The sequence below is a fragment of the Hymenobacter crusticola genome (assembly GCF_002154225.1).
In the GTDB taxonomy this organism is placed as follows: Bacteria; Bacteroidota; Bacteroidia; order Cytophagales; family Hymenobacteraceae; genus Hymenobacter; species Hymenobacter crusticola.
Genome location: NZ_MTSE01000001.1, coordinates 749731 through 807401, shown reverse-complemented (window position 1 = coordinate 807401; position 57671 = coordinate 749731). Strand labels below are relative to the sequence as shown.

Below are 57671 nucleotides of genomic sequence, written 5' to 3'. Positions count from 1 at the left end.
CCATCTACGTCGGCGGCCACCACGCTCACGGGCGCGCTGCCCACGGGTACGTCCGGACCATTGCTGAAGCTACCCTGGCCGTTGTTGAGGCGTACACTGACCGTATTGCTGCTTTGGTTGGCCGTGAGCAGGTCTAGGTCGCCGTCTCCATCCACATCCGCTGGCGTCACGCTCACGGGGGTGCCAAGTACCGTCAAGTCAGTGCCTCCGCCAAACGTACCTGGCCCCACGCCAGCCTGGGTAGTAAACTGAAAGACGCGGGGTGTGGCAGCTGCGCCCGTGCTGCTGCGCACGGTGGTCGGGGCCGTCACGAACACGGTTTCCCCAGGCTTAAAGTCCACGTTGGGATTCACGGTAAGCGTGCTGCCGCTGGCCGAGTAGGCAGCGGCCTTGCGCCCACCCGCCTGCTGCGAGAACACGCGTACCTGGTTGGCGGTGGTAGCGTTCAGGGCCTGGTTATAAATTAGGTTCACGTTGGTAGACCTAGGGGCCTGATTGGCGTTGCGTACGGGGCTCGTGCTGGTTACGGTGAGCTGAGCCTGAGCACCTAGGCCCAGCGCCAGCAGCCCGGTCAGCAGCCCCAGGCGCCGGCTTAGGTGCGGGCGTCCGTCAGCGGTACTAGCGAGTAAATGTGTCGTCATGGTATGGGAGGCTAAAGGATAAAAAGAAGCAGACAAGACAGGCCAGGCCAGATTGGAAGCTCTTCCTTGTTGAAAGTCAGAGCATTGGGCAGCTAAATCATACACCATTGAGTAACCCGAAGGTATTTCGCCTTTTCTGCCTCCTCCAAACCCCACACTACCCCTAAACAGGGGGGGAGAAAAATGCGCATACCCCCTGTTTAGGGGTAGCGCTTGACTTGGACCCTGCTGCGTTGCACCCGACCTTTACCCCCACGCTCACGTACTCTCTTCCTGCTCCTTTCTGCCGATGATCCCGCTGCGCCTTGCCATTATTGAAGACGACCCCACCGTGCGCCAGCTGCTACAAGGCTATCTGTGCCGGCAACCCGAGTTCGACTGCGTGTTGGTGGCCGGCTCCGTCGAAGCATTTTTGGAGCAGCTACCCGACCTAGCTGCCAAGCCCCAGCTGGTGCTCCTCGACATTGGCCTGCCCGGCCTGAGCGGCATCGAAGCCCTACCCCTGCTGCGCCGCCAGCTACCCGATACCGACTTCGTGATGCAAACTGTGTTCGAGGACACCGACCGCATCTACCGCGCCCTGTGCGCTGGGGCCACCGGCTATCTGCTCAAAAGCACCCCGCCCGCCGAAATTAAAGCGGCCCTGCTCGACGTAGCGCACGGCGGCGCCCCCATGAGCCGAGCTGTGGCGCGCAAGGTGCTCGGCTACTTCAAACCGAGCCCTACCGCCCCCACCACCGACCTCACCCCGCGGGAGCGGCAAGTGCTGGAAGGCTTGGTCGATGGGCTCAGCGAAAAGCAGGTGGCGGCCCGCCTGGACTTAGCTCCTCAGACGGTGCACTCCTACATCAAGCAGCTCTACCGCAAGCTGCACGTGCGTAGCCGCGCCGAGCTCGTGCGCCATACGCTACGCGACGATCCACCCGCTTAGCTAGACAAGGCCGTGCGATGTAGATAAACCCTGTTTACAGCCAGCTAGTTATGCCGTATTCTTTGGCTCACTTCTGATACCTAGCTTAGCCACTTTCAAGTCAGGAGGCGATTAGCTCCGCTGGGGCAGCACATCGGTGGTTAAGGAGTCGGGCGAGCTATACGAACCTAGGCCCAGTGGGGCTAGGCACCGTCGCTGGCATCAGGCAAGCAAACTGTCGCGGTACGGCACGCGCAGACTCACCCGCCAGCCGCCTTCCGGCGCTGGGCCGGCCGTGAGCTGTCCGCCTAATAGCTCAGCCCGGCGCTGCATGTTGCGCAGGCCCATCCCCGACCCATGCGTGGCGGAGGGCGGCGCTACCTCGCCGTCGTTGTGGATCGTCAGGGTGAGGGTAGCGCCTTGGCGCTGGAGGATAAGCGTTAGGCAAGTAGCGGTGGGCGCGTGCCGCACGACGTTCGTAATCGCCTCTTTGGCAACCAGATACAGCTGCTGCCGCAAGGATGGGCTCAGGGGCAGGGCATCGGGCAGGTCGTGGATGGTGAGGGTGGCTTGCAAGTCCCGGGTTTTGGCGGTAGCGTCGAGGTGGTCGTGGAGCCGGTCGCGCAGGGCGCCGAGCGTATCGGCGCTGGCGTCGATGCTCCACACCACGTCGCGCATCATGGTCAGGGCGGCCCGGCTGTCGAGTAGCAAGTCGTAGGCATCGGCGCGCAGTTCGTCGGCTGAGCTAGGTTCTTGCAGCAGCTCAGCCCGCAAGTTCACCCGCGTGAGCAAAGCACCTACTTCGTCGTGCAAGTCGGCGGCAATGCGGGTGCGCAACCTAGCTTCGCGCAGCACCCGTCGGCCGTGCAACTTTTGCAGCCCCACGCCCACGCCTACCAGTAGGCCCGCCGCGCTGAGCAACGCCAGCGGGTGTTGCCACCACGGACGCGCTACCTCCACCCGTAGGCGGCGCTTAGCCGTGCGCCGGCCCGCCGGAGTTTGCCCCCACACAGCTAGCGTGTAGGAGCCCGGCGCCAGCCCGCGCAGGCGCAAGTGGTGACTAGTCTGCTGCATAACCGTGGTATCAACGCCATCGTCGGTGGGCAGCAGTTGGTAAAAAAAGCGGTTCAGGGCCGGCGCTCGAAAGTCGTCGAGGGCGAGGTTGTAGCCGGCTTCCGTCATGGTGTTGGTTAAGACCAACGGCCCCACGGGTGCATGGGCCAGCCGTGGCTGTGCCGGTTGTCCTCCCGCTGCCTGCGCCGTGAGCAGCAGTTGTGGCTCCTGCTCGACCCCGCCGGCTACTCCCGTAGCATCGACTCGAAACACGCCGCCCACGCCCCCAAAAAAGCAAGTGCCGTCGGCTGCCCGGTAGGCGGCTTGCTGGTTGAGCTCTGGGTTGGCGAGGCCGTCGGCGGAGCCATACACTTTCAATTGTCCGGTGCTAGGTCGGTAGTACACCAAGCCGGCGTAGGTACCCACCCACAGTGCGCCAGCCGCATCCGGCAACAGCGTAGCAATAGTGGCAGAAGGTAATCCTTGCTCCGGACCTAGGTTACTCAACAGGCCGCGAGTAGCCGACACGTGCAACAAACCGTGAGCACGCGTACCTAGCCACACGTGGCCTTGCGGAGCCGCAGACACGCACAGCACATCGTCGGTGGGCAAGCGGCGATTAGGAGTGGCTTCAGTGGTGCCGTAGTGCTGCAAGGTGCCGGTGGTTGGCGACAAGGCGAAGAGGCCGCCATTGGTGGCGAGCCACAGCGTACCCAGGGCATCTTCGCTGATGCGCCGAACTTCCAGGCCGTGCAGGGGCCAACGCCGCTCTTGGTTGCGGTAGCGTACCCAGGCGCGCTGCTTTTCCTCGAAAACATACAGCCCGCTAGTAGTTCCTCCCCAGATTGTGCCGGTGCGCGTCTGGCAGAGCGTGCGCCCTTGCAGCTTAATGGCGGAAGCATGATAAGTGAGGACGCCCGTATGGGTATCTAGCTCCCCAAACGTATCGCTCTCATCGGCGAAAAACAGTTGGCCTTTTTGGGTGACGAGCATGCTATACAGCAACGCCGGCCAAGGGCGGCCTTCGCGCGTGAGCGACATGGGGTGCAGCAGCCCCGCAGGTTGCCCGGCTGCCTGGGTGAAGACGCCACTGTAAGAACTAACGAGCAAGCGGCCGTCGGGCAGGCGGGTAATGCCGCGCACGCTCGGGGGCCGCACCTGCCGCACGATGGGCAAGGGCCGGATGGGCCCCGCATTACCACCTTTGTAACAGCCGCGTTCCTCGGGGCTGAAAGTCCAGTAGAGCTGGTGCGGGTCCCGAAACAGGGTGTAGCGCGTGCTCGGCTCGTTGGCGTAAAACGTGACGGGGCTGCGGGTTACTTTAGGCACTTGGCCAGCGGCGCCCCATTGCAAGGCTATCTGTTGCTGGGCTACCAGCCATTGCACAGGTCGCCCCTGCGTATCGAGCAAAGGCTTGAAGGATTGGGTCCCGCCTTCCGGCGCGGGTAGCCAGCGCTGCCGTTCGTGCAACTGCCCCGTGCGTGGGTCGGTTTCGTAACGGGCGTGGCTACTAACAAACTGCTGAGGCTGGGTACCCGGTATCGGTATCAAATACTCACTCGGAAGCTGCACCTGCCTTATAAGCTGGCCTTGTGCATCGAGCTGGTGCACTTGGCCATTGTAAGTGGTTAGCCATACCCCTAGGTTGGGGGCTGGGGCGAAACTAATGGGCTCTTCGCGTAGTGGCCGGGGTGCGCGCGCGGGCGCCACCGGATGCGTCAGATCGAGCGTCAGTACCAGGCCAGTGCCGTAGCCAACCCATAACCGACGAGTGCGCCGATCCAGCCACAGGGCTTGCACGCCAGGCGCCGGGTCTTCGGGCAGGTTGGGCAAGACGATGCGAGTGAGCTGGCCCGTGGTAGGCACCAAACGGTATAATCCCGTCTTACCGCCCAGCCAAAGGCGCCCGGCAGAATCGCACACCACGGCGTGCATGTAGCCCGCTGGGGCGGCCGCGCCAGGGGCCAGCAGTTTCGCCAGTGGCACGGTCTGGTAGCCGTCGTAGCGCTGAATGCCGTCGGTGGTGGCAATCCATAAGTAGCCCGAATGATCAGCAACCATGGCCCGCACCACTACGGCGCTCAGCACGGAGTCGGGGAGCCAAGGAATGGGGGGCGTCTGCGCCGTAGCAACGCCGGCTCGAAGCAGCAGCCAAAGCAACAATACGCTGCTGCACAACCCACTCAGACTTCCCCCCTTTGGGTATGCAGACGCACTCAACGGACGCGCCATTAGTAATTAGCCGTTATACTTCACCGGGGCGCAAGCTCGGCAATAACCCTTGATATTTACCTAGCTGCTAGCTTGTTATTTTTCCTATTATGTATTCTTAACAACTTGAAAGCTAGCCTTCTTCTCGATAACGCTACCATCATGCCGCGCCCAGCGAGGAATCTGGGTTAACTACCTAGGTTCAATACTCAAATTCCCCGTTAGGCGCGGCATGATAACGACTTCCTCTACCGCTTTACCTTATACAGTCGAGCGCCAAACAGGAAGATAACCAAGTAGCAAATGATAGGCAGGTAGTAAGCGGCGGCCACGTCGTGGTTGGCAACTTTGCCCATCAGGTAGGGGAAGATGGCCCCGCCCGCCACCGTCATCACCAGGAACGAGGAGCCCTGCTGGGTTTTGGCACCTAGGTCTTTAAGACCCAGCGAAAAGATAGTGGGGAACATGATGCTGAAGAAGAAATTCAGCCCGAGCAGCGCAATGAACGAGGGCCAGCCCCAGCTTTGGGCAATGATGACGCACAGCACGGCATTGGCTAAGGCAAACGTAGCCAGCAACTTATTCGGCGCAATAAAGCGCATTAGGTAGGTACCTACGAAGCGTCCCACCATCATCATCACCATGCTTAGGGCAAAGTAGCGTGACGCAACGGCATCGGCTAGCCCCATCTTCTCGGCTCCGTAGTTGATGAAGAAAGCCCAGGTCCCGCCCTGCGCCGCCACGTTGAAAAATTGCGCCACTACGGCCCACACAAAGTGCGGCCGCCCAAACAGGCCTTTGGCTTCTGGTAACTCCTCGGCGGTGCCGGAGTAGAAGCCGGCTTCCGGCTCAGCGTGCACCTCTGGGTGAGCATCTTGCAACGCCGGTACTTTCACGAAGGAAAAAGCTACCGCGATAGTCAGGATGACGCCGCCGATGATGAGGTACAGGGTCTTTACGGAAGTCAAGTCTCCGTTGGTGTGCACGCCGCTCAGAATGAAGTAACTACCTAGCAACGGCCCGATTACGGCTCCTAATCCATTGAACGACTGCGCGAAGTTGATGCGCTGGTCGCTGGTAGCGGGTTCGCCGAGCGCAGCCATAAAAGGGTGCGCCACCGCCTCCAAGGTAGCTAGCCCGCAAGCCAGCACAAACAAGGCGCCGCGGAAGAAGCCGAACGACTGGGCGTTAGCCGCCGGCACAAATAGAAAAGCGCCAAGCGCGTACAACCCTAGCCCGAGCAGCACCCCGTTTTTGTAGCCAAAGCGCTTCATGAACAGCCCCGCCGGAATACCCATGATGGCATAAGCGCCAAAGATGGAAAACTGCACCAGCCCCGAGTCGGCCTTGCTCACATTCAGCACGTTTTGAAAGTGCTTGTTGAGTACGTCGCCCATGGTAATGGCGATGCCCCAGAGCAGAAACAAGGAGGTGACAAAGACTAGGGTGGTGAGGTACCGCTTCTCCGTGAAGGGCGCCGATGGGGGTGTTTGGGTGGCAGTGGGCTGCATGAAAGAGCTTGACTAGGATAAAATTAGGATGGGCAAAGTAGCTGATATTGAGCAAAAAGTCTGATCTAGTTTTGGGCTTATTGCTGCGCTTGCTAGAAGTTCGCGCTTACGGGTTCACGCTTGCCTTGGGCTGGCTCTGCGGACTATTCCCCCATTGCTTGTTCGGCGTCGCTTGCAGGGTTAGTACTAGCTGTCCGCCTTGCAGCAGGTCGGCGTGGCGGAGGTAGTTCAGCGCATACGGCTTACCGTTCCAGGTGGCGCTACTGATGTAGACGGCATCGAGGCTAGCTTTTTGAGTGCTGATCTGCAAAGTTTTACCGCTGGGTAGCTGAATGGTCACCTTGTCGAACAAAGGCGCGCACAGCAGGTACTCGTTCGACACGGGGTTGAGCGGGTAGAAACCGAGGCTAGCAAACACGTACCACGCCGACATCTGGCCCGCGTCGTCGTTGCCGCTGAGGCCGCCGGGCCCGTCGCTGTACTCTTCGGCTAGGATGCGGCGCACTTGCTGCTGGGTTTTCCAGGGGGCGGTGGTGTAGTTGTACATAAACGGAATCTGATGGCCGGGCTCGTTGCCGTGCCAGTACTCATTTTTCGCAAACAGCTCATCCAGTGCAGCTTCCAGCTTATTGGGGCCGCCCATAAGCTGCGCCAAACCGGGCACATCGTGGGGCACGTAGAAGGTGTACTGTCGCGGCGTGCCCTCCGTGATGTACGACTCGCGCGTATCGGGGCGGAACGGCGTGGCCCAACGCCCGTCGGCGTGGCGGCCGCGCACCATCTTCGCGCTGGGATCGAAGACTTGCCGGTAGCCTAGGCTCCGTTTCGTTAGCGTCTCAAAGTCAGCCTGTTTACCTAGCCCTTTGGCTACTTGAGCCAAGGCGTAGTCATCGAAGCCGTACTCCAGCGTGCGGCTGACTTGCTCTTTTTTGTGGAAAGCTTCCTGCACGCTGTCCTCTAGGGGCACGAAGCCGTAGCGCACGTACGAAGGCAGCGCCCGCCGCCCTTTGCCATTCCGGTAGTCGGCGGGGCTAGGTTGGTCGAAGGCGTTCTGACGCATGAGGCGGTAAGCTTCAGCCACGTCGTAATTGCGGATGCCCTTGGTGTAGGCCGACGCCAGGAAAGCCGTGCTGTGGTCCCCGATCATGGCCGAGGTGTAGCTGTTCCAGCACGGAAAGATGGGCAGCCAGCCGCCCTGTTGCCCCTTCAGCACCAATGAGTTAGCCCAATCGCCCACTAGGCTAGGTTGCAGCAGCTCATACAGCGGCAGCTCGGCCCGGTAGATGTCCCACATCGAAAAGTCGTCGTAGTAGTTGCCCTTGGCGAGCTGCTGCAACGGCTTGCCCCCGGCGAAGGCTGGGTACGTACCATCCACGTCGTTGAAGAGGCGGGGCTGCTGCATGGTGTGGTAGAGGGCCGTGTAGAAGATGCGCTTATCCTGCTCCTTCTTGGTTTCTACCCGGATCTGACCCAGCGCCTTTTGCCAAGCAGCTAGGTTTTGCGCCCGGAGCGCCGCGAAATCCCACGTGGGCATTTCGACGGCTAGGTTTCGGCGGGCTCCTTCCAGGCTGCTAAAGGACGTGCCCACCCGCACCCGAATGGTTTCGCCCGCCTTCACCTTGAAGCCGAGGAAGGCACCTAGGTCCTTCTGATTCTGTAAGCTAACCGCGGCGGAATATTGGTTGCCGCGAAAGGTGCCGCCGCGGGCCTGGCCCCGCTCCACCTGCACCACAAAGTAGCCGCTGAACCCCGCCAGCTCACCCCAGCCCTGGTAGATGCGGTGCACGGGGTTGTAGCCCCACACCTCCCCGCGTTGGGCATCAACCTGCACGAAGCCTTGGCCCTGGTCGCTGTTAGGCACGACGAGCAGATAGAGGCTATCAGCCTTGCTAGCAGTAATTTGCAGCATGCCGCAGCGGGCCGTGGTGGTGAGCTCCGTAGTGAGTTGGTACCTAGGTAGCGTTACTTTATAATGCGCCGGCGAGGTCGTTTCGGCGCGGTGCGTGTAGGGGGCGGCGTAGCGCGTGGCGGTGGTAGCTAGCGTACCGGTGATGGGCATGAGCGTAACGCTGCCGTAGTCTTGCGTGCAAGAGCCACTCAGCCAATGCGTTGCCCGAAAGCCCGTGAGCAGCGAGTCGCGGTAGTAGTACGGCGCCTGGCACTTGGTTTCCGATTGGCGGGTTTGGGGCGTCCATTGGGTCATGCCGAAGGGCGTGCCCACGGCCGGGATGGTGTTGGCCAAATGCTCGGTGCCGCTGCCGTGCTTGAGGGCAGCGGCCGTAGTGCTGGCGGCCGTGCCCGCCAATGGCTGCACGTATTGCACCAGGTCTTGCCCCCGCGTCATGAGCGGCAACAGACTGAGCAGCAGACTGACGAACGAATACGTAGTGGTGTTCAGGTGGGATGGAATTAGAAGTGGAGAGTGCGCGCAGCTTGTAAAGTACTTCCGAAAAGGTGCTACCTAGGGTGGGTAAATAACAAGCAAAAAAGACCGTCATGCTGCGCTTGTCGAAGCATCGCTACCGCTTCGTTGCAGCTGCTCGACCCCTGTAGCGACGCAACACTTTGCGTCTCGTCGTTGAACGACTTGCCTAGAACGACCTAGGCAAACAACATCCGCAACGGCAAGACGCAAAGTATTGCGTCTCTACATCGGCCAACGATGCGATTCGACCAATTTCGCCTGACTTTATCTGATTGCTATTCATACATTCTACTTGATGTCCGTTGCCGTAGAAGCCCGCACGATCAAGGTGGAAGGCAACACCACGCTGTCAGTACCTAGGTTTTTATGTCTGTTTTTCAATGCTTTAAGCAGCAGCGTCGCAATGGCTTTGCCGGTTTCAAAGGCGGGCTGGCGAATGGTGGTGAGGGCCGGGTTGAGGATGGCGGCGGAGCGAGAGTTGGAAAAGCTAACCACTTTCACGTCGGCGGGGATGCGCCGACCTAGGTCGTGGCAGGCTTGGTAGGCACTCACCGTCAGCAGCTCGACCGTTACCAACAACCCATCGATTTCGGGGTGCGCCTCCAGCAGCTGTCGGATGGCTAGGTAGTTTTCCTCCGGGTCATGGGTGCACTCCACCACGTAGTCTTCCCGAAAAAGCTGGCCGCTTTCCGCTAAGGCATTTTGGTAGCCGCGAATGCGCTGCCGCTCAATAGAGAGCTGACGAGCAATGGACAGCAGCGCAATGTGGGAGCAGCCGCACTCCACTAGGTGCCGCGTAGCCAAGCAGCTACTTTCTAGGTCGTTCGTCGTGACGCGCGCCGTTTCGATACCATCGGCGGCACGGTCGAAAAAGGCAACGGGCACACCCTGGGCCTGCAATGCCGCAATGTGCTCAGTGGAAGTCGTTTCGGCCGATACCGACATGAGCACGCCATCGACGCGCCCGCCTTGGAAAGCGCGCAGAATGGCCCGCTCCTGCTGCTCACTTTCGTGCGTGAGGTAAATCAGGATGTGGTAGCCGTGGGCTTGGGCGACGGTTTCAATCCCGTTGACGGCCTGAGCAAAGTAGCTGTCGAACACCTCCGGAATAACCACGGCAATGGTGTTGCTCTTGCGGCTACCGAGGCTACTGGCGTGCGGGTTGGGCACGTAGTTGAGCTTTTGGGCTAGGGCTAGCACCCGCTGCTTGGTGTCGGCCCCGATCTGGTAGCTGTCTTGCAGCGCCCTAGAAACGGTGGACGTAGAGAGATGCAGCTCGTCGGCGAGCCGCTTGAGGTTGATCTTCTCCATACAGGATCAGCGGGCACGGGGTGGGGTCGGCAGGGCAGTTACGCAAGCGCTTGCGTAAAGAAAGTTACGCCTTTGGCCGTAAACGCCTCGAAGAAAGCGCATTTTTGGCAGGTAACGTCATTCATCGCTAACTCTTTGAGGCTCTATGAAAAACACCGCGAGTACCGCCGAAAAACACCCGCTCGAAAACATCGAACAGTGGGAGGAAAACCTGCTGGACCGTTACCCCGACCCCGAGAGCATTGCCCAGGGCCGCGACACCGAAGCCTACCGCAACTATGAGGCGCCCGCCCGCGACTCGGTGCGCGAGTTTTACCGCCTCAACCACCAGTACCAAACCTACGATTTTGTGCTCGGCAAAAAGCGGGAGTTTTTGGCCTTCAATAAGCGCGAAATGCCCGTCTGGGATGCTTTCGTGTTCCTGAACCAACTCGTGGACGACTCCGACCCCGACACGGACCTCGACCAGCTCCAACACCTGCTCCAAACCGCAGAGGCCATTCGGCAAGACGGCCACCCCGATTGGTTTGTGCTGGTGGGCCTGTTGCACGACATGGGTAAGGTACTGTGCTTGTTCGGCGAGGCGCAGTGGGCCGTGGTAGGCGACACATTCCCAGTGGGTTGCGCTTTCTCCGACAAAATCGTGTACCCGGAGTTTTTCGAGCACAACCCCGACACCTACGACCCGCGCTACAACACCAAATACGGCGTGTACGAGCCCAACTGTGGCCTGCGCAACGTGCACCTGTCGTGGGGCCACGACGAGTACGTGTACCACATGGTGAAGGACCACCTACCCGAGCCGGCCTTGTACATGCTGCGCTACCATTCCTTCTACCCCCAACACCGCGAAAACGCCTACGACCACCTCATGGATGCCCACGACCACGAGATGTTCAAGTGGGTGCAGCTCTTCAACCCCTACGACCTCTACTCCAAAGCCCCCACCCCTCCCGATTGGAACGAGTTGCGGCCGTACTATGAGAACTTAGTGGCCAAGTACTTACCGAAGACGCTGAAGTTTTAGGCGGCCCCCACAATGTAGAGACGCGACACTTCGCGTCTCCTCCTTGAACGATCATCCAGCATAACCTAGGTAAACAACATCCGCAACGACGAGACGCAAAGTGTTGCGTCTCTACGCCGTTCTGAAATTAACCTTTCCATTTTCTCAGCGGACACTTTCTGAAAAGCTAGGTACCAGCTACTACAAACCACAGCGGGCGCTCCGGGTAGTTTTCTGCTCAACTAGCTGGGGCTTCTGTTTTTGATCTAACGTATTGGTAGCTAGCTTTTCAGATTTCACCTGAATAAACAAAGCCTAGGCCCTGGTTTCATCCGCACGAACGCCGCGGAGAAAGCAGGACCTAGGCTTTTGCATCTAGGCAGACGCCTTTACTTGCTCGGGTTGGTCAGGCGGGCTAGCTCTTTCTTGGTGATGCGCAGCACCGTGCCGTGGCGGGTGCCTTTCGGGAATTGCACCTTGTCGGATACGTCGGTCCAATGCTCTAGATCGGTGGAGGCGACGGCGCCGTACTTGTGCTCGGTATACTTATCGAAGTACACAAGCCACTGGCTACCAAGGTTAATGGCCGTGGGACCTTCTGCCCAGTACTTGCCGGTGATGGGCTCGGAAGGCTTGCTGTACGGGCCAGTAGCTTGGTCGGCAAAGGCTACGCGCAGGTTCTTCTGCACCGGCTCGCGGGTTTCGTCTTTCAGAAACATCACGTAGCGCTTGCCGGCCGGCTGAATAGTGGCGTCAATCACATTAAAACCCTGGTCATACAGCACTTGCGCTGGCGAAAAGGTTTTGAAATCCTTCGTGGTGGTGTAGTAGATGCGGTGATTGTTGCCGCCTTCCACGGCGGTTTCACCCTGCGGAAAACGGCCGGGAATGGTGGTGGCCCAGTAGATCAGGTACTGATCTTTCTGCGCGTCGTAGGTTATTTCCGGGGCCCACACGTTCTTGGCGGTAGCCTCGTGCATCATCACGGGCACGTCTTGCTGCTCAGTCCAGTGCACGAGGTCGGTGGAGCTGGCGTGACCTAGGCCGCGGTCCTTCCAGCTCGTCGTCCAGACCATGTGGAAGCGCCCGTCCTTGCCCCGGATGATGCAGGGGTCGCGCATGAGCTTGTCCTTCGACACGGTAGGCGCGAGGTACGACTTGTCGTTGTTGAGCGACGTCCAGGTGTAGCCGTCGGCGCTGGAAGCTAGGTGCAGGCCGTCCTCGCCGTTGCCCTTGAAGTAAGCAAACAGCAGCACTTCGTTTTTCTTGAGCGGGGTTTGGGCGAAGCTAGGAAGCGCCGTGAGCAGAAAGAGCGCCGCGGCGCCGAGTTGTTTCGTAATGAACATAAGGGCGGTTGGAAAGAAGGCGCCTAGTTACAACGCGTGGTCGGTTTTTACGTCCTGCCCCGACCAGATCTTCTTGGCCGTCCAGTCCTGGGCTGGGCTGGCCCAAAAGGCATCAGAAGCGGGCAAACCGAGGGTCAGAAACGCCGATGTGCACAAGTACAAGCTGCCCGTGGAAATGTAGCTTTCGCCAATGCTAGGTTGGTGTCCGCACAAGCCGATTTGCAGCCACCCCTTCGCATCAAAGGTGCCCTTCGGCTCCATGGTGCGGCGAATGACGGCGGTGAGGGCGCTGCGTACTTGTCCAGCTGGCAGCTCGGGGGGAAGTTGCTGCTGCAAAGCCACTTGGGCTAGGTGCTGAAACGCTCCGCATCGGTACGCCAACGACCGACCAAACGCTGCAAACGAACCATCGGGCCCAACGAGACGCTCTTGCACCACGGCGTAGCGGCGGGCGCGGGCGCGCAGCCGTTCTAGCAATTCTTTGCTTTCCTTGCCCGCCGCCACCAGCGTCCCCACCACGTCGAGCAACATGGGCTGAATAACGTAGCTGTTGTAGTAGTCCCAGTGGAAGTCGGGGCCGTCGCCGTAGGTGCCGTCGCCCTTGTACCAGGTTAGGTGCTCCTTGATGGCATAATCCATGCGCATCAGGTCGCCACTGCCGGTGAACTTGAGCAGCGCCGCCTCAATGATACCACTGAACAACAGCCAGTTGCTGTACACGGGCTTAATCACGCGGCTGCTTTGCAGGGCCTGCACGAGCTGCTTCTGCGTGGCTTCCGGCAGCTTGGTCCAGAGCTGGGTGGGCGCCCGCAGCAGGGCATGCGCCAGAAAGGCGGCATCCACCACCGGCTGCCCGCCCTGGGTGAAGTTCATGAAATCCGGCGACTGTGGGTCGACGGCGTGGGCAATGGCTTGGCGGGCTAGCTCGGCGTAGCGCTGCTGGCGGGCGCGCTCGGGCTCGGGGGCCTCGGCCAGTTCCAGCCACGGCGCCAGCCCGGTGAGGGTGCGGCCCAGGGCTTCGAGGTAGGTCACGTTGCGGCGCCCCTGCTCCTGCCCCGCCGCGGCTTCCACGGGCATGGTAGCTTTCAGTTTGCCTTGGGCGGCAGCCGTCAATACTGGGTCCACCACTTTCAGCAGCGTCGTCAGCCAATAGTCGCGGTCAGTGGGTTTGGCGGCTAAAGCTAGGTTTTCCGTTGAACCTGCCAGCACCGCACTAGGCAGCGCCAGCGCCGACAAGCTAGCTCCTACTCCCGTAACAAAAGAACGTCGTTTCATGCGCACAGGCACCTAGGTTTGACTGGCGCTATTTGAGTTTGATAACTTCCGAACCCGCCAGCAGATAGGCGCCGGTGCCGTACACCTCCCAGCTGTCGGCCGAAAAGTCGCGGCGCGGATCGGCGCCAATGGGCTGCACCCACCCCACGCGGCCTTCCGCCGATACGCACTTGTTCAGGCTAATCCAAGCTTTTTGCACGGCCGGCAGGTAGGTGGCTTTATCCAAAACGCCGTTGTTGATGCCCCAGGCCATGGCGTAGCAGTCGAAGCCCGAACCCGACGCCTCCCCGCCGGGGTACGCCGCGGGGTCGAGCAAGCTGGAGCGCCACAGGCCATCGGGCTGCTGGAGCTGAATCAGGCGGGCGCTCATTTGCTTGAACAGCTCGACGTAGAAGCTGCGGGTCGGGTGGTCTTTGGGTAGCTCTTGCAGGATCTGCACCAGGCCCCCCATCACCCAGCCGTTGCCCCGGCTCCAGAATACTTGTTTGCCGTTGCTTTCCTTTCTGCCCTCGCCGGCCTCGTTCCAGAGGTAGCCCGCGTCGCGCGTAAACAGGTGTTCCTGTTGATTATAAAGTAGCTTGTAGGTTTGCTGGTACAGCGAGTCGTTGGTACTGAAGTACGCCGGCTGATTCTGAATAACCCCTAGCTTAACCAGAACGGGCGGCCCCATGAACAAGGCATCGCACCACCACCAGGCAATGTTGTGCTGCTGGGTTTCCGGGCCCGGCTCCCGCCGAAACTTGTTCACCACTGCAATGGTCGGCTCAATCATGCGCCGGTCCTTCTTGAGGCGGTACAAGTTCAAGTACGTCTGGCAGATAGCAATGTCGTCGGCGTGGTCGTAGCGGCGGTCAGGCATCCACTTAGTTCGCTCGCCCATGGCCATGAGCGAGTCCAGAATGAGCTTCGACTTCGTGGTTTGGTACGCCGCAAATACGCCCGAGTAGAAAGCGCCGTTGGTCCAGTCCGTTACCTTGTGCTTGGGGTGAGCGAGCTGCCACTGCGTCGTCTTCAGCATTTGCTGCTTGATGAACTTGGGCTTAAAAACCGCTTGGTCGGCTTTGGCGACAGATTGCGCCTGCCCCATAGGGCTAAGGCCTAACGTGAGCAATAAACCACAGGCAAACCGGCGGGTAAAGCGTAAGGGAGCGAGCATAGAAGCGGGCGGGAAGTGCAGCAGCAGCGTGCGGCGTGAATAGACCTAGGTTATGGGTGAGACAGACCTTCGAACGTGTAGCTGCAATACTAGCTACTACGCGAGGAAAACGTAGGGGCAATTTGGGAGAATACCGGGGAATTATTCGTCGAGGTCACTTCGTCGAGTAGTTGAGTGACTGAGTAATTGTTCTGGTACCTTGCCCGGCTATTCACTCCGCTACTCTAGCGTTACCCGCGCTTGGCGGTGTTGCTTGGCGTATTCCGAGGGCGACACGTTGAAGATCTTCTGGAAAGCCTTGCGGAAGTACTTCGCATCCTCAATGCCCACCTGAAAGGCTACTTCCGACACGCGCATCTGGGTGTGGGCCAGCAATTGCGCGGCCCGCTTCATGCGCACATCCCGAATGAACTCGACCACCGTCTGGCCGGTGATGCTCTTGATGCGGCGATAAAACACTGATTGGCTCATGCCTACTTCGCGCACCAGCACCTGCACGCTGAACTCCGAGTCGTCGAGGTGCTTTTCGACCACGGCCATGGCATTTTCCAGGAACTCGCGGTCGGCATCGGCTACCACAATTTCGGTGGGTTCCAGCAGGATATGACGTTGGTAGAACTCGTGCAGCTTTCGCCGATTGCGCAGCAGCGTGGCAGCTTTGGCTTGCAGCAGTGTCGGATTGAAGGGCTTGCTCATGTAGTCGTCGGCACCCATACCTAGGCCCTCCAACTCGTGGGTTTCGGCAGTGCGAGCCGTGAGCAGCACCACCGGTATATGGGCCGTTTTGGGGCAGCTCTTGAGGCGCTGGCACAATTCCAACCCGTCGCTGCGCGGCATCATCACGTCGCTGATAATCAAGTCGGGCAGCTGAGCTAGGGCTTTTTCCAGCCCCTCGATACCGTCAGCGGCCGTCGTCACGTCGTATTCGTGCTCGAAGAGGTGCTGCAGGTACTGGCGCACCTCGTCGTTGTCTTCCACCACCAGCAGGCGCGGTGGTCCGGTGGGCGCGGGGGGCTCGTCGGCTAGTGCCGCTTCGGCTTCGAGCAGCGGGGTGAGCAATTGCTCTTCGTCGGCTGGCGGCAGGGTGGCGCGCTCCTGCTGTATCTCATCGGGGCGCAGGTGCTGCTGACCAAAGGGCAGCCGCAGCTCGAAGGTGGTACCCATACCCACAGTGCTCGTCACCAGCAGCTGACCACCGTGGCGCTCGGCAAACTGCCGGGCCAGCGACAAGCCAATGCCCGTTCCCGTCATGCGTAGGTTGTTGGTGTGCGAGGCTTGGTAGTACGGGTCGAAGATGCGGTCTAGCTCGTACGCCTTAATGCCTACCCCTGTATCAATCACGCTTATTCTCAAGTAATTACCGAGAAGCTTACCATCGTTGTACACAGCCTCGCCTTCCGCAGTACCTACCACAGTAGCGGCTAGCTCCACCCGGCCTTGGTTGCGGGTGTATTTGAACGCGTTGGCGAGCAAGTTGGTCAAGATGATTTCTAGCTTGCTGCGGTCGAAGTAGAGTAGCACGGCCTCGGCGGGCACCTCAAGCCGATAATCAACCTCATGCTCCTGCGCCTTGAGCGTAAACACCGAGTACACGTCCCGCAAGAAGTCTACCGCATCGTTGCGGCTAGCGCGCAACGGCACGTTGCCGGTTTCCACCTTGCGGAAATCGAGCAGTTGGTTTACTAAGTCCAGCAGCTTCACGGCTTGCTTGTGCATGAGCTGCACCTTGCCGCGCAAGTCGACGACGGGGCCCGCATTGCGCATAATCTCCTCCATCGGCCCTAGGATCAAGGTCAGTGGGGTGCGTAGCTCGTGCGAGATGTTGGTGAAGAAACCTAGCTTTAAGTCGGTTAGCTCTTTCTCTTTCTCTATCTGGAACTGCTCTAGCACCAGGCGGTTTTTCAACGCCTGCTGCGCCATTTCGATGCGGCGATACACCAGCACGCCCCCTACCACAGCGGCAAAGTAAAGCACGTAGGCCCACCAGATTTTGTACCAGGGCGCCCGTACGTCGAACTGCATGGTGGCCACTTTCTTCGACCAGGCGCCTTCGCCATTGCTAGCTTTCACCTCGAAGGTGTAGCGCCCAGCGGGGAGGTTGGCGAAAGAAGCCGTGCGCTGGCCGGGCGCCGGGTACACCCAATCCTGGTTGTAGCCGACCAGCCGATACGCGTAGCGGTTCTTCTGCGGATTGGCGTAGTTCAGGCCCACAAACTCGACCGAAAAGTCGTTCTCCGACGCCTTAATGGTTACTTTTTGCGGCTGCGAAAGGGGCTGCGTCAGCACCACGCGGCCGTTTAGCTCCTTGCCCACAGCTACGGGTTGGTTGGCGATGCGCAAGCCCGTGATCTGCACCACGGGCGCATACGGATTGGGCTGAATACTGTGGGGCTGGAAGTAGCTGATACCATTGATGCCGCCGAAGTACAAGGTGCCATCCTGGGCACGCGTAGCCGAGCCGATTTTAAAGGAGTTGCTTTGCAAGCCGTCGGCTACGTCGTAGCGCAGGTACTGGCGGGTGGCCGGCGTGAAGCGGTACAAGCCCGTGCCGCCAATCCACAGGTGCCCTTCGTCGTCGGCTAGCAGGCTCTCTACATCACTCTCCGGCAACCACTTAGCATACCGCTTGATTACTTGGTGGCCCTTGGCGTCGGTGATGAGTTGGTGCAAGCCCCCCCCGATGGTGCCAATCCAAAGTACCCCTTGCTGATCGAGCAGCAGCGGCCACACATAGTTGACCGACAAGCCATTCTGGGAACCAGGCGTGTACTTGAACTGCTTCAGCAGCTTCACGGAGGTGGGCGTCACGCGCAGCTTCAACAGGCCTTCATCCACAGTACTGGCCCATAGCACATCCTGGCGCTTGTCGTAGAGCAGGTACGTGAAGCGGTCGGTGGGCAAGCTGCTGCTGCCGGCGCGGTACGAACCCAGGTAGTTGCCATCCTGACTTAAACGGACCAGGCCAGAGGAGAACGTAGCTACCCAAAGCGTACCGAAGCGGTCTTCGGCCATGCTCTCTACGTAGCTGCTGTTGAAATCAAGACCGTTTGGCAGTTGGTTGTAGGAGTTCAGCGTCTCCGTGTCGCCGTGGCGAACCAAGCCTTTCAGACCGTAGCCGCGGGTACCAAACCAGAGCGTGCCGTTGCTGGTCTGGAAGATGGTAGCCACGTCGATGCCCCGCGTATTACCCACCCACTGCTCGTTCAGATAGTTGCGGTAGGTCTTGTGCGTAAGGTCGTAGCCCGATACGCCGTTGCGCGTACCGAACCATAGAATATTGCGCCCCTCTTCCTTATATAAGGTGTTGACGTAGTTGTTCAGCAGCGTGGCTTGCCCACCAAGGGGCCGCCGAATGCGCCCGAAAGGCTTCTGGCGCAAATCCACTTTGTTCAGGCCGCCGGCCGACGCGCAGAGCCACATGATCTGATTGCGGTCCTCGAAGATCTGGTGCACCCGCTCCGAGTTGATGCTGAACGGCTCCCCGTCCTCGGGTAGTAGCAGCGTAGGCGTTTTCGGCAGCAAAGGAATGGTCTTGCCGGTTGCTACACCCGCCTCCCACACGTACAGTCCGTAGATAGTGCCCACCCACAGCCGCCCAAATGAATCGAGCATCAGTGACTGCAACTGAGGGTACACCTGGGGCTGCGGGTGCGCGGTAAGCTCGCGCACGGTGCGCCGATTATCGCTGCTCACCCACAGCACCTGCTGATCGGTGCCAATCCACAGGTCGCCGCGCCGGTCGCAGTGCAGCACCCGCACCGTTTCCTTCAGCGGCGTGGTTTCTACCGTTAGGGCCTGGCTGTCGGGTCGAACAAAGCACAAACCTAGGCCGTACGTCCCGAACCATATTTTACCTTCCGGGTCGCTGGTCAGGCAGCTCACACTCAACCTCTTGCCACGCACCAACAACTGTTGTAGGCTGGTCAGATGGTTTTGCTTATCAAAAGTCAGCACAAACATGCCTTCGTTCTGCGTGCCCACCCATAGTCGGCCACGTGGATCGGAAGCTAGGCCCACCACGCTAATCTGCGACAAGCGGCGCACCAACGCCTGGTAGCGGGCGGGCACCTGGCGTTCGTCGAAGTTGAGCAGCCGGTCGGCGGCGGCATCATACAGACCTAGGCCTGCCCGCTCGGTACCTACCCACAGCCGCCCGTCGGGAGCCACGTGCAGCACCTTGATGCGGTTGGCGGAAATACCACTGAGTGGGTTGATAGGCAGGGCGTACTGCTTCAGGCTGTAGCCGTCGTAGCGGTCGAGGCCACGATTGGTGCCCACCCAGATAAAGCCGGCCGAGTCTTGGGCCACGGCCATGGCGTCGCTGTGCGAGAGCCCCTGATCGACGGTGAGGTGCTCAAAGCGAAAGGCGCTTGGGTCGCTTTGCGCAAGTCCGACACGCCAGCTTAGCAGCAGCAAGCAGCAGATAAGACGAGTGAAGGTGCGATTCATAGCAGCGAAAGATTGACGGATTAGATTATCGATTGTTGCAAACGTTTGCGCTTGATCGATAAGCAAGAGGAGGTTGGTGCGAAAGGATAATCCAGAATATGAACTTTGTAATGTATTACTAAACAACCAAATAACGCTATCCTAGGCAAATTCTTAGCCGGCCGTTTTTCAGCTGTCGGGCTAATTTAACCCCTTTTTTCGGTTGAATTAGCCCCCTTTTCTCCCTTGGCGGAGCTCTACTTTTATCCTGATTCCGATAAGCTATTTACATGCTGAGGCGCAACAGTCAATAAATCATTCCTAAAGTCTAGCCCCTAGGCTGCTTTGCCTTCCTTTCACCAATCGTACATCCTCACCTTACAGAAGCGCTATCTATGGGAGAACCTTTACCAACGAAAACCAAGCTCCTTCTTCTGGCCCTAGGCCTTGCCAGCGCCTCGCCGGCTTTGGCGGGTCCGCTCGCCCCTAGGAGGCTGTGGCAATTACCAGACAGCACTCTCAAAAGCCAGGATAGTACCGCTACTAGGCTCCTCACTTCTTCGGTAATCGACGAGAATGGCGAGCCGCTGGTGGGTGTTGCTGTTACGAGCCGCAGGGGTACGCTCACGGCCGTATCCGACGCAATGGGCACGTTTAAGCTGCCCATCACGAAGGGCGACACAGTGGTGCTGCGCGCCTTCGGGTCGGTGGTGCGGCACTATATACTCCGCGACGACACCGCACCGCTGATTGTGCTGAACACCAAGAATGCGGCGGTGGCGCGCCTCAAACCGGTGCAGCAGCTCTACGCCACCACGGTCCGCCCCGACCTAACGGCTACTTCCACGCAGGCCGTGTACAACAATGAGCTCCAGAAGCTGCCGGTCACTTCCTTCGTGACGGCGCTGGCCGGGCGACTGGCGGGCTTGTACACAGTGCAAGGCTCCGGCCAACCCGGGGCCGATGCTGCTTCGCCTTCTTTGCTGGGGCAAGCGCCCTTGGTGGTTATCGACGGCATTCCGCGCCAGCTCACCCAGTTCGACCTTGAGGAAATTGAGTCGGTGACGGTGCTGAAAGATGCCCTGAGCACGGCTATGCTCGGGGTGCGCTCCTCCAATGGCGTGCTGCTCGTGACAACCCGCAAGGGTACGCCCGGTCAGCCTAGGGTCTCGTTCACCGTGCAATCGGCTTTGCAGCAACCCATTAAGATGCCGAAGGCGCTAAACGCCTACAACTACGCCCTGCTCAACAACGAAGCACGCCGGAACGACGGCCTAGCGCCGGTATATACCGATGCCGACCTGCAAGCCTACCAAAACGGCTCCGACCCCTACGGCCACCCCGACGTAGACTGGCGCAAGCAGACGCTGAAGTCGTCGTCGCGGCTAAACCGCTACACCTTTAGCGCCAGCGGCGGCAACAACTTCTCCAAGTACTTCGTGGCGCTGGAGCACCTGAGCCAGTCGGGGCTGCAGGCTACCACAACCAGCCGATTTTTAACCACCCTAGGTGAATCGCCATGACCATGCGAAAAGTATCCTTAACGCTGCTGGCGCTTAGCGCCCTAGCCCTTCAAAGCACTTCTTACGCCGGCGGCCCGGCCGAAAGCGCTCCGAAACCTCGTGCCCCCAAAGCCGAGAAAAACACCAACTTCCGCCCCGGCGAGTTGTGGTACGACACCGACGGCAACGTGATTAACGCCCACGGCGGCGGCATTTTGCTGGTGGGCAAAACCTACTATTGGTACGGCGAGAAACGCGCTCAGCACCAGGAAGAAGGCGTGAACGTGTATTCGTCGAAGGACCTTTATAACTGGAAGTACGAAGGCGTGGCTCTCACCCCAAGTTCTGATCCGGCGCACGAAATAGCCCTCGGTTGCCTCATGGAGCGGCCCAAGGTTATTTACAATAAGAAGACCGGCAAGTACGTGATGTGGTTTCACTTGGAGCTGAAAGACCAGGGCTACAAGGCCGCCCGCGCCGGTGTGGCCGTGGCCGACAAGCCCACGGGTCCATTCAAATACGTGAGCAGCTTCCGGCCCAACGGCAACATGTCGCGCGACATGGGCCTGTATGTGGACGACGATGGCACCGCCTACCACATCTACTCCTCCAAGGAAAACTACGACCTGCGCCTAGCCCGCCTCAACGACGACTACCTGACGCCGACCACCCAGGACAGCATGCTCTTCAGCAAGCACCGCGAGGCGCCGGCTCTGTTCAAGAAAGACGGCAAGTATTACCTCATTACGAGCGGCTGCACCGGCTGGGCGCCCAACCAGGCCTCAATGCACGTGGCTAGCTCGCCGTTTGGCCCTTGGCAACTAGTGGGTGACCCGATGACCGGCCCCAACGCCAAGCTCACCTTCGACGGGCAGTCGACCTACGTGCTGCCGGTGCCGGGCAAAAAAGACGCCTTTATCTTTATGGCCGACCGCTGGAACCCCAAGGACCTCAAAGACAGCCGCCACCTGTGGCTGCCGGTGCAGTTTAAGGAAGGACAGCCTACCATTGCTTGGCTGCCGGAATGGAACCTAGGTTTCTTTAACCAGCAGACCTCCAAGTAGCTAAATCGATTTTTCATACCAAGAACCCACCTAAGAAATTTTAGGCCGTGATGTACAGAAATTTAGTGGGGGCAGTGCTGCTGAGTGGCCTGAGCCTGACAACCCTCCCGACAACCGTCGCCCAAACCAAGGCACCCGCTGCCAAACACACGTTCACCCTCGGCGACGAAGCGTTTCTGCTTGACGGCAAGCCGTTTCAGATGATTTCGGGCGAGCTGCACTACCCGCGCATTCCGCGGGAGGCGTGGCGGGCGCGCATGAAGATGGCCAAAGCCATGGGCCTGAATACGATAGGCACTTACGTGTTCTGGAACGTGCACGAGCCCCAGCCCGGCCAGTACAGCTTCACGGGCAACAACGACATCACCGCTTTCGTGAAAATGGCCCAGGAAGAGGGCTTGTGGGTGATTGTCCGGCCTAGCCCCTACGTGTGCGCCGAGTGGGAATTTGGCGGCTACCCTTACTGGCTTCAGAAAGACAAAGACCTTAAGGTCAGGAGCATGGACCCCAAGTACCTAGCCGCCTACGGCCGGTACCTGAAGGAAGTAGCCAAGCAGCTAGCCCCCTTGCAAATCAACCACGGCGGCCCCGTGCTGATGGTGCAGGTGGAAAATGAGTACGGCTTCTACTCCGACGACAAGAACTACCTAGCCCTCAACCGCAAGATGTTCCAGGACGCCGGCTTCGACGGTCTGCTCTACACCTGCGACCCTGGCGAAAAAGTAAAAGAGGGCCACTTGGAAGGCCTGCTGCCCGCCGTGAACGGCTGGGACGACCCGCGCAAGGTGAAGCAGTTGGTGCGCACCTACCACGGCGGCAAAGGCCCCTTCTACATTGCCGAGTGGTACCCGGCCTGGTTTGACTGGTGGGGCACGCCGCACCACACCGTGCCCGCCGAGAAGTATACGCCCCGCCTCGATTCGGTGCTGGCGGCCGGTATTTCCATCAATATGTACATGTTCCACGGGGGCACCACCCGCGGCTTCATGAACGGGGCCAACTACAAGGGCGGCGACACCAAGTTTGAGCCCCAAATCAGTAGCTACGACTACGACGCGCCCCTCGACGAGGCCGGCAATGCCACGCCGAAGTTCATGGCCTTCCGCCAGGTAATCGAGAAGCACCTGCCCGCCGGCACCAAGCTGCCCGCCGTGCCCGCCGCCAAACCCTCCACGCGCATCCCCAGCATCACGCTGACGCAGACCACCAGCCTCGCTAGCATACTACCCAAGGCCGTGGTAAGCGCTAAGCCTCAGACATTTGAAGACCTGAACCAGGATTACGGCTTCGTGCTCTACCGCACCACCCTGGCCGGCGGCCGCAAAGGCGTGTTGCAGCTCAAGGACCTGCGCGACTACGCCGTGGTAATGGTGAACGGGCAACGCGTGGCCGTGCTCGACCGCCGCAAGGACGAAAGCCAAACCGAGCTGACTTTGCCCAAAGGCACTGTGACTCTGGATATTCTGGTGGAAAACCTAGGTCGCCTGAACTTCGGCCCCTACCTAACCCAGAACCGCAAGGGCATCACCGAGCAGGTGACGTTTGCCGGTACGGAGGTCACCAACTGGCAGCACTTCCGCCTGCCTTTCGATGACATTTCCAAAATCAAAGCCTCCACGGCGAAGGTTGCCGCCGGCAGCAACGCCCCGGTCGTGCGCCGCGGCTCCTTCACCCTCGACAAGCCCGCCGATACGTACTTTGACATGAGCACTTGGGGCAAGGGCGTGGTGTGGATCAACGGCCACAACCTAGGTCGGTACTGGGAGGTGGGCCCCCAACAAACGCTTTACGTGCCTGCCGAGTGGTTGAAAAAAGGCCAGAACGAAGTAGCGGTGCTTGAGCTTTTGAAGCCCGAGCAAGACAAGCTAGCCGGCCTCGAAAAGCCGATTCTGAGCGTGGTGAAAGCCGACGGCGAAGCCCGCCGCACGAACTAAAAGCTGCTCGTGCAAGCGGGGCACCTCACCCCGCTAGAACATTCCTTTCTGATCGAATATTTCCCGTGCCAATTCCCACCCTTCTCCGCGCTGTTATGAGCAACCCCGCCCACCGTGGTGCCCAACATGGGCGCCGCGGCGTGCGCGGGGTTGCGAGCAGTGCCTTGCTAAGTACCTTGCTGTTAAGCCCTAGCCTAGGATACAGCCAAACGCCGGCCCTTACCTTCAACACCAACGTGGCGCGGCCAGCCACGCAGCTGCCCCCATTCAAGCTAGAGCAGCCTGACAAGCAGCTCAGCCCCTTTACGGGCATGACGCGCAAGCACTGGCAAGATGCGGCCCAGTACCTGCTCAGTGGAGCGTTCAGCTACATTCATAAGCTAGATGACCCCATGCAGTTTCCGAAGCAGCCGGGCAAGAGCTATCCGCGCAACGAAGGGCAGGTGCCGACCGAAAAGCTGGAAGGTCTGTGCCGGACGCTGTTCATGGCCGCGCCCCTGCTGAAGGAAAATCCAGGCCTCACGCTCAACGGCATCAAAGTAGCCGACTACTACCGCCACCAGCTCGGTCGGCTAGTCGACCCCAGCAGCGACACCTACATCAAGCCCCGCGCGGCCAACGGCGGACCTAGCCAAAATCTGGTAGAGTTCGGGGGCTTGTCGGTGGCGCTGTTTGCGGCGCCCGAAATCTTGTGGGACCCGCTGCCTGAGGCCACCAAGAAAACCCTGGCGGCCACCATGCTCAGCTACGGCGACGGCCCCACGGTGCCCCAAAACTGGCGCTATTTCAACATCTTCATTCTAAGCTTCTTCAAGAGTCGGGGCTACCAGGTAAACGAGAAGCTGATGGAGGAATACTTGCAAAAGCAGCTCACCCACTACCGCGGCGAAGGCTGGTACCACGACGGCCCCGCTTACGACTACTACAGCATGTGGGCCTTCGAAATGTACGGCCGCCTCTGGACGGAGTACTACGGCCGCGAGCATTACCCGCAAGTGGCCCAACAGCTTACCACCAACTTCGCCCCGCTCAAGGACAACTACCCTTATATGTTTGGGCGCGACGGCAGCATGATCATGTGGGGGCGCAGCATTGCGTACCGGTTTGCGGCCGTGGTGCCGTTTCCGCTCATGGGCTTTCAGCCGGAGCCGGGCACCAACTTCGGCTGGATGCGGCGCATTGCCTCGGGCGCCATGCTCCAATTTTTGCAGAGCCCTGATTTCTTGCAGGATAACATCCCAACCCTAGGTTTCTACGGTCCCTTCGACCCGGCGGTGCAGTCGTACAGCTGCCGGGGCAGCGTGTTCTGGCTGGCCAAGGCCTTCCTAGGGTTGTTGGTGCCGGCTAACAGCCCCTTCTGGACGGCCACCGAAAACGAAGGTGCTTGGGCCACCAAAGAGCTAGCCCCGGGCACGGTGTTCAACAAGTACGAGCCCGGCTCTAATATCCTCATCACCGACTACCCCAATAGCGGCGCGGCCGAAATTCGGGCGTGGTGCCACGTGCCCATCATCGGGGCGGGCGAGCCATTCCGCGGCAGCGAAAACTACAACCGCCTGAGCTACAACAGCGCCTTTCCGTGGCAAGCCGACGGCCCCAACGGCGAGGTAGCCATGAACTACGTGTTCAAAAACGTGAAAAGCGAGTGGGAAGCCCTGCGCCTTTTCACCTTCAAGCGTTTCGAGGACGGTGTGTATTACCGCGACGCGCAGCTGGAAACCGACAAAAACATCCGCCTGAGCCTAGCCGACGTGCCGCTGCCCAATGGCATCCTGCGCGTGGATAAGTACACGGGTACTGTGGGTACCTTCGTGCGCCTAGGTCATTATGCCCTGCCGCAGCTTGGCAATCAGCCTATTAAACACGAAACGCGCAAAGTGCGCGGCCGCCAAGTGCACCTTATCAGCAACGGTGCTTACCAGCTAGCCTTGGTGCCGCTTAGCGGCTGGGAAAAGGTGGAAACCGTAGCGGCGCAGGGCTTGCACCCCGTCAGCAACAACAGCACCGTGCTCGACGCTACGGCCATCGTGGCCGACGGCAAGCCACCTATTTATGCCACGCTCATGCTCTGGAAAAAAGCCGGCGAAAAGTGGACCGACAACGAGCTAGTGCTCGTGAAGAAGCTAGCTTATTCCGCCCAGAACAACAACGTGCAGGTCGACTTCGCCGATGGCGGCAAGAAAACCGTGCAATTCAATTAAAACTACGTTTGCCTTGACAAACCGCGAAAATCGCGGCACCGACAGCAGCCTTTACGCGTGGATCGAAACTTTAGGGGAGTGCGGCCCGCGCGTGCTGAAAAACAAAGGTTGCTGAACGGCTAGCTCACCGGGAGTGGGAACCTAACGAGCTAGCCTCGGTGCCGCGTACGCGGTGTACATTGCAGACTTACACAACGATATGCGTCCATTTGTTTTTGCTGTGCTGCTGAGCAGCGCCTGGCCCGCGGCCTGCCTCGCCCAAACCGCCACCATCGATACGACCAAAGCGCCGGCTACTGTGTTGCCGGGCGTGTATGCCGACCCCCACATCGCGGCCTTCGGCAAGAACTTCTACCTCTACCCCACCACCGACGGCATTGAGGGCTGGGGGGCCACGTCGTTCACGGCCTGGTCGTCGCCCGATCTGGTGCACTGGAAAAATGAAGGCGTCATCTTGGACCTGCCCCGCGACCTAGCTTGGGCCAAAGCCCGCGCCTGGGCTCCGGCTATGGCTACCAAAAACGGCAAGTACTACTATTACTACTCGGCTGACACCAACATCGGGGTAGCCGTGGCCGACAAACCCACCGGGCCGTTCAAAGACCCGCTAGGTAAGCCCCTGGTGCCCAAAGGCCAGTTCAAGGGCCAAGCCATTGACCCCATGACGTTTGTCGACGACGATGGCACGGCTTACCTCTACTGGGGGCAGGGCCAGTGCCACGTGGTCAAGCTCAACCCCGACATGGTCTCGTATGACGTGGCCGCGGTTATCGAGTTCAAGCCGCCGGGTTACAACGAAGGCTCGTTCGTGTTTAAGCGCCAGGGCAAGTACTACCTGATGTGGAGCGAATACGACACCCGCGACCCACGCTACTCCGTAGCCTACGCCACGGCCAGCTCCCCCCTAGGTCCGTTCACGAAGGCTTCTGCCAATCCCGTGCTGCACGGCCAGGGCGTGGTGAAGGGTGCCGGCCACCACTCGGTGGTGCAAGTGCCCGGCACCGACGAATGGTTTATTGCTTACCACCGCTTCAAGATTCCGGGCGGCAACGGCTACAACCGCGAAACGTGTATCTCGCCCATGCGCTTCGACGCGCAAGGCAACATCTTGCCAGTCAACGTTTTTGAGCCGGTGAAGCCTACTAAGATCAAAAAAGCAGCTCCCGCTCGTCCATAATTCGTCGACCCACCTTGCTGGCTTGCCACTGGCAGCCGCAACCTAGGTCTAGTAACCCAAGACGCGTGCGGAGATGATAGCGGCAAAACAATGACCCGATAAGATGATAAACAGGAAAGCTAATTGGTTGGTAATAGGCAGCTTTCTGCTGCTGTCCGTTGCTGTACAGGCGCAGGAAGCTAGGTTACCGGTCATTCGCCGGAATGTGCCGCTGGACTCCATTCAGCTGAGCGACCCATTTATTCTGGCCGATCAGAAAACCCACCAGTATTATATGACCGGCACGGGTGGTCTGCTCTGGAAAAGCCCGGACATGAAGCGCTGGGAAGGCCCTTATTCGGTAGCACAGCCCGACCCAAACTCCTGGATGGGCCCCAAGCCGATGATCTGGGCCGCTGAGATTCACCCGTACCGCGGCAAATACTACTATTTCGGTACGTTCACCAACCGGGCCGTCAAGATTGATACCGTGCAGGGCAACGCCATCGAGCGCCGGGCCTGCCACGTGCTGGTCAGTGACCAACCGACGGGCCCCTACGTGCCCATGCAAGATGCTACTTACCTGCCCGCCAATAAACCCACCCTCGACGCCACGCTGTGGGTGGATAAGGACGGCAAACCTTACCTCGTGTATTGCTACGAGTGGCTACAAAACCTGAACGGCACCATCGAGAAGATTGCGCTGAAGCCCGACCTGAGCGGCACGGTGGGCGAAGGCAAGCTACTGTTCCGCGCCAGCGACTCGCCCTGGAGCCGTGAGAAGGACAAAAACGGTCAAGACCGCCCCAATAAAGTCACCGACGGCCCCTACCTGTTCCGCACCAAAACGGGCCGCCTCGGCATGATCTGGACTAGCTGGATCTACGACGTGTACACGCAAGGCGTAGCCTACTCCACCAGCGGCACCCTCGATGGCCCCTGGGTGCAGGAAAAAGACCCCATCACCCCGCCCAACTACGGCCACGGCATGCTGTTCCGAGACCTAAACGGCAAGCTGCTCATGGCCGCGCACAGCCACCAAGATATACAGGGCCGCTACCACCGCGTGCCCCACCTGTTCGAGGTTGACGTAACGGGCAATAAGCTGGTGCTAGGCAAGCCCTACCGGCCCTAGCTTTTAGCGGCGGATCATGGCAACGCCTTCTTGAACAAGTAGAGACGCGACACTTCGCGTCTCAGCGTTGAACGATTCAACCTAGAATGACCTAGGTAAACAACATCCGCAACGAGGAGACGCGAAGTGTCGCGTCTCTACATTGTGCCAGCGTCTGCAACGAAGCGAGCATGACAGACGATACTCTTAGCTCATTTCATGAAAAGCATCCGATACCTCCTACACGCCGCCCTAGCTTTCGCCTTATTGAGTGCGGGTTGCACCACTTCAAAAACCAACCTAGGTAAAAACAACCTACCCAAGCCGCAGGAGGTGCTGGCTATTATTACCAAGGTAAATGACCACTGGCAAGCCACTAACGCGCCCCAGCAGCGGGCGTTTTGGGATGTGGCCGCTTACCACACCGGCAACATGGCGGCGTATGCCGTCACCAAAAACGAGAAGTACCGCCAGTACTCCGAAACCTGGGCGGAGCACAACCAGTGGAAAGGCGCCAAATCAGACGACAAGGCCGAGTGGAAGTACAAGTACGGGGAGAAGGACGACTATGTGCTGTTCGGCGACTGGCAGATCTGCTTCCAAACCTACGTCGACCTCTACAACCTGAAGCCAGAGCCTCAGCGTATTGCGCGGGCCAAAGAGGTGATGGAGTACGAAATGAGCACCAATCAAAACGACTACTGGTGGTGGGCCGATGGCCTCTACATGGTGATGCCGGTGATGACCAAGCTGCACAAAGTAACCGGCAACCCGCTGTACCTCACGAAGCTGTACGAATACTTCAGCTACGCCAACAGCATCATGTACGACCCCGAAACCGGTCTTTACTACCGCGACGCCAAGTACGTGTACCCGCAGCACAAGTCGACGAACGGCCAGAAGGACTTTTGGGCGCGCGGCGACGGGTGGGTGTTTGCCGGCCTGGCCAAAGTGCTCCAAGACCTTCCCCCGAACGATGCCCACCGCGCCGAGTACCTAGCCAAGTACCGCGGCCTAGCCGCCGCCCTTCAAAAAGCCCAGCAAGCCGACGGGTACTGGACGCGCAGCTTGCTGGACCCGCAGCACGCTCCCGGCCCCGAAACCAGCGGCACCGCCTTCAACACCTTCGCCTACCTGTGGGGCATCAACAGCGGCGTGCTGGACGCAAAAGAGTACCTGCCCACAGCCCTGAAAGGCTGGCAGTACCTCACCACCACTGCCCTCCAGCCCGACGGCGCCGTCGGCTACGTGCAGCCCATCGGCGAGAAAGCCATTCCCGGCCAGGTAGTCGATAAAAACTCTACCTCGAACTTCGGCGTGGGCGCTTTCCTGCTGGCATCCAGCGAGATGTACCGCTACACCAGCAAACGCTAGCAACGGCTTGCCAGTAAAAATTTCAGGCTAGCCTATGGAAAACGAGAAAGCTAGGCATCTACTGCAATAGCGGTAGGTGCCTAGCTTTTGTCATTTCCTCTGAACTCAAGGCTAGCTTATATCGGAGCCTGTGAACAGTTATCTAAATACGACGCTTGGAGCCTTAAAATGAGGGTCATGCTGAGCTTGCCGAAGCATCTCTCCCGCTCCGTTGCAAGGCTACAGTGCGAGTGTGAGTCCGCTCCGTAGCCCAGGGTTTAAACCCTGGGCTATTGAACGATCATCCCAAAATGAGCAACGAAGCGAGAGAGATGCTTCGGCAAGCTCAGCATAACGTTTCTTTAGATTTTTGTTCACGCATCCTAGATACCGCATTGATTTTCACCTATTAACAGGAGTGTTTTATGCGCGTTATCTACAAGATCCTCTTAGCTGTACTTGTGTTGGCGGCCACCGCAGTTAGCAGCTATGCCCAGCGCCGACAGGCCTTTGTTATCAACCAAAGCGCCTCTACAGAAAAGCCGATCCTATTTTACTACACGGATATTCTGGCTCACCACAAGGAGAAGTACGTGAGGCCCGGCGACACGCTCCGCATTGTTTTTGACGAACACTCCTTCGATCAGATCCGCCTCCGGATTGCGCACCGCAGCGACCGGATTACAGAGCCGAAACCGGCACTGCTGCTCTGGCCCGGCGACGTAGTATCTGTCCGGCAGGAGGAAGCCACGAACACGTACAGCTTTTCGGGTAAGTATGCGGCCGAGTTGAAGTTCTACGAACGCCTTTGGCACAATGCCATCAGCCTAGAGCCCTGGAATTTTGTGCACCTAGGTTTCGCGCAGGATATGCCGCGGACTTTTGCCGAATTTATGTGCCTGTGGCAGGATGAGCGGCAACGCACCGATGGACTGCTGGCCGAGCTGCGCACCACACCCGACGTGCGGCCAATGGTCGTGCAGGCGATTACCCGCGAGCTGCGCCTCCAAACGTTGCTTTTCTTGCTGCGGGGCAATAGCTACCAGGAGCTGTATTATGCCACAACGGCCGGCATACCTAACTCACTGCGGCAGTACAAAGCACCGGGCGCCGTCAAGACCTTCCCAGTCGCGTACCAGGATTCGGTGCTGGCGCAGTTCCGGCGGCTGCGCTACGTACAGTCGTTGCCGTTGACCGTTTCAGAGAATAGGGTTTACGCAGCCCTCGGTTTCACGGTGTACCTAGCTCTGGCTCAGGGCAAACCGGCCACCTTTGGCGCGCAGTACGCCTTGATCAAGCGCCAGTACATAGGCAACCAAAAAGAATGGGCCGCTTTCTGGCTCTTAGACGATGCCAAAGCCATACGCCGGCCCCAGCCCCACTTGCTCAAAGATTACCGCACCTGGATGATGCCGGAGAGCCGCTTCGTGCGCCGCCTCACCAACCAGGACAAGCAGACCCTGATCATGCCCGACCAGCAGTTTGCCCGCACCGACACGCTCATCAGCACCACCGGGCAGAAGATTACCCTCGCCCAACTGTTGGCCGAGCACCGTGGCAAGGTCATCTACCTCGATTTTTGGGCGAGCTGGTGCGCGCCTTGCATCATGGAAATGCCTGCTTCGGCGGCGCTCCGGCAGTACTACCACGGCAAGGAAGTGGTCTTCCTCTACCTTTCCATCGACGACGACCACCAGGACTGGCAGCGCACCACGGCGCAGTACCTGCCCAAAACGGCGCCGCACTACCGCTTCACCAGCCACAAAACCGCGCAGTTCCTGAAGCGCTTTGCCGTGACGAGTATTCCGCGCTACATCCTGCTGGATAAGTATGGCATCATGCGCTACGCCGAAGCCCCCCGCCCCGACGACCCCGACCTCAAAACGTACGTGACAACCTACCTAGGTCGGTAGCAAAGCATAAGAGAATAGCTGTTCCCTAGCTCGGCACCCAAGCACAAATGCATTTTCCGCTTATAGCACAGTAGCCAAGCATCCATCTCGTTAGGCAGTCATTTCGACCAGCGGGAGAAATCTCGCAGGCAGCACTAACTTCTAATCACCAAATTCACAGCCTAACGACAGCATGCGAGATTTCTCCCGCTGGTCGAAATGACGTGCTTTTTGTGGAGCGTCCGGTTATTCAAGTTCGTTACGTCGGCCTCCTTTCGTGCTAGTCGCGTGCGTTTTATCTTTTCCTTGGGGCAGCAACCTTGGTTCAAGACCTAGGTCCTTAGCCGACGAATACGCACCTGCCATTCTCTGAAAATGTCCCCCATGCGGGCACACAGGGTTAAGTAGTATTGCATACTACAAGGTGGTGCCATTTTGCCCGCCTGCTTCTGCCGTTATCTTATCCACCCCATGGCACATTCCCGTTTTCTGGCCGCGGCCTTGCTCCTCGTCGGCAACCTAGCCAGCGCCCAAACCACCCCAAACGAGTGGGAGAACCCGCGCGTTGTTGACGAGCACAAGGAAAAGCCGCGCGCGAGCTTTATGGTGTATGAGCAAGCGGCGCAGGCCAAAGCCAACGACTACGCCCGCTCGCCCTATTACCAGTCGCTGAACGGCACCTGGAAGTTCCACTACGTAGACCGCCCCGCCGACCGGCCCACCGATTTCTTCCAACCTAGCTTCGACGATAAATCGTGGAAGTCGCTGCCGGTGCCTTCCAACTGGGAGTTGCAGGGGTTCGGCATTCCGATTTACACCAACATTGCCTACCCATTTCCCAAGAATGCCCCCTTCATTGATGGGCGCTACAACCCAGTGGGCAGCTACCGCCGCTCGTTTACGGTGCCCGCGGGCTGGAACGGCCGCGAGGTGCTGCTGCACTTCGGCTCGATTTCGGGCTACGCGGTGGTGTATGTGAATGGGCAGCGCGTGGGCATGAGCAAGGCGGCTAAGTCGCCGGCCGAGTTCGACATCACGCAGTACCTGAAAGCCGGCGACAACCAGCTGGCCGTGCAGATATTCCGCTGGCACGACGGCAGTTACCTCGAAGACCAGGACTTCTGGCGCCTCTCCGGCATTGAGCGCAACGTGTACCTGACCAGCTTGCCCAAGCAAACCTTCTGGGACTTCTTCCTTAAAGGCGACCTAGACCCGAGCTACAAAAACGGCGTTTTCAGCGCCGACGTAACCCTGCGCAACTTTGCCACGGCACCCGCCGCCGCAACCAGCGTAACGGTAGAAGTGCAGGACGCCAGCGGCAAAACGGTACTGCGCCAGCAGCGGCCGGTAGCCAACCTAGGTGCCGCCACCACCCAAATCCTGACGCTGAACGGCACCATCAAGAACGTGCGGCGGTGGAGCGCCGAGCAACCCAACCTCTACCAGTGCTTGCTCACCCTGACCGACGCGCAGGGCAAACCGCTGGCCGTGACGAGCTCCAAGATTGGCTTCCGCAAAGTGGAAATCAAGAAGGCCCAGCTTTTGGTGAACGGCGTGGCGGTGGAAGTGCACGGCACGAACCGGCACGAGCACGACGACGTGCTGGGCCACGTGCCGAGCGAGGCCACCATGCGCAAGGATATTGAGCTTATGAAGCAGTTCAATATCAATGCCGTACGCACGAGCCACTACCCCAACGACGAGCGTTGGTACGAGCTCTGCGACGAGTATGGGCTGTACTTGGTGGATGAAGCCAACATCGAAACGCACGGCATGGGCGCCAGTTTGCAGGGTTGGTTCGACCAGAGCAAGCACCCGGCGTACTTGCCCGAGTGGGCGCCCGCCCACCTCGACCGCATCGAACGCCTCCTGGAGCGCGACAAAAACCACCCGTCTGTCATCATCTGGAGCATGGGCAACGAGTGCGGCAACGGCCCCGTGTTTCACGACGCCTACAAGTGGCTGAAGCAGCGCGACCCCAGCCGGCCGGTGCAGTTTGAGCAAGCCGGCGAAGACGTGGACACCGACATTGTGTGCCCCATGTACCCGCGTATGGGCTCGATGAAGCGCTACGCGGAAGCCACCGACAAAACCCGCCCCTACATCATGTGCGAGTACTCGCACGCCATGGGCAACAGCAACGGCAACTTCAAGGAATACTGGGACTTAATCCGCAGCAAGCCCCACATGCAGGGCGGCTTTATTTGGGATTGGCTGGATCAGGGCCTGAAAACCAAGGACGACAACGGCCGCACCTTCTGGGCCTACGGCGGCGACCTAGGTGGCTTCTACCTGCAAAACGACGAGAACGGCAGCGCCGACGGCCTAGTGTCCTCCGACCACACCCCCGACCCCGGCCTGTACGAAGTCAAAAAAGGCTACCAGGATATTCGCTTCAGCGCTGCCCAACCCGGCACCGGCCGCCTAACCGTGCTAAACGGCTTTGCCTTCAACACGCTGGATAACTACACGTTCCGGTGGCAATTGCTGAAAAACGGCACCGTGGTAAAGGAAGCGCCGTTCACCGTGAAGCTAGGGCCGCAGCAGCAGAAGGAAGTGAAGCTGCCCCTGCCCACCCTAGCCGCAGCGCCCGGCACCGAATACGTACTGAACGTGTTTGCTCAAACCAAAACCGCGGCGCCCATGGTGCCCGCCGGCCACGAAGTAGCGCGAGAGCAATTCCTGCTTAGCCAGGGCAACGGCTATTTCACGCCACCAACGGCCACTGCTAACAGCTTGCAGATCAAGCGCGAAGGCGACAAGCTGACCTTCACGGCCGGCGACGTGAGCGGGGAGTTCAACACGGCCCAAGGTCGCCTGAGCAACTACCGCCTACTCAACAACCAGATTATCAACCAGTACCCCGAGCCGTACTTCTGGCGGGCCCCCACCGACAACGACTTTGGCAACAACATGCCCCAAAACCTAGGGGTGTGGCGCACGGCGCACGCCAGCCGCAAGGTGCAGCGCGTGAACGTGGGCGAGCAAACCGCCAACGGCCTGCCTATCACGGTTGAGTACCTGCTCACCGACATCAGCGTGCCCTACACCGTGACGTACCTCATCGGGCCCGACGGCGCGGTGCAAGTAACGGCCGCCATCGACATGACGAGTCACGACTTGCCGGAGCTACCTAGGTTTGGGATGCGCCTAGATCTGCCGGGGCGCTACGACCAGCTGCGTTACTACGGTCGGGGCCCCTGGGAAAACTACAGCGACCGGAACCTAGCCTCCTTCCTCGGCACGTACCAAGATTCGGTGAGCGGGCAGTTCACGCGCGGCTACATTCGGCCCCAGGAAAACGGCTACCACACCGACGTGCGCTGGTTGTCGCTCACCAATAGCACCGGCCAGGGCCTACGGGTAGAAGGAGCGCAGCCGCTCGGTTTCAGTGCCTTACACGTGCGCGCCGAAGACCTCGACCCCGGCCTGACCAAGAAGCAGCAGCACCCCACCGACATTCGGATGCGTCACAACGTGACCCTGCAAGTGGACCTGAAGCAGCGCGGCGTGGGCGGCGACGACAGCTGGGGCGCCCTCCCCCACGACCAGTACCGCCTGCTCGACAAGAAGTACAGCTACAGCTACACCCTGCGGTTGGTGGGCGACAAGCAGCCGCAAACCGTAGGCTCAACAACGGGACAGTAAGGATTAAAGCCTTTCTTTGGGGCACACCCGAAGAAAGGCTTTTTACTATAGCTGAATGATGAACTATTCCCTGATTTCGAAGGCATTACTGGGTCTGGCGCTAGGCTGCTGCATTAGCCAACTCAGTAGGGCCCAGCGTATGCCCGTTGAGCCGCTTACGCCGGTGCAGCCGCACTTGCAGCTCCCTCAACCTAGCCCTAGCCTGGAGCATTCCGACTGGAAATCAGGTGTGCAACTTCCTGCTAGTACGACGACCCAGCCAGCTTCTCCTTCCTCTGGCGTGGCGCAGGTAACTATTGCGCGGCCCCAGCCGCTTTATCTCTTAGAGGGTGAGCTTATCATTGCGCCTGATTTCTCAGGCATTCAGCCCAATGACATCGAAAAATTGATGGTGTACAGAGGCAAGGATGCCCCGCGACAGTGGCGTAACTTGGCCACGAACGGCATTATCGATATCACGCTCAAGCAAAAGAAGAAGCTAAAGAGCCGCTCGCTCGCAGACCTAGGAAAAGAACTAGGCCTATCAGGCCCAATCACTTACAAGCTGAATGACATGCCGGTAGCAGACCCTAGCTTGCGCATCGCTGTGGAGGCTATCGGGGAAACCAAGGTAACGCGGACCGATGCGGTCGGCGGCACCACCGTGGTGGCTATTAGCGTCAGGCTGCCCAAACCGAGCCCGCCGCACCCACCTGGAACTATTATGCTACGGGGGATGGCCCTCAACTAGCCTTTCAAACGACTACTGGTTCGCGGCTGTGCCGAGGAGCCTAGGCCGCTCTTGCGTTATCATAAACTCATCCCACCCTTTCTGAGCTAGCGAATGGAGACACAAGTAGTGGCCGAATCCCAAACGACGGCGCTGGGTACCAAACCACATTACGCCATTCTTGATGGCCTCCGGGGCGTTGCGGCGCTCACGGTGGTGATCTTTCACCTCTGCGAGGCGCACGCCACCAGCCACCTCGACCAGCTTATCAACCACGGCTACCTAGCCGTCGACTTCTTCTTTCTGCTGTCCGGCTTTGTAATCGGCTACGCCTATGACGACCGCTGGCACAAGCTGACCGTGAAGGACTTCTTCAAGGCCCGGCTCGTTCGGTTGCAGCCGATGGTGGTGCTCGGTATGATCGTCGGGGCGGTGTGCTTCTACTTTCAGGATTCGGCGTTGTGGCCCACCATCCACGAGGTGCCGGTCTGGAAGATGCTGCTGGTGATGGCCATTGGGTTTACCTTGATTCCGGTTCCTATCTCGATGGACATTCGGGGCTGGCAGGAAATGCACCCGCTCGACGGGCCCGGCTGGTCGTTATTCTTCGAGTACATCGCCAACATTCTGTATGCGCTCGGCGTCCGGAAGTTCTCCAACACGGCGCTTTCAGTGCTGGTCGTACTGGCCGGCGCCGCTCTTATCCACTACGCCGTAACCAGCGCCACGGGCGACGTTATCGGTGGTTGGTCGCTGGATGCCACTCAGTTGCGCATCGGCTTTACCCGCATGATGTTTCCGTTTTTTGCTGGCCTGCTGCTTTCCCGCGTAGCCACCCTAGGCTACGTGAAGAACGCTTTTTTGTGGTGCAGCCTACTATTGCTCTTGGTGTTGGCTTTCCCCCGCGTAGGTGGTGCTGAGAACTTGTGGCTGAATGGCTTGTACGATTCGCTGAGTATCATCCTAGCTTTCCCCCTAATTGTTTGGATGGGAGCTAGCGGAAAGATAGCCGGCGCGGGCGCCGCCCGCCTTTGCAAGTTCTTCGGCGACATTTCGTACCCCATCTACATCACGCACTACCCACTTATTTACATCTACACGGGCTGGGTAAGCAACCATAAAACGCCGCTTCAGCAGGCATGGCCCGTGGCTTTGCTCACGTTTGTGGCCGCCGTGGTGCTGGCCTACGTCTGCCTGAAGTTCTACGATGAACCCATTCGGCGATGGCTGAAACGGAAGGTGCTCGCCAAGCCATAATCCTACGTCAGCCCCTGCGTCTCTCTGCGAAATCCTCTGCGTACCTCTGCGGGAACCCGCTATTAAACCATCATGCTAAAGTATTCCTCCTGTCTACTGGGCCTATTAGTCGGCGGCCTTCTTCTCACCGAACCCGCTCACGCCCAAACGCCGGTGGGCCTAGGTTGGGCGAAGAATAACGTCAACGGGGCCGTGTTTCGTAAGAACTCAGTGGTGACGCACCAGAAGGAGCAGTACACGGCGTACTACGACTCCACGGGCTACGTGGTGCTGGCCAAGCGGCACTTGCCGGCCGGGGCGTGGCAGGTGCAACGCACGCAGTATCAAGGCCATGTAAAGGACGCCCACAACGTCATTAGCCTGATGGTGGACGGGGCTGGCTACCTTCATCTGTCGTTTGACCACCACGGCAACCCGTTGCATTATTGCCGCAGCAAAGCGCCCGGCTCCTTGGAGCTAGGCCCGTTGCAGCCGATGGTGGGCGAGCGGGAGCAGAACGTGACCTACCCCGAGTTTCACCGCTTCCCGAACGGCGACCTGCTGTTTCTGTACCGCGACGGCAGCTCCGGCAACGGCAACCTCGTGCTGAATCGCTACAGCCCCAAAACGCACCAATGGACCCGTCTGCACGACGTGCTCATCGACGGGGAAGGCAAGCGCAATGCCTACTGGCAGGCGTGCATCGACCCGAAGGGCGCCATTCACGTGTCGTGGGTGTGGCGCGAGTCGCCGAACGTGGCCTCCAACCACGATATGGCCTACGCCCGCTCCCTTGATGGCGGCAAAACCTGGCAGAAAAGCACCGGTGAAACCTACCAGCTGCCCATCACGGAGAAGACGGCCGAGTATGCCGCCCGCATTCCGCAGAACAGTGAACTGATCAACCAAACGTCTATCACCACCGACGCGGCCGGCACGCCCTATATTGCCACGTACTGGCGGCCGCAAGGAACGCAAGTGCCGCAGTACCAGCTCATTTACCTCGACGGCAAGCAGTGGCGCACGGCGCAGGTGTCGCAGCGCACCACGCCCTTCAGCCTCAGCGGCGCCGGCACGAAGAAGATTCCCATTTCGCGGCCGCAACTGCTGGTTGCCACGACGAAAGGCAAAACGGGCGCCTACCTACTCTTTCGCGACGCCGAGCGCCAGGACCGCGCCTCAGTAGCGCAATGCGCTGACCTGAAGCAGAGTAAGTGGACCATGACGGACTTGACCACCACCACCGTCGGCAACTGGGAACCTAGCTACGACACGGAGCGCTGGAAGAACGAGGGCGTACTGAACCTCTTTGTGCAGCGCACCGGCCAAGGCGACGGCGAAACGCTGGAGAACCTAGCCCCGCAGCCCGTCTACATCTTAGAATGGAAACCAACGGCTAAACTCCAGCCTGCTACCGGTTTTGTGGCCCCGCTGGCGCCGGCTACCAACCTCAGCCGCCCGCCCGCCAACGCGCTGGCTTCCACGGCTCCGGTGCCCGCCGCTGATTGGAAGCTGGTGTGGGCCGATGAGTTTGACACCGACGGCCGGCCCGACCCGAAGAACTGGCAGTTTGAAAACGGCTTCGTGCGCAACCGCGAGCTGCAATGGTACCAGCCCGACAATGCCCGCTGCGAAAACGGCATGCTCGTGATAGAAGCGCGCAAAGAGCAGCGGCCCAACCCGAACTACCGAGCCGGCAGCACCAATTGGAAAACCAGCCGTCCCACCATCGACTACACCGCCGCCAGCCTGAACACCCGCGACCGGCACGCGTGGCAGTACGGCCGCTTCGAGATGCGCGGGCGTATCGATACCCGACCCGGTCTGTGGCCCGCCTTCTGGACCCTAGGTGTGGCTGGGCAGTGGCCTTCGAACGGCGAAATCGACATAATGGAGTTCTACAAAGGCAAGGTGCTGGCCAACGTGGCTTCGGGCACCGCCAAGCCTTACACGGCCAAGTGGCACAGCGAAACCAAGGCGCTAACCACCTTCGCCGACCCCGAGTGGAGCCAGAAATTCCACGTGTGGCGCATGGATTGGGACGCTGAAGCCATCCGCCTCTACCTCGACGATGAGCTGCTGAACGAAACGCCCTTGAGCCAAACCGTGAACCAGGACGGCACCGGCATCAACCCCATGAAGCAGCCGCACTACGTTCTGCTAAACCTAGCTCTGGGCGGCGACAACGGCGGGCCGTTGGGCAACACCACCTTCCCTAACCGCTACGAGGTCGACTATGTGCGCGTCTACCAGCGCCAGTAAGTCTAGGCACCTTGCTCAATGTGCCGAGCGCATGCCCATCTTCACGCTATCGGAGGGCAACACGCGCTTGCCACGCAGCAGGCCCCGGTCGTAGTGCTCGATACCTAGGTATTGGCCGGCGGGGTCGTAGACCTTCCACTCGCCAAACCAGTAAAAGTGGATCTGTTTGCCCTCATCGACGATGCGCGCTTGTCCGCGCCGCCACTTACGCCCGTTTGGGTGGTACTCTGTAACGGTCATGAGGCCGTAAGGATGATGCGCAAACCGCTCACTGCGCTCCAATACGCCAGTTGGCCCAAAGTAACGCCAATGACCCGCGTAGCGCCCATGCCGGTAGCGGCCGCGAGCTAGGTAGCGTTGTTCGGTAGCATCGTAATACGCTGGCCACGGTCCGTGCTGCCGTAATTGCTGATCGTAGCGCTGCTTCGACCAAAAGCCAATTGGGCCGTGGTTCTTGATGGTAGTGCACGCGCCAAGCAACAGCAGCAAAGCAAAATAGAATCCATAGCGGCTCATGCTTGTAAATATAACCCGTTGAGGCACTGCTCTCAACTTTCCGACAGCGTTACGAAAATCAACTTTGTGGCTTTCTGTAAACCGCGAAACGTGCTAGACGTTGAGGCTACCAACCTGGGTCAACGAGAACCGCCCAGCACGTACCGCTATCTAGTCTGCTAGTGCGGAAGCGCTGGGCGGCTTATGAATGGAAGTGGTAAAACAGCTATTGCTGAACGGGCGCAGTTACGGTAACACTGTCCGCTACATCGGGGGTGGGCGGACTCACCAGATGCGTCGCAATAATGCCTAAGCTCACGAGTAAGCCTAGAACCAATAGGCCCAAAAGGCCAAACGTTAACTTGTTGCTCGCAGCAGAAGGATCCTGCGCGGCAGAACGGCGTTTCCGGCGGGAAACGTAGGGGCGGGTTGAAGCAGATGGGTGTGCAGACATAGGGTGGGTATCAGGCAAATAGGACGCCAAATACACAAAATAAATTTCCTATGAGTTCCCGGCATTATCCAATAATACAGATAACTAAAGCATTCCTAAATGCGCACAATAATTTCTCTTTTTTGCCGTTTTATCTCGAATAGTCAGACCGTAACGGTTACTAGTCGAAATTCGAAAGCTAGCCTATTCGCTGTGGGAGCTCATTCGAAAGTACTACAAGGAGGACGCTTAAATAATACCCAGTAGCTCATCCATCAGCTCGCGCGAATTGCTGAGCCGGGGCACCTTGTGCTGCCCGCCTAGCTTACCTTTGCCCGCCAGCCACCGCTCGAAGGTACCCGTAGGTGCTATCGTAAGTAAAGGCGGCGCCAGGGCGATGTCGCGGTGGCGCTTGGCGTCATAGTCGGAGTTGAGGTGGCGCAACGTCTGATCGAGTACGGTGGTAAACGCGTCGGCGTCGCGGGGCGGCTGGTTGAACTCCACTACCCACTGGTGGCCGCCCCGCGAGCGGTCGGCAGCCTCGAAATAGATGGGCGCGGCGGTAAAGTCGCGCACCGTGGTGTGAGTCGCTTGGCACGCGGCAGCTACGGCGGCCTCCGCATTTTCTATCACGACTTCCTCACCGAAGGCATTGAGAAAATGTTTCGTACGGCCCGCAATGCGAATGCGGTAGGGAGCTAGGCTCGTGAAGCGGATGGTATCGCCGATTTTGTAACGCCACAGCCCGGCATTGGTGCTGATTACCAACGCGTATTTCTTATTCAACTCGACTTCTGCTAGCGTCAGCGTCTGCGGGTGCTCGGCGTCGAACTGATCGGCAGGGATGAACTCGTAATACACGCCGTGGTCGACCAGCAGCAGCAGGTCTTCCGACTCGGGCTGATCTTGCAGGGCAAAATAGCCTTCTGAGGCATTGTAGATTTCGAGGTAGCGCATGCGCTCATCAGGGATAAGCTGCCGAAACAGCTCCCGGTAGGGTCCGAACGCCACGGCTCCGTGCAGAAACAAGCGCAGATTAGGCCACACCTCCGTGATGTGTTCGGCACCGGCTAACTCCGTCACGCGGCGCAGCAGCACGATCATCCACGTGGGTACGCCGGCCAAGATGGTTACATCCACGTGCAGCACGTGGCGGGCAATGCGTTCAATTTTCTCCTCCCACTCGTCCAGCAGTGCTAGCTCTAGCGGGGGCGTGCGGATAAACTCGGCCCATGCAGGCAGGTTCTGCATAATAAGAGCCGACACGTCGCCTGCACGGGAGTCGGCATCGTGCGGACGGAAGGGGTTGGGTCCGTGCGTACCTCCCAACGATAACGTTTTGCCACTTAGAATACGAGACTCGGGAAACAGGTGCGTGGCCAAGGCCGTCATGTCGCGCCCGGCGCGGTAGTGACACTCGTGCAACGCTTCCCGCGTGACGGGGATATACTTGCTGCGGGCGTTGGTAGTACCCGACGATTTGGAGAACCACTGCACCTTGCCGGGCCACAGCACGTCGGCCTCGCCGCGCAACACCCGCTCGATATGGGGATACAGCTCTTCGTAGGTGGCACAAGGTACGCGCTGAGCAAACTCGCTGGCACTTAAGCCTTCCGCGTAGCCGTAGCGCCGTCCCCACTCGGTTGCCTGAGCCGTATGCAGCAACGAGCGCAGTACCGCCGCTTGCGCCTCATGTGGGTGGTCACGGAACTGGTCGATGTCACTCAACCGCCGCTGTGCGGCCCAGCTCAGTACTTCATTTATCATTGATCCGTTGTCATTGATCCGTTGCCATTGACCCATTATCAGCTGTTCACCACCTAGGTCAGCTCGGATAACGGTCAGTTGGTCAATGTTAACTAATTGCTGGTTTTGCTCGCTTTAGCTCGAAATTCTTTCCTAGGTATACGCGGCGCACCACTTCGTCAGCGGCTAGCTCTTCGGCCGTCCCGGCTTTCAGAAGCTTGCCTTCAAACAGCAGATAGGCCCGATCGACGATGCTGAGCGTGGAGTTTACGTCGTGGTCGGTGATGAGGATACCGATGTTTTTGTGCTTGAGCTTGGCCACAATGCCCTGAATTTCTTCCGTAGCGATGGGGTCAACGCCGGCGAAGGGCTCATCCAAGAGCACAAATTTGGGGTCGACGGCCAGGGCGCGGGCAATTTCGGTGCGGCGCCGCTCGCCCCCGCTCAACACCCGACCTAGGTTCTTGCGCACGTGCGTAAGGCTGAACTCGTGCAGTAGCTCCTCCACTTTGTCGAGTTGCGCCTTTTTAGGCAAATCGGTCATTTGCAGCACCGCCAAGATGTTCTCCTCCACGGTCAGGTCGCGAAATACAGAGGCTTCTTGGGCGAGGTAGCCCACACCGCGCTTCGCCCGTTGATAAATAGGTAGGCGAGTAACCTCCTCGTTATCAAGGAAGATGCGACCGGCATTGGGCTTCACCATGCCCACCATCATGTAGAAGCAGGTGGTTTTGCCGGCTCCGTTCGGTCCCAGCAACCCCACGATTTCGCCCTGCTCCACCGTCACCGACATGTCGTTGACTACGGTGCGCGCTTTGTATTTTTTGATCAGGTGTTCGGCTCTCAGAATCATTATGCCGGTAAAGGTAAGCGGTGGAAAGGGAGTTGGATGCAGGCTTGTGTGGCAGACCAGTGGAAGCTAGGTACGTTCAATCTCCTAACGTGTTCTACGGCTGTTTTGTACGTCTGTCCCTAGCTTATTCACAGCTGCAGACGATTCTTAGCAAAGTCGCCTTTCTATGTACAGCTTTGCTGATTATCGTGCTGCCACTGGTGAGCTAGCAGGCACTATGCTTTTGACGGCAGTTCTCCCGTGTAGGAAAGCTAGGTCTTCCTAGCTCGGGGTCCAATTAGCCGCCGCGTCGAAGGCTCCGGAAAACGTTGGAGCGGCAGCTACGTTACAACTAGCTCACCCATCTTCTCTCCTATGGCGACTACATCTCCTGTTTTCAACCTCTGGACTTCGCGCATGCTCAGTGTATTACGCATTGCCGCGGGCTTCCTGTTTATGCAGCATGGCATGCAGAAGCTGTTCAACTTTCCGCCCGGTGGCCACGGTTCCGTGCAGCTGTTCTCGATAATGGGGCTGGCGGGCATCCTAGAATTTGCCGGCGGGCTGCTACTGATCTTTGGCCTGTTTACGCGGCCAGTGGCCTTCATCCTCTCGGGGCTGATGGCAGTGGCTTACTTTATGGCCCATGCGCCACAAGGCCCACTACCTATCGTCAATCAAGGCGAGCTAGCGGTGCTGTACTGCTTTCTTTTTCTGTTTTTAGCAGTAGCCGGCGCTGGCGAGTGGAGCCTCGATTCCTGGCGCCAACGCTTGCAAGCTAGGCGGTAGCTAGCTCTTTGAATAGCGATAAGCAACAGGGGAGGATAATGAGCCTTTTACGGGTGTTAAGCTACTGTTACGACAACGCGAAAGTGTTGAGGACGGCGCTATTTTAGGTTGTTCTTTCACTTCATCCCTTCGCTCTATTTATGTTGTTGAAGCAGCTATTGCTACCCAATGCCCTACTAATATTACCCCTAACCCTGTCAGCCCAAACGGTAACTGACCCCACTCGAGCTACCGCCGCCCGCGACTCGCTCTTCAACCAAGCCACGCAGGTTCGGCAGCAAGTTGAGCAGAAAAGCACTCAGCCGCCCACCAAAGCGCCTCGAAATGGTGCTTATCGCATCATTGTAAAAGGATACTATGTTCCGAGTGCAGGCACAAAAGGTAGTTCAACCCTCGCTTGGAAGCATACGATTATCTACCGCTACGGGGGAACACGCCTTGAGCTTTACACGGCTTATTCGGACAAAGGAAAAGTTCTGCTGCAAGAGCGGCGAAACAATGGAGAGCTTACTTGGCTCAAGGTGCAGAACTATCAAACGCCTGCCCTCACGAGTGTGTCCTTTCCTACCTGGCGTTCTAGTGGCTCTTACGCCGCTAAAAACTACGTGTGGTGGAACGGACAAAGCTACTTATTAACTAGCCGCCTAGTTAAGCCCTAAGCGCCTAAATTTTTGGGAAACACTTGCTTGCGATGTAAAAGATAAAACACGCTCTAAGTGTACGCTAGGTCGCCCGGAACCTAGCTTGAGTGACTTTATTACTATCACCAACGAGAAGGCATAGGTTCCGCGTGGAGCCTAGGCCTTCTCATGAGTAGCATCTTGGCTACGCTTCTACAAGCGAATATCTTTCAGCCGCAGTTGCAGGGACTTCACGCCGCGGTACTCGTTCATATCCACGGTGTAGCACATGCTGAACGGGAATCCTTTGGCAATGGGCTCATAATAATCGGCTAGGCCAAATCCAATGGCGTCAACCGTATGGCGACCGTCTTGGGTAACAACCAGCTTCAGGTGCGAATTGCCTACCACCCGTACGGAATCTGGGACGGCGTACACCGAGCCCGACTCAAAGACTGGATTGGGGTTGCCAGGGCCGAAAGGCTCCATCTGACAAAGCACCCGATAGAAGCTATTCGTTACTTCGCTTAAGTGCAAGACCCCGTCGATTTCAACGGGTGGAATCAGCTGTTCCGGCCGGATACGACCGGCCACAATGCGTTCAAACCTTTCCTGGAAGGCCGGTACATTCTCCACCGGCATAGTTAAGCCAGCGGCGTACATGTGGCCGCCGTACTGATCGAGCAAGTCGGCGCATTCGCCAATTGCCTCGTGCACATCGAAGCCGATAACTGAACGAGCCGAGCCAGTAGCTTTGCCGTTGCTTTCGGTCAGAATGATGGTAGGGCGGTAGTACTTATCGATGCAGCGCGAAGCCACGATGCCTACTACGCCTTTGTGCCAGTCCTGCTTGAAGAGCACTGTAGAGCTTGCATTACGAAGCGCAATGCTGTCTTCAATCATTTGCAGCGCTTCCTTGGTGATGCTTGTATCGAAGCCGCGCCGTTCGGTGTTCGTTTTGTCGACGACGCCCGCTTTCTGAATGGCGTCTTCTTTGGTCGCCGCCAGCAGCATTGCTACCGAGCGTTTTGCGTCGCCCATGCGGCCAGCCGCGTTGATGCGGGGCGCAAAGCCAAATACCAGACTACTAATGTTCAGCGTGCCATTGTGCAGGCCTGCTAGCTCATGCAGGGCATCTAGGCCCGGTCGCATCGGCCGGCTTTGGTCGTTGAGCAGGCGCAAGCCATGATACGCTAGAATGCGGTTTTCGCCGAAGATGGGCACGATGTCGGCCGCAATGCTCACCACCAGCAAATCGAGCAGGTTGTGCAGCGGCTCCTCATCGAAGCCTTGGCTTTGGCTGAAGGCCTGCATAAGCTTGAAGCCTACGCCGCAGCCCGATAAGTTCTTATCCGGATACGGGCAGTCGGCACGCTTGGGATCTAGCACGGCAACGGCAGCCGGAATTTCCTCGCCGGGCAAGTGGTGGTCGCAGATGATAAAGTCGACTCCCCGCTCGTTGGCATACACCACTTTCTCCACAGCCTTTACCCCGCAGTCGAGCGCGATAATCAACTGAAAACCATGCTCCACGGCGTACTCAATGCCCGCCTCTGAAACACCGTAGCCTTCCTGGTATCGGTCGGGAATGTAGTAGTCGATGCGCTCGGCCCCGAAGAATGGGCACAAGTAAGCATACACGAGTGCTACCGAGGTAGTACCATCCACATCATAGTCACCAAACACGAGTACTTTCTCCCCGCTGTGCAAGGCCCGCTCCAGACGGCTTACCGCGCGGTCCATATCGCGCATCAGCATAGGGTCGGGTAGCTCGTCGAGGCTAGGTCGGAAGTAGGCCCTAGCTTCCTCAAAGGAGCATACGCCGCGTTGGCACAGCAACGAAATAATGGCTTCGTTGATACGCAATGTATCGGCTAGATGCCGAACCTGCGTCGGGTCGGGCGCGGGCTTGCGTATCCATCGTTTTTCCATGCGGGGCTGGTACTTAATCAGGGCGTTATCTTCAAAAGTAAGAAGAAAACGGCAGTAGGCCATTCCTAGTCTCTCGACTACTCAGCAAAACCCTACTTTTGAGCGCCGTTTGTTTTGCCTCTTCCCATGAAAAAGCTTCGCACGTTTTACCAGCAATACCAGCAGTACATCCTCTCCGACGGCTTGATGTACCTAGCCTTCATCGTCTTTACCGCGCTGCTTTTCGCGTTTTTTAGTTGAGCATAAACAGGCATCGTGGCGCGTTCACCGTCGATGCTGCTCGAAGAGGGGAGCCTCTTTCTCAACCAGCAAGTCAACGGCAAACGCATCGGGAAGCGTTTTACTGATTCACGGCATCGCCGCGCAGCTTACGGAAGCGCTTGCGAGCCTCAGCGGTGTAGATGCTACCGGGGTACTTCACCAGCACTTGGTTATAGACTTCTTTGGCTTTCTCTCGGTCCTGTAGATTTTCCTCCAGAATACTAGCGGAGAGGAAGAGCGCGTCGTCGCTGAGTACGTCGTATTTTGGGTTGGCGGTGATGCTCTGCAGCGTGTTGAGCGCTCCTTGGTAGTCCCCCGTCCGGCGCTGCAACTGCGCTTTCAGGTACCAAGCATCGTCCGTGAGCGCATGGCCGGGGTATTTCCGCAGCAGGTTGTCGAGGCCTTGTACCGCCTGCGGAATCTTGTTTTGGAAGACGAGCTGTTCTACCTCGGCATAATCGTGCAGGGCAATGCCGGCGGTATCCATGGCCGTGTTATCAGTGATGAACAGCGAAAGCTGCATGGCATCGTTGGCAATTTCGCGGCTGGTCGCCAGCTTCAAGATATCGAGGTGGCTTTGGGCTAGCTTGAAATCACCTGCGAAGTAGCTGAGGCGTGCATTACGCAGCTTGGCCTCGTAGCCCACCGGGGAGTCCTTGTGCGATTTCTCTACCTGCGAGTAAAGCAGCGTGGCCTCCCATGGTTCGTCGCGCAACAGGTAAATGTCAGCTAGGTTGATTTTGGCTTCATCTACCACCTCAGCGTTAGCGCGGGGCATATTGATGACTTCTTGCAGCAGGGTAATGGCCTTGTCTTTCTCGTCGAGCTGAAAGGCGTAGAGCGTGGCCATGTTGCGCAGTACCGGGGCCGTATCGGGCATCTTTCCTAGCTCCGTCAGCACTTGCTGGTACTCTCCTATCAAGCTCCGAATCTTGGCTGGGTCCACAGGATACGTAGTGCGAACCTGCTCCTCGCGGGCTTGCACTAGCCGCTGGCGGGCAATGCCGTAAAAGGGCCCGGCGCGGTATTCCCGAATCACATACTCGTAACCGGCAATGGCGCTTTCGTAGTCCTTGTTGCGCTGAGCAATGGAGGCCAAGTCCATCACCCGGCCGCCTTCAGCGCGGCTGCGCCGGTCCAGGGCCTTGGCTTGCACCAGGGCGCCGGTGAAATCGTGGCGCTGCATCTGAAGCCACAGCAGCAGCTCGCTGTACACGATTTGCTCCGGGTACTTCTGCACGTTGGCAAGCAGTTGTTTTTCCAGCGCATCAAAGTCCTTTTCCTCGTGCAAGCTGTTCTGGAGCATGTTGCGCACGAAGGGCAGCTGCTGGCTATCATCCTGCACGAGGCGCAGGGTTTCGGCCAAAAGCTTATCAGTTTGCTGGGTTTGGGTGTAGAGCTGAATCAGTTGGGGGCCGTATTCCCGGTCATTCTTGGCTAGCAACCGGCCACGCAGGTAGGCTTTCTCCGTCCAATCGAGCTGCTCACGCTTGGCAAACTCCACCGCTACGGGCACCACCTGCTCAGTCGACAGCTGATTTAGCACCCGCTCATATTGCTTGGTAGCAGCGTTTTTGTCGCCAGCTGCGTTGTACACGCCCCCAAGGGCTACGCCATAGCTAGCTTCTTGTGGCCGCTGACGAATAGCTTTCTTTACCAGCTTTTCGGCGTCTTTGTACTCATGCAAGGCCTGGAGGGCACTTAGGTAATCGGGCAGGATGTTGGGCGCCGTTTGCTCATCGCTACGCAAGCGCCCAAAGAGAAAGGCGGCTTTTTCATTTTCTCCTTTCCGCACGTACTCTTTCGCCAGCGCTACGTTGCCGCCCCGCTCCTCGTCCTGGGCGTGCGAGGGTGTTCCTATCAATATAAAACCTAGGGCTAAAAGACCGCAGCACTGTTTAGCAGAAGAGACTAATCGGATCATACGCGTAGGAAGGCTTAGAACGGAGAAGATAGCAAGTAGAACGCAGATGCCGCCAACGGTGGTCGCTTAAAATGTACAACGGAGCACAGCTGCACGGGTTGATAGATTCCCTCTTGAATGTCACCTAGCCGGGGCTAACAGGCAAACGCAACTAGCACGCTCCCAGTACTCCTCACCAGGGCTAACGTCAACAGCCAAGCGCTAAGTTCTACGCCTTGGATGATGCGAAGAACCCGCAATAAAAAAGGGCCGCACCCGAAGGTACGGCCCTTTGCCTGTACGAAGATGGAGCGGTTTAGAAGAACTTCGTACGCTCGTCTTTGATGTCGGACTTTGCTTTCACGGCTTCATAGATGGCACCATCGAGGCGAGCCGAACGCTGCGCAGCTAGCTGCTGGCGGATGGTCTTCACATCGGCGGGAGCCGTGGGCTTGTTGACGCTTACTGTTTCCACGATCAGCACGCCTTGCTCCCCTTGAATTGGGCCTGATTTCTGGCCAGGCTTCATACCAAAGGCTTTTCCTACAGCAACTGGCTCACTACCTAGGCCCGGAATTGTACCAGAAGATAGCACAACATCATTCGCCGTTTTCACTTGGGCGGCAGAACCATAGGCGGCGGCAAGCTGCTCCAAGGAACCCGACTTGCCATTTAGCTTCATGATGATCTGCTTGGCTTTTTCTTCGTTGCGTACTTGGGCAGCTAGTTCAGGCTTTAGGCTCGCCACGTCGGCGGTACCTTTGCCCCGCTCACCAGTCAGAACGGCAATAACGTACTGGTCACCTAGGTCGTCGAACACCGGCGACACATCGCCAATTTTTGTGCTCTTGCCATCCGGGTTGAACCCATATGCCCAACGAACTACTGAGCGGGCGTTTTGTAGGTTGTTTACGTTCCGGTCGCCACGACCTAGGCCTTTGGCTTCCTGCTTCTGCAAGGTTTTATCTTTTGCTACAGCTTTGCGGAACGAATCCAGGTCTTCCGCCTGGCCTTTCAGCTCCTGCGCTTTCTGGTAAGCAGCTTCGCGCGTAGCATCCGAGGGCACAATGCTCTTCTGAACGGCAGCAACCTGATACGTCTGGTTTGTTTTCGGCGCCGTGATTTTGATGATGTGGTAGCCGAAAGAAGTTTCTACCGGCGCGGGCAACAGGCCAGTCTTTGCAGCACCAAATACAGCTTTCTCGAACTCGGGTACCATACGGCCCTGCGTGAACCAACCTAGGTCGCCGCCAGTAGCCGTGGTGCCGTCGGTGCCGTACTGGCGAGCCATCGCGGCGAAGTCAGCTCCACCTTTGATCTTGTTCAGAATGTCCTGGGCTTTGGCTTTCGCGGCCGCTTTAGCCTCGGGGGTTGTGCCTTCTGGCTTGATCAGGATGTGGCTGGCGCGGGCCGAAGCTTGCGGGCCGGCTTTTTCACCCGTCACTTTAAAAATGGAGTACACGCCGTTTTCGGCGTAAGGGCCATACACAGTGCCCACTTTCAGCGGTAGTTCGGCGCGCAGCTTCTCAGGCATGTCGGCCGGCGTGATGAACGCTCCGTTGTAGGGCTGATCGGAGTTCAGTTTCACAAACAGCGAATCGTTCGGGGCGTTGCGAAACTGCTCGGCGAGCTGGTTGACGGTGCTTTTTACGGCGGCACTATCTTCTTTGGAAGCTACTACCGGAATACTCACGTACTCGATGCTGCGGCCTTCCTCTACTTTGTAGCGGCTCTTGTGAGCATCGAGGTAAGCTTGCAACTGGCTGTCACTCACTTTCACCGCCGAGTCGGAGATGGAGAAGTAAGGCACAAACAAATAGCGGATGTTGGCTTTTGCGTTCTGATCCTCGTTGTAGCGCTTGGCCTCGGCCGTCGTCACATACGTCGACATCTTGATCAGATTGTTGTACTTGTTGCCAAGGCGCGTGGGCGTTAGACCGGCCTCGAAGTTATGCCACATGTCCTGGGCTTGGGGCGGCAGCTTGTCGAGGTTTTGCAAGTATTGAATCAGCTTCGTCCGGTCGAACTGCCCCGTTTTGGGGTCGGTGAAGGCTTGGCGTACACTCGGGTCCATGTTCTTGCCCTGCACCAGGTCTACGACTTCTTCGTCCGACACTTTCAGACCTAGCCGATCAAACTCCTTCTGGAAGGCGATGCGGTAGATGGTTTGGTTCCAAGCCTGGTCGCGCAGGTAACCCATCGTTTGCTCATCGGGCTGACGGCCCTGCTGCGCGATGAAGTTCTGCTTCGCCTGCTCCAGGGTATTCTCAAAGTCAGCGCGGTCCACTTTTTCCCCGGCTATTTCGCCCACCGTCGTTTCATTGCGATTGAAGAGACGGTTGCGGCCGCCGATCAGGTCGCCACCCACGATGAAGAGCAGCAAACCGATGACGATGGCGCCAACGGCCCAGCCCGATTTTTCGCGAATCGTGTTAATTAAAGCCATGTACTTGAAATAAAGCGCAGTATAGAAAAGTGAAAGAGTCGCAAAATAACCAGAATCCGGCGGGGATTCAAAGGTGCTTTCGTGAAATGCTAGGGTATGTTGGCAAACTTGCTTGTTCCACTAAATTCAGAAAGAGCTTTCCTTCGCCTGAACACTACCACGTAAGGAGGTCGTTCAAAGAAGTAAAGCTCTTTCTATGACGAAGATGCCCTCCAATTTTGCCCTGTATTTAACGCTTTTTGCGCGGCGGTTTGGCTTTGCCAACGCTAGCGACAGGAGTCGACTTTTTAGGAAGTGGCTTCGCGGCTTCGCGGTCTTTGCGGCCTAGGTACCAATAAATAAGATAGAAGCTGAACGCAAACGTGAACAACCAGTAATTGTCGCGCACGGCATTCTGGTCATCTTGCAGCACTGTTTGGTATACCCCAATCACCATCGCGACAACCGTCAGCGAGAAGAGAATGGTGCGCAATAAGGATCGATCGAAACGCATAAAAAGCTAGGTCTACTTACCGCTGGGCAGTTGTGCGCTAAACACGCCCGTCGGCCGGTGAAAGCGGTAAATTCCCGTTACCATGTTGTAAGTCAACCCATAACCTGTTAGCGAGTCGGTGGGGGTAACAACTTTAGCGAAAGTAGCTGAGTCGGTGTAGACGAGGTTTTTCTGTTTGTCGTAGAACATCTCCTCCGTGTACATCTTTTGCTGCTTCTCCTTGTTGCCTACTTGCACGTCGCCGCGCACCGTGTAAAGGTTTTTGGCCTTTTCAAACTTGCCGTACTTGCCTTGCAAGGTGTTGTCGACCCGCGTACCATCTTTGCTGTAGAACAACACGTTCATCCCGTTCGGGTAGATTTGGTCGCCACTCTCAAAGGTTTGCTCCAAGGGCGCCTTCAACCGGATCTGGAGCCGCGCCGAATCGCTGATCAACGTGAGGACGTTGCTCGTTTCGACGGTTGGGCCCTTGTAAGTGATTTTTTTCACCGGGCCATCCTCTTTCTTTTGGCAACTGATTGCACCCAGCAAGCCCAGCAAAACAAGGCCTCGCGCGAGCGAATTTCCGTTGGGTACCATAGCTAGGTTACGTTATTCAATGCGCCGCTTCAAGAACCAGCGGTTATTCAGCGATACGCCAAGCTGCGCCCGGACATAATCCTCTTTGATGTTACCGCTCGGGTTCTCAATGCTCTTGGCCGTGTTGCCGCGCTGGCCGTAGGTGAAGGCTAGGTTGATGGTAGTAGCATCTAGCACCGTCGCCGAGGGCAGCGGGAATGAGAAGCCCCAGCTCACGGCCCGGTCGTACATCACCCGCCCGTCGGGCCGGTATGGCATCTGGGCAACGCTCAGCCCAGCCCGGTAACTTACTCGCTTGAAGTAGTTGTCGACGGACGAAGGATCCGGCGCTATTTCGCCGCCGATGCCTGCCCGCCACGTGTCGCTCAGGGTTACGCCTGTTGTTACGCCTCCTTTCACCCCAAACGAGCGGAACTCTGACCATTGTTGGTGGGCCGCGTCTAGGTTGATACTCCAGTTCTTATTGTTGTCGAAGCTGACCCCAGCTTGAGCAAGGCCGGGTACAACCGCTTCGCCCTGCTGGTTGACTACTTGCGGGATTGTGCTCGTTACTACTGAGCCGTCTAGTCGCTCAATGGACGTATTCCGGAAGCCATTCAGATGCGACTGGAAAGTATAGACGCCAGCGACATTGTAGTTGAGGTTACTGTTGAGCTTGTTTCGGTAGTGCACACCTGCCCGATAGGTGAAGTCGGAATAGTGCACATGCTCGATGGTGTTGATGGTAGTTGCAGCACTGGTTAGACTTACTCCCGATGCCAGGTCGATGCTACCAAATACGTAGGAGGCCGTGCCGCCCACCGTCAGACCCTTGGCCACACGGAAAGCGTGCGACATGTGCGCTTCTGCCAATCCGCCCGTACCCGTGTTTTGCTCCTTCGTTTGCCCGTTAGGGTCGCCCGCTACACCGCCCGTTGAAGTCGAGTTATAATCGACTGCGCTGTAGGGCCGCAGGCCCGCCGATGCCGCCCACCACTTCGAAATAGGCACGGCGAAAGCTAGGTACCCAAGTGTAGCACTCCCGTCGCGTTGCGACTGAGTTCGGTTGCGGACCGTGTGGAACTGCCCATTAATGCCAACTTCGTAAGTCGTGCGGCCTGTGTAGTAGATCAGGGCCGGATTCAGATCATTCACCTGAACCCCGTTGGGCGCCGCTAAGCCTACGCCTCCCATGCCGAGTTGACGAGTGCCTCCTAGGTTCGGATTTGCATCGCCTAACCCCAATCGAGAATAGGGCGAGTTGCCGAGCCCTTGTCCTTGGCTGCGCGGGGCGGCCACCAGGCCTACTAACGTCAAACCGACCAAGCCGGCAATTCTATTCTTCCACATTATGCACCAAAATTCGGTGAAGCCCGATCAGCACGAGTTCGGGGATGACAAAGATACGGCCTTTCAGCCGGGGTTGAAAAAAGTTAGCGTCGCCACCAGCCAACACGACACCTAGGGTGGGGTGCCGCTCGCGGTAGCTGTCGATCAGTCCGTTAACTTCCGCTACGGCTCCGTTCAACACGCCGCTTCGGATGGCGCTTTGCGTATCATCGCCGGTAAGCGGCACCGGGGCCCCGAGGTCGGTGGGCAGTTCTACCAACGGCAGACGCCCAGTAAACGTATGTAGCGCCTGAAAACGCAGCCGTAGACCCGGTGCTATACTGCCGCCCCGGAAAGTGTGGCCTCCTTCTACCCAGTCGCACTTAATAGCCGTACCAACATCCAGGATGAGGGTGTCAGCATTCGGCCGGAGCCAAGCCGCTCCTACCGCCGCTGCTAGCCGATCGGCCCCTAGGGTGTGAGGCGTCGCGTATGCGTTGCGCAGGGGCAATGGTGTTGTTGCCGGAGCAAACTCCAGGACCTGCCCTAACACCGCTGGTCGCAGCGCTGCCGACCAAGCAGCCGTTGGTGATACCACCGAGGAGATGATAGCGTGCGCAGGCGTAAGTCGCTTTGCAATGGCTAGCAACTGCTGGTCTGTTTGTAGTACCGCCGACTCTCGTAGGACGCCATCTTCAAAGCAGCCATACTTGATGGCAGTGTTGCCAATGTCGACGGTTAGGCTACGCATGAAAGGCGAGTACGAAAGCTAGGTTCTTCGGATAACAGCGCCAAGTTAGCTAGTCGCCAACCAAACGCTGTTATCTGAAGAGAAAGACACATATGGAACATGAAGAGCCGCGAGCGGCTCTCATGGTTGCGTCTTACATAAAATACTTTAGCCGAATAACTTCTTTCTCGTTCAGGAAGCGCCACTTACCACGTGGCAGGTCCTTCTTCGTCAGGCCAGCGTACTGCACCCGGTCCAGTGCTACCACTTCGTAACCTAGGTGCTCGAAAATGCGGCGCACGATGCGGTTGCGACCAGTGTGCAATTCAACGCCGACGAAGTGCGCGTTGCCTGCCACAACGGCTACGTCATCTACTTCTGCTTTGCCATCTTCCAGGACTACCCCCTCCGCAATTTGGCGCAGGTGATCTTCGGTGAGGGGCTGACTTAGTTCTACTTGATAAATCTTTTTGTTCTTGTGCGACGGATGGCTCAGCTTCTGAGCAACTTCACCGTCATTGGTGAACAGCAGCAACCCTGTAGTATTACGGTCTAGGCGGCCAACGGGAAACAAACGCTCCGTGGAAGCTCCTGCCACTAATTCCATCACCGTCCGGCGCCCCTCAGGGTCGTCAGTAGTTGTAATAAAATCCTTGGGCTTATTCAGCAATACGTACACAAGCTTCTCGCGCTTGAGGTTGGTTTTGCCGTACTGCACCGTGTCGCTGGGCTGCACTTGGTAACCCATCTCCGTTACTACTTCACCATTCACCCGAATTTCTCCGGCCGCAATTAGCGCGTCAGCTTCCCGACGCGAGCAGATACCGGCGTTAGCAATGTAGCGGTTGAGGCGCATGGTTTCGTTGCCGAAATCTTCATCGTTGCGCCGACGCTTGTTGCCGCGGTTTTTGTCTTCTTCGTAGTGCCGTAGGTTTTTGTAATCAGGCGCCTGGCCTGCTATCTCGCCGCGCTTTGGCTTGCCTGCCTGATTGGAATTAGCATCCCGACCAAAGCGTTTTTCGCCGGATTTAGCAGCTTCCCGTATTTCGCGGAAAGTACGTGAACCGTCGCCTTTATCGTCGCGCCGATTGAAGCCGCGACTAGGTCCGTCGTGACGGTCGCTACCAAAGCCACGGTTGCCTAAGCCTCGCTCGCCCGTGCTGCGCTGGCCGAAGCCACCTTCGGAACGTGGTCCGCGGCTGTTGGCACCTAGGGTATCAGGCGCACCCCGATAATCGAAGGGACGTGCCGGCCGGATTTCCCGGTTGGGGCCATTATCTTCTGAACGCTTGACGCCTTCCTCTCGCGGGGCAGCAGGCTTGTTATCAGCGGCAGATTTGTTCTCGAACGGGTTTGCCTTATTGAATTTACGATTACGCTCGCCAGCCGCTCCGCGTGGCACTGTAGGCTTCCCTTCTTGTTGATAAGGCTGACCCGACCACGTAGCTTTTGGTTCGTAAGGCCGCGCTGGACGTTGATCCTCGCCGCGGCGGTCATCGAAGCGATTGTTCGGGCGCTCAGTCCGATCGTTACCCCGACCGCCAGATGAATTGCGGCCGCCGTAACCACCACGGTCGAAAGAACGACGGTCGTCATTGCCCCGGCTGTTTCCACCCCGATCTTCGAAGCGATTGGTCGAGTTGCCGCCAAAGCTAGGTTTGCCTGCCGGGCGGCCAAACGTTGGCCGCGAAGGATATTCACTGCCTCGGGAGCCTTCACCCCTTACTCGATCTTTGCCCGGCTTGTCGCTGGCTGGCTTAGGCTTATCGAAGAACTTGCGGAAGCCTTCGTTATTTCGATCAGAGCCCTGCTTGTCTGAGAAGCGGCTGTTAGCACGACCCCGACGGCCGGCGTTATCATCTGTGTTGTGTTTCTTGCCCATGGTTGCGAGCTTAGTGCCGTATCGCTACGGTACGAATAAAGAGAAAACTGGTATGCTTTGATAATCTGAGGGCTAGCTAACACCTAGCCCTAGAAAACAGTGCCCGGACTAGCAGCAAACTTCACATGGAAGTTAGCCGAAAGTCCGGGCAGTGTAAAAGATAGAAACGAAGCTAGTCGCGACGGGCCATTTTGGCCTCGATGGAGTGCTGCGTGTGCGGTACGGCGCGTAGGCGCTCCTTCGGAATTAGTTTGCCAGTGCCAATACACACACCGTAAGTACCATTCTTGATGCGGTGCTGGGCATTCTCAAGCTGCTGGATGAACTTCATCTGGCGGGAAGCCAACTGGTTCAGGCTTTCTTTTTCCGCCGTATCGGCACCGTCCTCTAGTACCTTCGAAGAAGATGCTGTGTTGTCGGTACCCGAGTCGTTGCGGCGGCTCAATGTTTCTTTGATGAATGCTAATTCCTTGCGGGCTGCCGTGAGCTTATCTTGGATGATCTCCTCGAATTCAGCCAGTTCTTCCCTGGAATAGCGCAGGTTCTCTTCACTCATGTTGGATCAGGGAAATAAGTAGCAAATGATAACAAAACAGGTGTGTAAGCTTACCAAGTACTAATGAGGCCTTGATGGTACTCTCAACAGGACTTAGTATCAATAAGTTTGTACCTATCTAGACAGCAAAAACCTATCCTAGCTTTTTTACTTATCAGTACAATTATCTTATCTGATGCAAAGCTACGGTTTTGTACGTTATTGCACCAATAGCATTCTCGTATTACACGATAAGTTCACGCAGGCTTTATCGGCTAGAAGCCAAGCATGTGAATAGCCGCTACCGCAGCTTCTACTCCTTTGTTGCCGTGCTTGCCACCTGCCCGGTCCCAAGCTTGTTCTAGGTTATTTGTAGTTACCAGGCCAAAAATGACGGGCTTGTTAAACTTCAAGCTTACGTTCGTAATGCCATTGGCTACAGCGTGACAAATGTAGTCGTCGTGTTTGGTTTCGCCTTTGATTACTACGCCTAGGCAAATCACCGCATCTATCTCCTCGTGCTGCGCCAAGAGCTGAGCACCAAAAGTCAACTCGAAGCTGCCAGGCACCGTGTTGCGAAATATATTGTCCGCTTGCGCGCCGTGCTTAAGTAGGGTTTCGTAAGCACCAGCGCTCAGTACGTCGGTAATCTCACGGTTCCACTCGGCGACTACCAGACCAAAACGCTTATCGGTGATGTCGATAAAATTGTCGGACGTATAATCGCTCAGGTTCTTCAGGGATGTGGCCATCTTCTGCTAAGTATTTTTTGATTGACAGACAAAGATGCAGGCTAGCTTTTGCTTGCAAAACCCGCCTACAAAAAGAAAGGACGGTACCAGACCGTCCTTTCTTTTTGTAAAAGTAACCCAGGCTTACTTACCTGCTAAAGCCTCTACCCGCGCTTTCGCTTCCCGTGCTTCGTTGACCTCAGCAGCAGTCTGGTACTCGTCGATAATTCGCTCATATGCCTTGATAGCGCCATCGTAATCTTTGGCCAGCTCGCGAGCAGTAGCTTCCTTTAGTAGGTAGCTAGGTGAGAAGAATTCGTTGGCATTGGTGGTAGCAGCTTTCTCGTACAAGTCGGCGGCTTCCTTGGTTTTGCCAAGCTCTAAGTTGGCGTCGCCAAGCAAGGCGTATGCGCGAGCTTGCACCAATAGGTCATCTGAGCTGAAGTCTTCCAGATAGTCAATAGCCGCTTGAAATTTGCCTTCTTTCAGCGAAGCTACACCAGCGTAGAAGTTGGCTAGGTTGCCCGCTTTCGTACCGCTGTATTGCGAGGCTACCGACTCCAGACCATCATACTGACCGTCGCCCTTCATAGCCTTCTTCAGGGAATCGGC

General features: G+C 58.0%; 40 protein-coding genes and 1 pseudogene (2 of these 41 only partly in view). 17 read left to right on the top strand and 24 right to left on the bottom strand.

Features of this window, described 5'->3' with window-relative positions; translation table 11 throughout:
• Positions 1-641: the start of a malectin domain-containing carbohydrate-binding protein gene (locus BXP70_RS03260; protein WP_179197564.1), read on the bottom strand. It extends 4279 nt beyond the left edge of the window; 641 of the gene's 4920 nt are visible here — the first part of the coding sequence; its start codon is at positions 639-641; the stop codon falls past the left edge of the window.
• Positions 642-930: 289 nt separating this feature from the next.
• On the opposite strand from BXP70_RS03260, the gene BXP70_RS03255 reads away from it, so the two are divergent.
• Positions 931-1572, top strand: coding sequence for a response regulator transcription factor (locus BXP70_RS03255; protein ID WP_086592545.1), 642 nt, complete (start codon positions 931-933; stop codon positions 1570-1572).
• Positions 1573-1773: 201 nt separating this feature from the next.
• Here the strand turns inward: BXP70_RS03255 and BXP70_RS03250 are convergent, their stop codons facing one another.
• The 4 genes from BXP70_RS03250 to BXP70_RS03235 all read right to left on the bottom strand — a co-directional run bounded on the left by BXP70_RS03250 (position 1774) and on the right by BXP70_RS03235 (position 10062).
• The gene (locus BXP70_RS03250; RefSeq protein ID WP_218779729.1) at positions 1774-4767 is read right to left on the bottom strand and encodes a sensor histidine kinase; all 2994 of its coding nucleotides are present in this window, start codon (positions 4765-4767) and stop codon (positions 1774-1776) included.
• Between the two features lie 296 nt (positions 4768-5063).
• Positions 5064-6326 (bottom strand): sugar MFS transporter, encoded by a 1263-nt coding sequence (locus BXP70_RS03245; protein ID WP_086592543.1) that lies wholly within the window; start codon positions 6324-6326, stop codon positions 5064-5066.
• A gap of 106 nt (positions 6327-6432) precedes the next feature.
• On the bottom strand, positions 6433-8670 hold the full coding sequence (locus tag BXP70_RS03240; protein ID WP_086592613.1) for a GH92 family glycosyl hydrolase: 2238 nt from the start codon (positions 8668-8670) through the stop codon (positions 6433-6435).
• Between the two features lie 369 nt (positions 8671-9039).
• Positions 9040-10062 (bottom strand): LacI family DNA-binding transcriptional regulator, encoded by a 1023-nt coding sequence (locus tag BXP70_RS03235; RefSeq protein WP_086592542.1) that lies wholly within the window; start codon positions 10060-10062, stop codon positions 9040-9042.
• A gap of 145 nt (positions 10063-10207) precedes the next feature.
• Between BXP70_RS03235 and BXP70_RS03230 the strand changes: the two genes are divergently transcribed.
• On the top strand, positions 10208-11089 hold the full coding sequence (locus BXP70_RS03230) for an inositol oxygenase family protein (protein WP_086592541.1): 882 nt from the start codon (positions 10208-10210) through the stop codon (positions 11087-11089).
• 368 nt (positions 11090-11457) lie between these two features.
• On the opposite strand, the gene BXP70_RS03225 is transcribed toward BXP70_RS03230, so the two are convergent.
• The 4 genes from BXP70_RS03225 to BXP70_RS03210 all read right to left on the bottom strand — a co-directional run bounded on the left by BXP70_RS03225 (position 11458) and on the right by BXP70_RS03210 (position 19294).
• On the bottom strand, positions 11458-12414 hold the full coding sequence (locus tag BXP70_RS03225) for a glycoside hydrolase family 43 protein (protein ID WP_086592540.1): 957 nt from the start codon (positions 12412-12414) through the stop codon (positions 11458-11460).
• A 27-nt stretch (positions 12415-12441) separates the two neighbouring features.
• Positions 12442-13689, bottom strand: coding sequence for a DUF2264 domain-containing protein (locus tag BXP70_RS03220; protein ID WP_086592539.1), 1248 nt, complete (start codon positions 13687-13689; stop codon positions 12442-12444).
• Between the two features lie 28 nt (positions 13690-13717).
• A complete protein-coding gene (locus tag BXP70_RS03215) occupies positions 13718-14845 on the bottom strand; it encodes a glycoside hydrolase family 88/105 protein (RefSeq protein WP_245849475.1) in 1128 nt (375 codons plus the stop codon).
• 219 nt (positions 14846-15064) lie between these two features.
• Positions 15065-19294 carry a hybrid sensor histidine kinase/response regulator transcription factor gene (locus BXP70_RS03210; RefSeq protein ID WP_086592611.1) on the bottom strand — a complete coding sequence of 1410 codons (4230 nt, stop codon included), beginning with the start codon at positions 19292-19294 and terminating at the stop codon, positions 15065-15067.
• A 374-nt stretch (positions 19295-19668) separates the two neighbouring features.
• On the opposite strand from BXP70_RS03210, the gene BXP70_RS03205 reads away from it, so the two are divergent.
• The 13 genes and pseudogenes from BXP70_RS03205 to BXP70_RS30475 all read left to right on the top strand — a co-directional run bounded on the left by BXP70_RS03205 (position 19669) and on the right by BXP70_RS30475 (position 39344).
• Positions 19669-20796, top strand: coding sequence for a TonB-dependent receptor plug domain-containing protein (locus tag BXP70_RS03205; protein WP_086592538.1), 1128 nt, complete (start codon positions 19669-19671; stop codon positions 20794-20796).
• A complete protein-coding gene (locus BXP70_RS03200; RefSeq protein WP_245849473.1) occupies positions 20793-21839 on the top strand; it encodes a glycoside hydrolase family 43 protein in 1047 nt (348 codons plus the stop codon). Before BXP70_RS03205 ends, BXP70_RS03200 begins: the two co-directional genes overlap by 4 nt.
• Positions 21840-21889: 50 nt before the next feature.
• On the top strand, positions 21890-23773 hold the full coding sequence (locus tag BXP70_RS03195) for a glycoside hydrolase family 35 protein (protein ID WP_086592537.1): 1884 nt from the start codon (positions 21890-21892) through the stop codon (positions 23771-23773).
• A 95-nt stretch (positions 23774-23868) separates the two neighbouring features.
• Positions 23869-25974, top strand: a complete 2106-nt coding sequence (locus BXP70_RS03190; protein ID WP_086592536.1) for a DUF2264 domain-containing protein — start codon at positions 23869-23871, stop codon at positions 25972-25974.
• Positions 25975-26173: 199 nt separating this feature from the next.
• On the top strand, positions 26174-27151 hold the full coding sequence (locus BXP70_RS03185; RefSeq protein WP_086592609.1) for a family 43 glycosylhydrolase: 978 nt from the start codon (positions 26174-26176) through the stop codon (positions 27149-27151).
• Between the two features lie 103 nt (positions 27152-27254).
• A complete protein-coding gene (locus BXP70_RS03180) occupies positions 27255-28265 on the top strand; it encodes a glycoside hydrolase family 43 protein (RefSeq protein WP_086592535.1) in 1011 nt (336 codons plus the stop codon).
• A gap of 198 nt (positions 28266-28463) precedes the next feature.
• The gene (locus BXP70_RS03175; protein WP_086592534.1) at positions 28464-29618 is read left to right on the top strand and encodes a glycoside hydrolase family 88/105 protein; all 1155 of its coding nucleotides are present in this window, start codon (positions 28464-28466) and stop codon (positions 29616-29618) included.
• Positions 29619-30022: 404 nt separating this feature from the next.
• Positions 30023-31510, top strand: a complete 1488-nt coding sequence (locus tag BXP70_RS03170) for a TlpA family protein disulfide reductase (protein ID WP_086592533.1) — start codon at positions 30023-30025, stop codon at positions 31508-31510.
• 450 nt (positions 31511-31960) lie between these two features.
• Complete coding sequence (locus tag BXP70_RS03165; RefSeq protein ID WP_086592532.1) at positions 31961-35137, top strand: glycoside hydrolase family 2 TIM barrel-domain containing protein; 3177 nt, start codon at positions 31961-31963, stop codon at positions 35135-35137.
• A gap of 55 nt (positions 35138-35192) precedes the next feature.
• Entirely contained in the window at positions 35193-35867 is a 675-nt protein-coding gene (locus BXP70_RS03160) for a hypothetical protein (protein WP_143436355.1), read from the top strand.
• 93 nt (positions 35868-35960) lie between these two features.
• On the top strand, positions 35961-37103 hold the full coding sequence (locus tag BXP70_RS03155) for an acyltransferase family protein (RefSeq protein ID WP_086592530.1): 1143 nt from the start codon (positions 35961-35963) through the stop codon (positions 37101-37103).
• Positions 37104-37175: 72 nt separating this feature from the next.
• Positions 37176-38111, top strand: a pseudogene (locus tag BXP70_RS30480) (BNR repeat-containing protein); the annotation flags it as partial.
• A 444-nt stretch (positions 38112-38555) separates the two neighbouring features.
• Positions 38556-39344 (top strand): glycoside hydrolase family 16 protein, encoded by a 789-nt coding sequence (locus BXP70_RS30475; RefSeq protein ID WP_245849480.1) that lies wholly within the window; start codon positions 38556-38558, stop codon positions 39342-39344.
• Positions 39345-39359: 15 nt separating this feature from the next.
• Here BXP70_RS30475 and BXP70_RS03140 read toward each other — a convergent pair whose 3' ends face one another.
• The 4 genes from BXP70_RS03140 to lptB all read right to left on the bottom strand — a co-directional run bounded on the left by BXP70_RS03140 (position 39360) and on the right by lptB (position 42871).
• Positions 39360-39860 carry a toxin-antitoxin system YwqK family antitoxin gene (locus BXP70_RS03140; RefSeq protein ID WP_086592529.1) on the bottom strand — a complete coding sequence of 167 codons (501 nt, stop codon included), beginning with the start codon at positions 39858-39860 and terminating at the stop codon, positions 39360-39362.
• Between the two features lie 205 nt (positions 39861-40065).
• Positions 40066-40293 (bottom strand): hypothetical protein, encoded by a 228-nt coding sequence (locus tag BXP70_RS29340; protein ID WP_143436354.1) that lies wholly within the window; start codon positions 40291-40293, stop codon positions 40066-40068.
• 228 nt (positions 40294-40521) lie between these two features.
• Positions 40522-42039, bottom strand: a complete 1518-nt coding sequence (locus BXP70_RS03135) for a GH3 auxin-responsive promoter family protein (protein WP_086592528.1) — start codon at positions 42037-42039, stop codon at positions 40522-40524.
• Positions 42040-42127: 88 nt separating this feature from the next.
• Positions 42128-42871 carry an LPS export ABC transporter ATP-binding protein gene (gene lptB / locus BXP70_RS03130; RefSeq protein ID WP_086592527.1) on the bottom strand — a complete coding sequence of 248 codons (744 nt, stop codon included), beginning with the start codon at positions 42869-42871 and terminating at the stop codon, positions 42128-42130.
• A gap of 354 nt (positions 42872-43225) precedes the next feature.
• On the opposite strand from lptB, the gene BXP70_RS03125 reads away from it, so the two are divergent.
• Complete coding sequence (locus BXP70_RS03125; protein ID WP_086592526.1) at positions 43226-43639, top strand: DoxX family protein; 414 nt, start codon at positions 43226-43228, stop codon at positions 43637-43639.
• A gap of 140 nt (positions 43640-43779) precedes the next feature.
• Positions 43780-44298 (top strand): hypothetical protein, encoded by a 519-nt coding sequence (locus BXP70_RS03120; RefSeq protein ID WP_086592525.1) that lies wholly within the window; start codon positions 43780-43782, stop codon positions 44296-44298.
• 174 nt (positions 44299-44472) lie between these two features.
• Here the strand turns inward: BXP70_RS03120 and recJ are convergent, their stop codons facing one another.
• The 11 genes from recJ to BXP70_RS03065 all read right to left on the bottom strand — a co-directional run.
• Positions 44473-46191 carry a single-stranded-DNA-specific exonuclease RecJ gene (gene recJ, locus BXP70_RS03115; RefSeq protein WP_086592607.1) on the bottom strand — a complete coding sequence of 573 codons (1719 nt, stop codon included), beginning with the start codon at positions 46189-46191 and terminating at the stop codon, positions 44473-44475.
• A 340-nt stretch (positions 46192-46531) separates the two neighbouring features.
• Positions 46532-48376, bottom strand: a complete 1845-nt coding sequence (locus BXP70_RS03110; RefSeq protein ID WP_086592524.1) for a tetratricopeptide repeat protein — start codon at positions 48374-48376, stop codon at positions 46532-46534.
• Between the two features lie 295 nt (positions 48377-48671).
• Positions 48672-50801, bottom strand: coding sequence for a peptidylprolyl isomerase (locus BXP70_RS03105; RefSeq protein ID WP_086592523.1), 2130 nt, complete (start codon positions 50799-50801; stop codon positions 48672-48674).
• Between the two features lie 229 nt (positions 50802-51030).
• On the bottom strand, positions 51031-51294 hold the full coding sequence (locus BXP70_RS03100) for a hypothetical protein (protein ID WP_143436353.1): 264 nt from the start codon (positions 51292-51294) through the stop codon (positions 51031-51033).
• Between the two features lie 12 nt (positions 51295-51306).
• The gene (gene lptC, locus BXP70_RS03095) at positions 51307-51873 is read right to left on the bottom strand and encodes an LPS export ABC transporter periplasmic protein LptC (protein ID WP_086592521.1); all 567 of its coding nucleotides are present in this window, start codon (positions 51871-51873) and stop codon (positions 51307-51309) included.
• Positions 51874-51885: 12 nt separating this feature from the next.
• Positions 51886-53202: an OmpP1/FadL family transporter gene (locus BXP70_RS03090; protein ID WP_143436352.1), complete on the bottom strand. Its 1317-nt coding sequence runs from the start codon at positions 53200-53202 to the stop codon at positions 51886-51888.
• On the bottom strand, positions 53189-53932 hold the full coding sequence (locus tag BXP70_RS03085; protein ID WP_086592519.1) for a type III pantothenate kinase: 744 nt from the start codon (positions 53930-53932) through the stop codon (positions 53189-53191). The genes BXP70_RS03090 and BXP70_RS03085 overlap by 14 nt, the downstream gene beginning before the upstream one ends.
• A 133-nt stretch (positions 53933-54065) precedes the next feature.
• Positions 54066-55793 (bottom strand): pseudouridine synthase, encoded by a 1728-nt coding sequence (locus BXP70_RS03080; RefSeq protein WP_086592518.1) that lies wholly within the window; start codon positions 55791-55793, stop codon positions 54066-54068.
• A gap of 172 nt (positions 55794-55965) precedes the next feature.
• Positions 55966-56349, bottom strand: coding sequence for a TraR/DksA family transcriptional regulator (locus BXP70_RS03075; protein ID WP_086592517.1), 384 nt, complete (start codon positions 56347-56349; stop codon positions 55966-55968).
• Positions 56350-56603: 254 nt separating this feature from the next.
• Positions 56604-57080: a 6,7-dimethyl-8-ribityllumazine synthase gene (gene ribH / locus BXP70_RS03070; protein ID WP_086592516.1), complete on the bottom strand. Its 477-nt coding sequence runs from the start codon at positions 57078-57080 to the stop codon at positions 56604-56606.
• Positions 57081-57203: 123 nt separating this feature from the next.
• A protein-coding gene (locus BXP70_RS03065) for a tetratricopeptide repeat protein (protein ID WP_143436351.1) crosses the window boundary here: on the bottom strand, positions 57204-57671 show its 3' portion. The gene runs 306 nt beyond the window's last position; only the last 468 of its 774 coding nucleotides appear in the window; the start codon falls outside the window, past its right edge; its stop codon occupies positions 57204-57206.

Bases quoted from the DNA above. Each gene is read 5' to 3' on its own strand.
- BXP70_RS03255 (WP_086592545.1), top strand. From the start codon at position 931: ATGATCCCGCTGCGCCTTGCCATTATTGAAGACGACCCCACCGTGCGC.
- BXP70_RS03245 (WP_086592543.1), bottom strand. From the start codon at position 6,326: ATGCAGCCCACTGCCACCCAAACACCCCCATCGGCGCCCTTCACGGAG.
- BXP70_RS03240 (WP_086592613.1), bottom strand. From the start codon at position 8,670: ATGACGCGGGGGCAAGACCTGGTGCAATACGTGCAGCCATTGGCGGGC.
- BXP70_RS03235 (WP_086592542.1), bottom strand. From the start codon at position 10,062: ATGGAGAAGATCAACCTCAAGCGGCTCGCCGACGAGCTGCATCTCTCT.
- BXP70_RS03230 (WP_086592541.1), top strand. From the start codon at position 10,208: ATGAAAAACACCGCGAGTACCGCCGAAAAACACCCGCTCGAAAACATC.
- BXP70_RS03225 (WP_086592540.1), bottom strand. From the start codon at position 12,414: ATGTTCATTACGAAACAACTCGGCGCCGCGGCGCTCTTTCTGCTCACG.
- BXP70_RS03220 (WP_086592539.1), bottom strand. From the start codon at position 13,689: ATGAAACGACGTTCTTTTGTTACGGGAGTAGGAGCTAGCTTGTCGGCG.
- BXP70_RS03215 (WP_245849475.1), bottom strand. From the start codon at position 14,845: ATGCTCGCTCCCTTACGCTTTACCCGCCGGTTTGCCTGTGGTTTATTG.
- BXP70_RS03210 (WP_086592611.1), bottom strand. From the start codon at position 19,294: ATGAATCGCACCTTCACTCGTCTTATCTGCTGCTTGCTGCTGCTAAGC.
- BXP70_RS03205 (WP_086592538.1), top strand. From the start codon at position 19,669: ATGGGAGAACCTTTACCAACGAAAACCAAGCTCCTTCTTCTGGCCCTA.
- BXP70_RS03200 (WP_245849473.1), top strand. From the start codon at position 20,793: ATGACCATGCGAAAAGTATCCTTAACGCTGCTGGCGCTTAGCGCCCTA.
- BXP70_RS03195 (WP_086592537.1), top strand. From the start codon at position 21,890: ATGTACAGAAATTTAGTGGGGGCAGTGCTGCTGAGTGGCCTGAGCCTG.
- BXP70_RS03190 (WP_086592536.1), top strand. From the start codon at position 23,869: ATGAGCAACCCCGCCCACCGTGGTGCCCAACATGGGCGCCGCGGCGTG.
- BXP70_RS03185 (WP_086592609.1), top strand. From the start codon at position 26,174: ATGCGTCCATTTGTTTTTGCTGTGCTGCTGAGCAGCGCCTGGCCCGCG.
- BXP70_RS03180 (WP_086592535.1), top strand. From the start codon at position 27,255: ATGATAAACAGGAAAGCTAATTGGTTGGTAATAGGCAGCTTTCTGCTG.
- BXP70_RS03175 (WP_086592534.1), top strand. From the start codon at position 28,464: ATGAAAAGCATCCGATACCTCCTACACGCCGCCCTAGCTTTCGCCTTA.
- BXP70_RS03170 (WP_086592533.1), top strand. From the start codon at position 30,023: ATGCGCGTTATCTACAAGATCCTCTTAGCTGTACTTGTGTTGGCGGCC.
- BXP70_RS03165 (WP_086592532.1), top strand. From the start codon at position 31,961: ATGGCACATTCCCGTTTTCTGGCCGCGGCCTTGCTCCTCGTCGGCAAC.
- BXP70_RS03160 (WP_143436355.1), top strand. From the start codon at position 35,193: ATGATGAACTATTCCCTGATTTCGAAGGCATTACTGGGTCTGGCGCTA.
- BXP70_RS03155 (WP_086592530.1), top strand. From the start codon at position 35,961: ATGGAGACACAAGTAGTGGCCGAATCCCAAACGACGGCGCTGGGTACC.
- BXP70_RS03140 (WP_086592529.1), bottom strand. From the start codon at position 39,860: ATGAGCCGCTATGGATTCTATTTTGCTTTGCTGCTGTTGCTTGGCGCG.
- BXP70_RS29340 (WP_143436354.1), bottom strand. From the start codon at position 40,293: ATGTCTGCACACCCATCTGCTTCAACCCGCCCCTACGTTTCCCGCCGG.
- BXP70_RS03135 (WP_086592528.1), bottom strand. From the start codon at position 42,039: ATGATAAATGAAGTACTGAGCTGGGCCGCACAGCGGCGGTTGAGTGAC.
- lptB (WP_086592527.1), bottom strand. From the start codon at position 42,871: ATGATTCTGAGAGCCGAACACCTGATCAAAAAATACAAAGCGCGCACC.
- BXP70_RS03125 (WP_086592526.1), top strand. From the start codon at position 43,226: ATGGCGACTACATCTCCTGTTTTCAACCTCTGGACTTCGCGCATGCTC.
- BXP70_RS03120 (WP_086592525.1), top strand. From the start codon at position 43,780: ATGTTGTTGAAGCAGCTATTGCTACCCAATGCCCTACTAATATTACCC.
- recJ (WP_086592607.1), bottom strand. From the start codon at position 46,191: ATGGAAAAACGATGGATACGCAAGCCCGCGCCCGACCCGACGCAGGTT.
- BXP70_RS03110 (WP_086592524.1), bottom strand. From the start codon at position 48,376: ATGATCCGATTAGTCTCTTCTGCTAAACAGTGCTGCGGTCTTTTAGCC.
- BXP70_RS03105 (WP_086592523.1), bottom strand. From the start codon at position 50,801: ATGGCTTTAATTAACACGATTCGCGAAAAATCGGGCTGGGCCGTTGGC.
- BXP70_RS03100 (WP_143436353.1), bottom strand. From the start codon at position 51,294: ATGCGTTTCGATCGATCCTTATTGCGCACCATTCTCTTCTCGCTGACG.
- lptC (WP_086592521.1), bottom strand. From the start codon at position 51,873: ATGGTACCCAACGGAAATTCGCTCGCGCGAGGCCTTGTTTTGCTGGGC.
- BXP70_RS03090 (WP_143436352.1), bottom strand. From the start codon at position 53,202: ATGTGGAAGAATAGAATTGCCGGCTTGGTCGGTTTGACGTTAGTAGGC.
- BXP70_RS03085 (WP_086592519.1), bottom strand. From the start codon at position 53,932: ATGCGTAGCCTAACCGTCGACATTGGCAACACTGCCATCAAGTATGGC.
- BXP70_RS03080 (WP_086592518.1), bottom strand. From the start codon at position 55,793: ATGGGCAAGAAACACAACACAGATGATAACGCCGGCCGTCGGGGTCGT.
- BXP70_RS03075 (WP_086592517.1), bottom strand. From the start codon at position 56,349: ATGAGTGAAGAGAACCTGCGCTATTCCAGGGAAGAACTGGCTGAATTC.
- ribH (WP_086592516.1), bottom strand. From the start codon at position 57,080: ATGGCCACATCCCTGAAGAACCTGAGCGATTATACGTCCGACAATTTT.